This window comes from Terriglobia bacterium, from assembly GCA_032252755.1.
In the GTDB taxonomy this organism is placed as follows: Bacteria; Acidobacteriota; Terriglobia; order Terriglobales; family Acidobacteriaceae; genus JAVUPY01.
In genome coordinates this window covers 1-57671 of the sequence record JAVUPY010000067.1, presented here as the reverse complement: position 1 = coordinate 57671, position 57671 = coordinate 1, and the positions used below count along the sequence as shown (strand labels likewise).

The 57671-nt window shown below is 56.8% G+C and carries 52 protein-coding genes and 1 tRNA gene (1 of these 53 running past the window's edge); 23 read left to right on the top strand and 30 right to left on the bottom strand.

Going from position 1 to position 57671, the window contains the following annotated elements:
- The 3 genes from ROO76_16435 to ROO76_16425 form a co-directional block, all read right to left on the bottom strand.
- Positions 1-842, bottom strand: partial view of an ATP-grasp domain-containing protein gene (locus tag ROO76_16435; GenBank protein ID MDT8069751.1) — the 5' portion only. The gene continues 283 nt to the left of window position 1, outside the view; only the first 842 of its 1125 coding nucleotides appear in the window; its start codon is at positions 840-842; the stop codon falls past the left edge of the window.
- Positions 843-916: 74 nt separating this feature from the next.
- A complete protein-coding gene (locus tag ROO76_16430; GenBank protein ID MDT8069750.1) occupies positions 917-1744 on the bottom strand; it encodes a polysaccharide deacetylase family protein in 828 nt (275 codons plus the stop codon).
- A 253-nt stretch (positions 1745-1997) separates the two neighbouring features.
- Positions 1998-3458 carry an O-antigen ligase family protein gene (locus ROO76_16425; GenBank protein MDT8069749.1) on the bottom strand — a complete coding sequence of 487 codons (1461 nt, stop codon included), beginning with the start codon at positions 3456-3458 and terminating at the stop codon, positions 1998-2000.
- A 66-nt stretch (positions 3459-3524) separates the two neighbouring features.
- Here ROO76_16425 and ROO76_16420 point away from each other — a divergent pair, with 66 nt between their 5' ends.
- Entirely contained in the window at positions 3525-4409 is an 885-nt protein-coding gene (locus tag ROO76_16420; protein MDT8069748.1) for a DUF3473 domain-containing protein, read from the top strand.
- Positions 4410-4414: 5 nt separating this feature from the next.
- On the opposite strand, the gene ROO76_16415 is transcribed toward ROO76_16420, so the two are convergent.
- From ROO76_16415 to ROO76_16385, 7 genes are read right to left on the bottom strand one after another with little or no spacing between them, the layout of a single operon-like run.
- Positions 4415-5785: a TIGR03013 family PEP-CTERM/XrtA system glycosyltransferase gene (locus ROO76_16415; protein ID MDT8069747.1), complete on the bottom strand. Its 1371-nt coding sequence runs from the start codon at positions 5783-5785 to the stop codon at positions 4415-4417.
- 29 nt (positions 5786-5814) lie between these two features.
- Positions 5815-6741 carry a CpsD/CapB family tyrosine-protein kinase gene (locus tag ROO76_16410; GenBank protein ID MDT8069746.1) on the bottom strand — a complete coding sequence of 309 codons (927 nt, stop codon included), beginning with the start codon at positions 6739-6741 and terminating at the stop codon, positions 5815-5817.
- Positions 6738-7646, bottom strand: coding sequence for an AAA family ATPase (locus ROO76_16405; protein ID MDT8069745.1), 909 nt, complete (start codon positions 7644-7646; stop codon positions 6738-6740). The genes ROO76_16410 and ROO76_16405 overlap by 4 nt, the downstream gene beginning before the upstream one ends.
- A 9-nt stretch (positions 7647-7655) precedes the next feature.
- Positions 7656-9158, bottom strand: a complete 1503-nt coding sequence (locus ROO76_16400; GenBank protein MDT8069744.1) for a Wzz/FepE/Etk N-terminal domain-containing protein — start codon at positions 9156-9158, stop codon at positions 7656-7658.
- A gap of 33 nt (positions 9159-9191) precedes the next feature.
- Positions 9192-10526, bottom strand: a complete 1335-nt coding sequence (locus ROO76_16395) for a hypothetical protein (protein ID MDT8069743.1) — start codon at positions 10524-10526, stop codon at positions 9192-9194.
- A 13-nt stretch (positions 10527-10539) separates the two neighbouring features.
- Positions 10540-11127, bottom strand: a complete 588-nt coding sequence (locus ROO76_16390; GenBank protein ID MDT8069742.1) for a polysaccharide biosynthesis/export family protein — start codon at positions 11125-11127, stop codon at positions 10540-10542.
- Positions 11124-12017 carry a sigma 54-interacting transcriptional regulator gene (locus ROO76_16385; protein ID MDT8069741.1) on the bottom strand — a complete coding sequence of 298 codons (894 nt, stop codon included), beginning with the start codon at positions 12015-12017 and terminating at the stop codon, positions 11124-11126. The genes ROO76_16390 and ROO76_16385 overlap by 4 nt, the downstream gene beginning before the upstream one ends.
- 495 nt (positions 12018-12512) lie before the next feature.
- Here ROO76_16385 and ROO76_16380 point away from each other — a divergent pair, with 495 nt between their 5' ends.
- The 3 genes from ROO76_16380 to ROO76_16370 all read left to right on the top strand — a co-directional run bounded on the left by ROO76_16380 (position 12513) and on the right by ROO76_16370 (position 16414).
- Positions 12513-13409, top strand: a complete 897-nt coding sequence (locus tag ROO76_16380; protein ID MDT8069740.1) for an exosortase/archaeosortase family protein — start codon at positions 12513-12515, stop codon at positions 13407-13409.
- Entirely contained in the window at positions 13406-14059 is a 654-nt protein-coding gene (locus ROO76_16375) for an EpsI family protein (protein ID MDT8069739.1), read from the top strand. The genes ROO76_16380 and ROO76_16375 overlap by 4 nt, the downstream gene beginning before the upstream one ends.
- Positions 14060-14128: 69 nt before the next feature.
- Positions 14129-16414 carry a tetratricopeptide repeat protein gene (locus ROO76_16370; protein MDT8069738.1) on the top strand — a complete coding sequence of 762 codons (2286 nt, stop codon included), beginning with the start codon at positions 14129-14131 and terminating at the stop codon, positions 16412-16414.
- Positions 16415-16487: 73 nt separating this feature from the next.
- Here ROO76_16370 and ROO76_16365 read toward each other — a convergent pair whose 3' ends face one another.
- Complete coding sequence (locus tag ROO76_16365) at positions 16488-17096, bottom strand: YdcF family protein (GenBank protein ID MDT8069737.1); 609 nt, start codon at positions 17094-17096, stop codon at positions 16488-16490.
- 224 nt (positions 17097-17320) lie between these two features.
- On the opposite strand from ROO76_16365, the gene ROO76_16360 reads away from it, so the two are divergent.
- Positions 17321-17695 (top strand): PilZ domain-containing protein, encoded by a 375-nt coding sequence (locus ROO76_16360; GenBank protein MDT8069736.1) that lies wholly within the window; start codon positions 17321-17323, stop codon positions 17693-17695.
- 64 nt (positions 17696-17759) lie between these two features.
- Here ROO76_16360 and ROO76_16355 read toward each other — a convergent pair whose 3' ends face one another.
- Complete coding sequence (locus tag ROO76_16355; protein MDT8069735.1) at positions 17760-18341, bottom strand: TIGR00730 family Rossman fold protein; 582 nt, start codon at positions 18339-18341, stop codon at positions 17760-17762.
- Between the two features lie 136 nt (positions 18342-18477).
- Positions 18478-18774 (bottom strand): cyclase, encoded by a 297-nt coding sequence (locus ROO76_16350; protein MDT8069734.1) that lies wholly within the window; start codon positions 18772-18774, stop codon positions 18478-18480.
- Positions 18775-18957: 183 nt separating this feature from the next.
- Here ROO76_16350 and ROO76_16345 point away from each other — a divergent pair, with 183 nt between their 5' ends.
- The gene (locus ROO76_16345) at positions 18958-19662 is read left to right on the top strand and encodes a hypothetical protein (GenBank protein MDT8069733.1); all 705 of its coding nucleotides are present in this window, start codon (positions 18958-18960) and stop codon (positions 19660-19662) included.
- 207 nt (positions 19663-19869) lie between these two features.
- Positions 19870-21693 carry a hypothetical protein gene (locus ROO76_16340; protein MDT8069732.1) on the top strand — a complete coding sequence of 608 codons (1824 nt, stop codon included), beginning with the start codon at positions 19870-19872 and terminating at the stop codon, positions 21691-21693.
- 92 nt (positions 21694-21785) lie between these two features.
- Here the strand turns inward: ROO76_16340 and ROO76_16335 are convergent, their stop codons facing one another.
- Both ROO76_16335 and ROO76_16330 read right to left on the bottom strand, forming a co-directional pair.
- Entirely contained in the window at positions 21786-23411 is a 1626-nt protein-coding gene (locus ROO76_16335; protein MDT8069731.1) for a methylmalonyl-CoA mutase family protein, read from the bottom strand.
- 85 nt (positions 23412-23496) lie between these two features.
- Positions 23497-23859: a hypothetical protein gene (locus ROO76_16330; protein ID MDT8069730.1), complete on the bottom strand. Its 363-nt coding sequence runs from the start codon at positions 23857-23859 to the stop codon at positions 23497-23499.
- 137 nt (positions 23860-23996) lie between these two features.
- Between ROO76_16330 and ROO76_16325 the strand changes: the two genes are divergently transcribed.
- Positions 23997-25970: a peptidyl-prolyl cis-trans isomerase gene (locus ROO76_16325; GenBank protein MDT8069729.1), complete on the top strand. Its 1974-nt coding sequence runs from the start codon at positions 23997-23999 to the stop codon at positions 25968-25970.
- A 277-nt stretch (positions 25971-26247) separates the two neighbouring features.
- Here the strand turns inward: ROO76_16325 and ROO76_16320 are convergent, their stop codons facing one another.
- Together ROO76_16320 and ROO76_16315 are read right to left on the bottom strand one after the other, a co-directional pair.
- Positions 26248-26787, bottom strand: a complete 540-nt coding sequence (locus ROO76_16320) for a PEP-CTERM sorting domain-containing protein (GenBank protein ID MDT8069728.1) — start codon at positions 26785-26787, stop codon at positions 26248-26250.
- 329 nt (positions 26788-27116) lie between these two features.
- A complete protein-coding gene (locus ROO76_16315) occupies positions 27117-28199 on the bottom strand; it encodes a sigma-54 dependent transcriptional regulator (GenBank protein ID MDT8069727.1) in 1083 nt (360 codons plus the stop codon).
- 224 nt (positions 28200-28423) lie between these two features.
- On the opposite strand from ROO76_16315, the gene ROO76_16310 reads away from it, so the two are divergent.
- The 3 genes from ROO76_16310 to ROO76_16300 are packed head-to-tail and all read left to right on the top strand — an operon-like array spanning position 28424 to position 30616.
- Positions 28424-28783: a hypothetical protein gene (locus ROO76_16310; GenBank protein MDT8069726.1), complete on the top strand. Its 360-nt coding sequence runs from the start codon at positions 28424-28426 to the stop codon at positions 28781-28783.
- Positions 28780-30138, top strand: coding sequence for a sigma-54 dependent transcriptional regulator (locus ROO76_16305; protein ID MDT8069725.1), 1359 nt, complete (start codon positions 28780-28782; stop codon positions 30136-30138). The genes ROO76_16310 and ROO76_16305 overlap by 4 nt, the downstream gene beginning before the upstream one ends.
- Before the next feature lie 13 nt (positions 30139-30151).
- The gene (locus ROO76_16300; protein ID MDT8069724.1) at positions 30152-30616 is read left to right on the top strand and encodes a hypothetical protein; all 465 of its coding nucleotides are present in this window, start codon (positions 30152-30154) and stop codon (positions 30614-30616) included.
- Positions 30617-30683: 67 nt separating this feature from the next.
- Here ROO76_16300 and ROO76_16295 read toward each other — a convergent pair whose 3' ends face one another.
- Complete coding sequence (locus tag ROO76_16295) at positions 30684-31085, bottom strand: PilZ domain-containing protein (GenBank protein ID MDT8069723.1); 402 nt, start codon at positions 31083-31085, stop codon at positions 30684-30686.
- On the opposite strand from ROO76_16295, the gene ROO76_16290 reads away from it, so the two are divergent.
- Positions 31084-31491: a hypothetical protein gene (locus ROO76_16290; GenBank protein ID MDT8069722.1), complete on the top strand. Its 408-nt coding sequence runs from the start codon at positions 31084-31086 to the stop codon at positions 31489-31491. The genes ROO76_16295 and ROO76_16290 overlap by 2 nt on opposite strands.
- A 21-nt stretch (positions 31492-31512) precedes the next feature.
- Positions 31513-33603 (top strand): EAL domain-containing protein, encoded by a 2091-nt coding sequence (locus ROO76_16285; protein MDT8069721.1) that lies wholly within the window; start codon positions 31513-31515, stop codon positions 33601-33603.
- A gap of 930 nt (positions 33604-34533) precedes the next feature.
- Here the strand turns inward: ROO76_16285 and ROO76_16280 are convergent.
- Positions 34534-35091 carry a hypothetical protein gene (locus tag ROO76_16280; protein ID MDT8069720.1) on the bottom strand — a complete coding sequence of 186 codons (558 nt, stop codon included), beginning with the start codon at positions 35089-35091 and terminating at the stop codon, positions 34534-34536.
- A 185-nt stretch (positions 35092-35276) separates the two neighbouring features.
- Between ROO76_16280 and chrA the strand changes: the two genes are divergently transcribed.
- Positions 35277-36491, top strand: coding sequence for a chromate efflux transporter (chrA, locus tag ROO76_16275; GenBank protein ID MDT8069719.1), 1215 nt, complete (start codon positions 35277-35279; stop codon positions 36489-36491).
- A gap of 57 nt (positions 36492-36548) precedes the next feature.
- Here chrA and ROO76_16270 read toward each other — a convergent pair whose 3' ends face one another.
- Positions 36549-38993, bottom strand: a complete 2445-nt coding sequence (locus ROO76_16270) for a winged helix-turn-helix domain-containing protein (protein ID MDT8069718.1) — start codon at positions 38991-38993, stop codon at positions 36549-36551.
- Positions 38994-39175: 182 nt separating this feature from the next.
- On the opposite strand from ROO76_16270, the gene ROO76_16265 reads away from it, so the two are divergent.
- Complete coding sequence (locus tag ROO76_16265) at positions 39176-39730, top strand: hypothetical protein (GenBank protein ID MDT8069717.1); 555 nt, start codon at positions 39176-39178, stop codon at positions 39728-39730.
- Between the two features lie 129 nt (positions 39731-39859).
- On the opposite strand, the gene ROO76_16260 is transcribed toward ROO76_16265, so the two are convergent.
- Entirely contained in the window at positions 39860-41053 is a 1194-nt protein-coding gene (locus ROO76_16260) for a hypothetical protein (protein ID MDT8069716.1), read from the bottom strand.
- Between the two features lie 25 nt (positions 41054-41078).
- Positions 41079-41708, bottom strand: coding sequence for a hypothetical protein (locus ROO76_16255; protein MDT8069715.1), 630 nt, complete (start codon positions 41706-41708; stop codon positions 41079-41081).
- A gap of 575 nt (positions 41709-42283) precedes the next feature.
- Between ROO76_16255 and ROO76_16250 the strand changes: the two genes are divergently transcribed.
- A complete protein-coding gene (locus ROO76_16250) occupies positions 42284-43726 on the top strand; it encodes a winged helix-turn-helix domain-containing protein (protein ID MDT8069714.1) in 1443 nt (480 codons plus the stop codon).
- Positions 43727-43774: 48 nt separating this feature from the next.
- Here ROO76_16250 and ROO76_16245 read toward each other — a convergent pair whose 3' ends face one another.
- Complete coding sequence (locus tag ROO76_16245) at positions 43775-45388, bottom strand: DHA2 family efflux MFS transporter permease subunit (protein MDT8069713.1); 1614 nt, start codon at positions 45386-45388, stop codon at positions 43775-43777.
- A gap of 183 nt (positions 45389-45571) precedes the next feature.
- On the opposite strand from ROO76_16245, the gene ROO76_16240 reads away from it, so the two are divergent.
- Complete coding sequence (locus ROO76_16240; GenBank protein ID MDT8069712.1) at positions 45572-47074, top strand: rhomboid family intramembrane serine protease; 1503 nt, start codon at positions 45572-45574, stop codon at positions 47072-47074.
- Between the two features lie 47 nt (positions 47075-47121).
- Here ROO76_16240 and ROO76_16235 read toward each other — a convergent pair whose 3' ends face one another.
- From ROO76_16235 to ROO76_16205, 7 genes are all read right to left on the bottom strand, one after another.
- Positions 47122-48264: an SAM-dependent methyltransferase gene (locus ROO76_16235; GenBank protein MDT8069711.1), complete on the bottom strand. Its 1143-nt coding sequence runs from the start codon at positions 48262-48264 to the stop codon at positions 47122-47124.
- Complete coding sequence (locus tag ROO76_16230) at positions 48264-48560, bottom strand: hypothetical protein (protein ID MDT8069710.1); 297 nt, start codon at positions 48558-48560, stop codon at positions 48264-48266. The genes ROO76_16235 and ROO76_16230 overlap by 1 nt, the downstream gene beginning before the upstream one ends.
- Before the next feature lie 220 nt (positions 48561-48780).
- Positions 48781-49128, bottom strand: coding sequence for a histidine triad nucleotide-binding protein (locus tag ROO76_16225; protein MDT8069709.1), 348 nt, complete (start codon positions 49126-49128; stop codon positions 48781-48783).
- A 153-nt stretch (positions 49129-49281) separates the two neighbouring features.
- A complete protein-coding gene (locus tag ROO76_16220) occupies positions 49282-49788 on the bottom strand; it encodes an rRNA adenine N-6-methyltransferase family protein (GenBank protein MDT8069708.1) in 507 nt (168 codons plus the stop codon).
- 196 nt (positions 49789-49984) lie between these two features.
- Positions 49985-50830 carry a halocarboxylic acid dehydrogenase DehI family protein gene (locus ROO76_16215; protein ID MDT8069707.1) on the bottom strand — a complete coding sequence of 282 codons (846 nt, stop codon included), beginning with the start codon at positions 50828-50830 and terminating at the stop codon, positions 49985-49987.
- Positions 50831-50893: 63 nt separating this feature from the next.
- Positions 50894-51673, bottom strand: a complete 780-nt coding sequence (locus tag ROO76_16210) for a hypothetical protein (protein ID MDT8069706.1) — start codon at positions 51671-51673, stop codon at positions 50894-50896.
- A gap of 782 nt (positions 51674-52455) precedes the next feature.
- Positions 52456-52530 (bottom strand) — tRNA-Val (locus tag ROO76_16205).
- A gap of 216 nt (positions 52531-52746) precedes the next feature.
- Here ROO76_16205 and ROO76_16200 point away from each other — a divergent pair.
- From ROO76_16200 to ROO76_16175, 6 genes are all read left to right on the top strand, one after another.
- Positions 52747-53424 (top strand): sigma-70 family RNA polymerase sigma factor, encoded by a 678-nt coding sequence (locus ROO76_16200; protein ID MDT8069705.1) that lies wholly within the window; start codon positions 52747-52749, stop codon positions 53422-53424.
- A 10-nt stretch (positions 53425-53434) separates the two neighbouring features.
- Positions 53435-53917, top strand: coding sequence for a hypothetical protein (locus tag ROO76_16195; GenBank protein MDT8069704.1), 483 nt, complete (start codon positions 53435-53437; stop codon positions 53915-53917).
- 12 nt (positions 53918-53929) lie between these two features.
- The gene (locus tag ROO76_16190) at positions 53930-54586 is read left to right on the top strand and encodes a DUF3106 domain-containing protein (GenBank protein ID MDT8069703.1); all 657 of its coding nucleotides are present in this window, start codon (positions 53930-53932) and stop codon (positions 54584-54586) included.
- A gap of 148 nt (positions 54587-54734) precedes the next feature.
- Entirely contained in the window at positions 54735-55130 is a 396-nt protein-coding gene (locus ROO76_16185; protein MDT8069702.1) for a hypothetical protein, read from the top strand.
- 163 nt (positions 55131-55293) lie between these two features.
- Positions 55294-55494 (top strand): allantoinase, encoded by a 201-nt coding sequence (locus tag ROO76_16180; GenBank protein MDT8069701.1) that lies wholly within the window; start codon positions 55294-55296, stop codon positions 55492-55494.
- 99 nt (positions 55495-55593) lie between these two features.
- Positions 55594-57671: SpoIIE family protein phosphatase (locus tag ROO76_16175; GenBank protein MDT8069700.1), on the top strand; the 2078-nt coding region annotated here is incomplete at its 3' end.

The window sequence follows — 57671 nt, the reverse complement described above, 5'->3', positions numbered from 1 at the left end:
AGCCGATAAAGCAGCACCGGGAAATTCACTCCGGCATCAATCGCAAGTTGCAGTGACCCCCAAAGCCTGCCGTTTACCTCCATCAATTTCGCGAGACCGTCTGTTCTGTCCACTTTGAATTCCACCATGGCGACACCATTCCAATCCATGTACCGCAGTAACGAAAGCGAACTGGAAACCAACGTCTCGTCGAGAGCGACGCTTTCACAATAGGTACTCACCCCTCCCCATGGCGGCTTTTCCCGAAGTCTTCGGTGCGCGAATGCAGCTTTCAATTCTCCGTTCCAAACGAGCAGGAAAATACCTTTGCCCTCTCCCTCAATGCGCCGCTGCACCAGTGGAAAAGGGTTGGCAGCATGGATTCGACTGTACATGGTGCGCAGTTCGTCGGGACTGTACGCGAATTCCACCGACCCATTCGCCCACTTTCCATCCCGGTAGAACCACGAGAATCTCGGCTTTATTACAACCGGGTAAGAAAGCCGCTCTGCAACTTCTTCCAAACAATCGTCCTCATGCAGCATGTGAGTCTCTGGAATCGGCACATTGACCTCGATAGCCGCCAGCAGGGTCTGCCTCTTGTCGACAGCCTGTAAGAGCTGCTCACCCTTGGGCGAAAGCACCACCACGGAGTTCGGAAGCTGTTCCCGGATTTGTGCAATCAGCTGCGAGGTGATCTCGGAAACTGGAAGCAGCATGTCAAACGCCCCGCTTCGCGCCTGCGAGAGAATGAAGGTTTTGAATGCGCATGCCTGGGTGATCGGATCCGGATACTTCAGCGTGCGTCGGCAATGGCGCGAGGTACCCGCGAGTGATGTGGACGATTTGTCGCCTACAATCACCTCTGCACCAAAACTCCCGAGAGAACGTACCGCAGCAAGAGCGGATCGAAGATTCCCGTCTGTGACCAATATTCTCATTGTCTCCAGCCGGTCAGAGTGAATTCCAGCGCCGCAGGGGAAAAATCGCCTCGATTCGTCACGCAGCCTTCATGCAGAAGAAAGCGAGGTATCGCTAACGAATCCCCCTTGGAACGCGACCATCGCGGTTCACACGTGAACGCAAAATCAAATCCGGATTGCCGGACCAACTCCTTGATCCTCTGGTCGTAGTTGCCACTTGGATAAGCGAAAGCGTGAATGCGAATCCCAATCTTCTCCTCCAACGCCTTCTTGCTCAGAGTCAATTCCCGCACAACCGTCTCGTCGCTTTCATAGCAAAGCAAAGGATGATTAACGGTATGTGCTCCGAAATCGAAGCCGAGGTCTCGCAACCTTCTAAGTTGTTCCCATGACATCATTTCGTTCCCCACGCAAGTCATGCCTTGACCGAGGAACTCCGCAAGTATCGGGGCGCGCCTCGCTTCCGGCATTCTTTTCAGAGCACCAATCAATTCATCGGGAGCGATGTTCCTTCGTTTTATGTGAAGTTCCGATAGAAGCCGCGGCATGAAATCACGCACATTGCAGGAATGAAGGGAGTTCAAAAGCCGCTCTTCCCAAAATGTGCCATCTGAGTCAATCAGGCCTGTCGCAATAAAGATGAGCGGTCGCACCCCGAATTCGAGGAGAATCTCACGAGCGGTGGTATAGTTGTCTGCCCACCCGTCATCGAACGTTACCAGGCAAAGGGGTTTTCCAGTATTCGGATACTTCTCGGAAAGCAAATGCTCCAGAGAGATCAGTTCGTAAGTGCGCTGCAGATAGGCGAGCATGTGTCGAAAGGTCTCGTCCCGCAGACTCATTGCTGCCAGAGAACTCGCATGGCTTCGCTGTTCATCGGTTAAGATACGGTGTAGTCCGAGGACACAAACTTCGCCTCGCCGATGTCTCAAAGAGCGTTGTACTGCGCACAGTCCCGAGTAGTACACGAGATTAGCGACTGCACTACGGGCACCGCTTCTCCTGTAGCTTCCACATTGTTTGACAACTGAATAGGCATCGCCAAAAGTAGCCTGGCTTATAGCTCGTTTGACATCTCCGGAAACCGTCTCTGCCTTATTCATACGCCAGTTCTCTGCTGCTAGGCTCGGGCAAGGCTTCAACCGCGTTCTCAAACGAAGTCATCCTGGAGACGGCCACGTTGAATCCAACGGCGATGCCCAGCAGGACCCATTGGTGTGGATAATAGAGAACGGTAAGGAACGCACCACTCGCCAAATATCCGATCATGGCAAGATCAAGCGCATACGCGAGACAAAACTCATAGCTTCTTCTCGGGGCTCCCAATTCCGTCAATCGCGCCCTAGTATTCTTGTTCAGGCGGAAGAACTGGACCCACAGTAGAATCAGAGGAATGGTTCCCAGAAGACCTAATTCTGAGAGGCTCTGAATGTAGATGCTGTGAGGGGCAAAGCCCTGTTGCAGTTTCGCAGGCGAGTGCTCGCCGGTGACATACAGGTTCCCATATACCCGGAAATTGCCTGGGCCGACACCGAGAAGCGGATGTTGCGAAAACGCGTTTAGCCCTTTTTGCCAGAGTTCGAGTCGGATCTGCGCGTTTTGGTCCTGCTTCCAGTGGATGGCGGAGTCGATTCGCTCCTTGTTGGCTTCGGGCATGATGAAATACCCAGCCACTACCAGGATTAGTAGGAATGCGCCGATGAAGATGCCCTTTGGTATTTTTCTGACCGCGAAGAAGCCGACGATGATGGTTCCAACCAGTGCGCCTCGAGAGGCACTAACGTAAATCGCAGCGATAAACACCAGCACCGAGAAAAGCGCTACCGTGAACTTGAATCTCTTGTAAGCGAGCAGAAGTCCTAGCACCAGCGCCAGCGGGATGACCATTGCAAGCCCGAAGTCATTGGAATTCCCGAAAAAGCTGTTTGCACCCAAACCAATGCCCCGCGCCAGAAATTGATTCGATACTCCAATCTCCCGTCCTGAAAGGTATTCACGAATCCCGAACTGCGCGATTTTGAAATTAAGCAGCAATAACACAAACACTAACAACCGGACTTGCCGGATGTTCCTAATACAGCGTCCTATCAGGAACGTAACAATTATCCAAGGCATCGATACGCCCAATTGCCAGAAACCAACCTCGGAGGAAAGTGCGAATGTGGCCGAGAAAAGGCTCGCTAATGCGAAGGCAAACAGTGGCCATTCGATTTTCAGACGACCAGTTGGAACGACTGTCGAGACTTTCGGAGCGAAAAACCACCCAAGGAAAGCCATGAGGATCGCAATCCTGGGGATTTTCAATGGTGCAAGGACCGGATACATCTCTGCCAGGCGGCTATAATCCGTGATGACGTAGAGGAGCACCCCGAAGAACGCCAATGTCCAGAGCGTCTCCCGCCGTAGCTCGGACACTTCTTGCTGCGGTGCGGGATGTGCTGCCACAGTGTCACCAGGTATGGTGATATCGAATTGGGGTTGGAGCGGTTGCATTGCTTGTAACTTGACGATTTCTACGAACCCCGTCACTGTAATCTGCATGACGAGGCCGTTCACAAGTATCTATAACGATCCCCTGTCTCGAGTTCGCAATCGATACAGTATTGCAAAAATGCTGACCATATGAATGAAACGCAACTGCATGGCCTGAGTGTAGACGTAGAAGATTACTTCCAGGTCGAAGCCTTCGCAGGCCAGGTCAAGCCGGAATCGTGGTCCGATTTCCCCAGCCGCGTCGTTGACAATACTCGCCGGCTTCTCGAACTTTTGGGGAGATTTGACGCGCACGGGACATTTTTTGTTCTCGGGTGGGTCGCAGAGCGCTACCCCGCGATCGTTCGCGAGATCCGCGCTGCCGGTCACGAGATCGGCTGCCACAGCTTTCTCCACCGCCGAATCCACCGGCTTACTCCTGACGAATTTCGCGCCGATACGCGACGTGCGATAGCGGCAATCGCAAATGCTTGCGGGGAACAGCCGACCTCCTATCGTGCCCCTACGTTCTCTATTGTTCGTGAGACCCTCTGGGCTATACCAATTCTCGAAGAAGAAGGTTTCCTCTACGATTCCAGCGTCTTTCCGGTGCTGCACGACCTTTACGGAATTCCTGGCGCACCACGTTTCCCATTCCGTTGGCAGATCGATCATTTGAAGACTCTCTGCGAAATTCCGCCAATGACCGTGAGGGTACTCGGACGCAATCTTCCAGCCTGCGGCGGGGGCTCTCTTCGCAACCTGCCGATGTGGTTCCATCGATGGGCGGCTCGCCGCGTTGTGGAAGCGGACCGACGCCCGATCCTGATCTACTTGCACCCGTGGGAAATCGACCCGCAGCAGCCGCGAGTCGCAGCTCCGTTGAAATCGCGTTTGCGCCATTATCGCAACATCGAACAGATGGAAGCGCGGTTGTCGGAGCTGCTTCGCGGACGCAAGTTCGTTCCCCTGGGAACGATTCTGCAGAATGACCTCTCCAGTCGCGAGTTGCCTTCCCAACCTCTTTCTTTCTGACCAACTCATTGGGCACCGCGACGCAGGATAACCGTCTTGATGGTCCCGAAAATAATCATCAAGTCCAACATCACGGAGATGTGCTTGATATAGTACAGGTCGTAACTGAGCTTCTGTTGTGTCTCTTCCAGCGAAGCTCCGTATTGGTACTTGGTCTGCGCCCAGCCCGTGATGCCCGGACGAATGATGTGACGCAGGTTGTAATACGGAATCGCATCGACCAGCCACTGCACGAATTCCGGCCGTTCTGGGCGCGGGCCAACGAACCCCATATCTCCCTTCAGCACGTTCCACAATTGCGGAATCTCATCCAGGCGCGTCTTCCGCAGGAATCTCCCGACAGTAGTGATACGAGGATCGTTCTGTTGCGCCCAAACTGCGCCGGTTCCTGCCTCGGCGTCCTGGCGCATCGTTCTGAACTTGTACAGCTTGAAAATCCGTCCGTTCTTCCCGACTCTGTTTTGAGAAAACAGCACCGGCCCCGGCGACGTCAGCTTGATCGCGAGAACGATGAAAGGCAGCAGTGGAGCAAAGCAAAGCAGCAGAATCAGGCTCGCGAGGATCGAAACTGCGCGCCGCATCACCAGCATCCCCTCGTTCACCTTGAACCCTTCGGAAAAGATCATCGCGCTGGGCCTGAGGTCGTCGACGTCGATCTTCCCGCTGATTTTCTCCAGCAGCAGCGTGGAATCTTCAATCTTTACACCTTTAAGGCGAAGATCCAGCATCTCGCGCACAGGGAGGGTTGCGCGGCGCTCACTGACCGCCACTACAACGCGCTGCACACGTCCGTCGCTCAGGTTGTTGATCGCCGTTGTCAGCGATTCCATGCTTTCGAGGCTGTTGCTCGCGCCCGTCCATCCAATGATGTCCATTCCCAGATCGGTTCGGTCCCGGATAGCGTCCACGAAGCGTCCAGCCTTGGGCCCGGAACCGAGAACGTACACCTGCTCACGGAGAAACGGCTTTCTTAGCAGCCACACATACAGTCCGCGCCAACACAACACCGAGATGGTCGCGATGATCATGCCGAGCGTGAATATTCCGCGGCCGAAGAAGAACTCGGGAAAGAAGTATCCGACCGCAGACAGAACCAGGCACATCGTCCCAAACAGCAGCAAAAGGCGGAAGTATGTTTCGTTCTTTGAGCGGAGGTTCTGCGGAGAGTAGAGATCGAAATAATAGGCCGAGATGATGGCCAGTATCGAAACAATGAGAAGCTTGGCCAGGCCGTTTTCATAGCGCAGCGTCAGCTCTGAATCCGGGCCCAATCGGATTACCGTCGCGCTAATAAAAGACGCGACCAACAGCAACAGTTCGCCGCCGAGCAGTACCAGCGTGCGAACCGGGTAATAGACTTGGAACAGGCGAATCATTCGGGAGCCGTCATGCGTACTTCGGGTATCTACTGCTTATGTTTAGTATGCTTACCTTGCCCGTACTGGCTGTAGTAGTACTTCGAATAGGTGGGTTCCGACTGCGATACCTGGTTCAGCACAACTCCTAAAATCGGCCTGTCTCGGAACTCACGCTTTGCCATTTCCGCCATCGACGCCGGCGTCGAGGCCGCTCGAACAACCAGGATCACTCCGTCGCAAAATTCTGCTATGCGCGAAGCATCCGATACCGGAGCAGTCGGCGAAGAATCCAGCACAATCCAACTGAATAGCGGCCCAACATTCTGCAGAAGCGTCTTCAGCTTCCCGTTTCCAATCAATTCCGGGGTGCTCGGACTAACTTCGCCACCGGGAATGAAGAAGAGATCGTCATAGCCGGATTTTTGAATGATCGAGTACTCGTCCACGGTCCCTTGCAGATACTCTGAAACTCCTGGGGTCCTAGGTGCGCCCAGGACCTCGTGCAACTGCGGCTTGCGAAGATCACAATCGATAAGAAGCGTTCTCCCCCCGCGCTGCCTCGCAAACACTTGCGCCAGGTTCCCGGAAACGAAACTCTTGCCCTCGTCCGGCAGAGCACTGGAAACGAGTATCGACTTCAGGGGCTTTTTCGCCCTCATCTGGAACAGTCTCGCGCGCAACGTGCGGAATTCTTCCATGCCCGGTGCGACCTGCGAATTTGCATCCAGGAACAGTGCGACGCGCCGGTCGGGACGCCACTGAACCGATGCGCATCGCTGCAGTGCCGCTTCCGCGTGCACCGGCGACACCACTGTCTGCTGCCCGGCGGAAATCGGCTCCACGATTGCCGCTGCCGCCTCATGAGTAGGTTCCTCCGCGACATATGCGACCGGCTGAACTTCTGGCGTCTCCGCCGGACTCTTTTGCATCTTCTCTTCTTCCGCTTTCTTTAATGCGTCGTGAATCCGGCTCATGAGTCCGCTCCATTGTCACTTTCTTCGTTGCGCGAGGTGTAGTTCAATGCTTCTACCAGGGACATGTTTTCGCCTGCGTCTCTCACGGGCGGGATAATGTCCAACTCAAACTCCTTTGCGACTTGCCTCAGAACACGCGCCGGAATCGGTCTTAACTGATCGGCAAACCCAGTGATCAGCGCGTGCTCACACATCAGGTTGATGACACGCGGAATCCCACGCGAAAACTCGAAGATCGTTTCGATCGCTTCCTGGTTGAAAACAGGATCCGCAGCTGCCCCCGCGATCGCCAGCCGTACCTGAATGTACTTGCCTGTTTCTTCCAGGTTCAGCGCGTGCGTCTTCGCACGAATCGCAATTCTTTGCCGAAGCTGCCGCAAGCTCGGATCCTTCATCTTCGTCTCGAGTTCGGGCTGCCCGCACAAGATGATCTGCAGCAGTTTTTCGGTCGAGGTCTCGAGATTCGTTAACATCCGGATCTCTTCCAGGACGTCCGTCGAAAGGTTCTGTGCTTCATCCACAATCAGCACCGCAGTCTTTCCGGCGCTGTACCGCTCCAGCAAGAACTGGTTCAAACGCTGCAGGTAGGCGGCTTTTCCATTCGAATCGACTGGCAGGCCAAAATCCGCCATCATGTACTGCAGGAACTCCATGACTTTGAGACGGGGATTGAAGACGTATGCTGTCGACAGCCCCTTCGCGCGCAAGAACCGCAGCAGTTTGTTCAACAGGGTGGTCTTGCCCGTTCCCACCTCGCCCGTCAACATTACGAATCCCTTGCGGCTTTCGATTCCGTACTTCAGGCACGCCAGCGCTTCCTCGACCCACCGCGATTCGTAAAGGAATCGCGGGTCGGGGTTCAGATTGAACGGGTTTGCTTGTAATCCGTAGAATCGCTTGTACATGTTCTCTCGCTAGGCGTTCACCAACTCTTTTTCTTTGGTCTCTTCTATTGCTGCCGCGTCTGGCAGTTTCGGAAGGCTGACCAGGACAGGCATTTTCAGAACCGCAAGAACATCAGCCTCCGTGCGGAATGACTGGTCCTTTGCTTCCAACAGGAACGAGATCCCACCGCCCAGGCAGAAACCGAATACCAACCCACCCAACGCAATGTTTAGACGGTTCGGGAACGTGGGCCGCTCCGGAAGGCTGGGGGGATCCAGCACCCTGAACTGTTCGCCTTCCTGACGCCGCTCCAGGTCCGTGGCCATTTCCGATTCCCGCTGCTTCTTTAGCAGGTCTTCGTAAAACGCCTGCGCGGTCAAGTGATCTCGGGTGAGGCCCTTGTACTCTTCTTCGACCTGCGGACTGGCCGAGATTCTTCCTTGATACAACCGGATCTCTCTCTGAACCTCCGCCTGTTCCTTTTGCTTGTTCTTGATCGACTCGTCGATCGCTTTCAGCGACAGCCGCATCTGCACCAGTTCTTTGGGCTCCGAGGCCGGATCCACTACGCTACCCTTCGGATCGTTCACCACTGCATTCGCCGCCGCTATCTTCTTGTCCAATTCCGAGAGCAGATTTTTCGTCTTGATGACATCCGGATGGTCGGCCGTGTAACGCGTTTCAAGATCGAGCAATTGCGCCTGCAACTGCGTCCGCTGCTTCTGCAGATCGGCGGGGGCACCGATGGAGCCCTCCATCTGCGAACCCTTCCACTCCGCCGTCTGCCGTGCCAGCATCCCTTCGGTGAAAGTCTTCTGCTGCTGAGCCGCTGAAATCGACTGGTTGATTGCTTCCATGCGATTGTTCAAAGAATTCAACATCGTCAAATTCGTCTGCTCATCGCCCGGAAGCTGGTTCAGATACTTGTCCTTGAACGCCGCCAGTTTGGCATCCTGCTCGTCGAGGACGCGCTTCGCGTCGTCAACCTGCGATTTGAGGAAGTCCGTCGTCCCTTGCGCGTGTTGCTCACGGCTCCGGAGATTCTCGTTCACGAACATCGACGTGATTTCGCCGCACACCTGCTGCGCTACCTTCGGGTCGTCTGCCGTAAAGGTAATGTAGAAGCCAGGCAGCCCTCCCGTCCGATCGCCAAAATCGGCGCGTACCGGGCTCACAGTGATCGACTTGCGCATACGATTGAGCAAGTCTTCCATGGGAACTTTTCCTACGTCGCTTTTGTAGAGTCCATCTCTTTCTATTACTGGTTGCAGCCGGGTCCGACTCAGAATCTGCTCTTGCATCGTGGCCAGCCGCTCATTGATCTGTTCTTCCACTACCGGCTTTACGAAACTGTCGGGCACTCTCTGCTGCTGCACCAAAACCGATGTCTTCGACGTGTACTGATTGGGAATCCAAAGCGAACCCACGTACGCCAGAATGGGCGCCAAAATCGTTGGAATCGCAATAATCCACCAGCGCCGTCGCGCCATCGAGACGTAGTCGGACCACGTTAATTGTCGGCTGCCTAGCATGAAAACTCCTTCACCCTCACTCCCCTGTTTCGATCACCGCAACATGATCGGCCTGAAACTCCACTTGAATGACACCAGTACCGAATGACGGGTCAGCCCCGAAGATGCACTTCCTGTTTGCCGCTGGCCTGTGTATCCAAAAGACACGCTGGCGTATCGGCCAAGTTTCTGCGAAACCCCGGCTCCCACGTAGAAGGTATTAAAACTCGAATTGACAAATACTCCCGAATTACGAGAGTAACCCCCGGAGAAGTTGACGGATGTCGCGCGGCTCAGCCCGCGATTGCCCATGAAGCCCACATCGTCGGTGATCGCCCCCGGCAGCACCCCGGAGCCGTTCGTAACCGATCGCCCATACCGCAGGGTCAAATCGGTCATCGGCACTTTGTAGTGCAATGCCGCGTGTCCGCTGCCATATACTCGCGTCATTTTGTAGAGCGAGTAGTCGCTGACGAGAATCGAAGGCCCGCCGCCCGCCTCAAACGACCACCGGCCGGTCAGTACATGACTGAACACAACTTGCGTAGTATGCGAATCAAACTTCACCGGGATATCGTCGTATGAGAATCTCGTGAATTCATAGTTCAGCCCCAGGGTGTCGCGTCCAAAACGGTGGTCCAGCCCCCCTCCACCTGACAACTGCCGATTACTGAGATAAACAGCGCTGTCGAGATAGTGAAGTACCCCATACGAAAAATTCGTCGTCAGCGATGTCGCTCGGCTGAAACCGTACGTAACCTGCCCGGTCGAAGAATTGTTGATGCGAGGCGTGTTCTGCCCAATGATCGATTCGCCCGGAGTCACTCCGGGACGGTAGAAAGTCCCTCCCGGACCGAAGTACACACCCGGAAACAACATGGGCGCCGCAGCTGCAAATGCGTCTTTCTGATACGAGAACCCGTCCGACAGCAGGAACGACCACCTTCCAGCCAATAACCGTTGCGAAAAGTTCAGCCGCTGGAACTGCCCGTTCAGGTTCGAATCGACCGTGTAGAGCTGTCCACCACCCATGTACTCGAGCGAAGTCACATTGCCCGTCCCAGACATTCGATTCAGCGTCAAACCACCCGCAAGATTCGCAATCCCGGACCCGGCAGTCGTGGAACTTGTTCCTGACAGATGAGGTGCATTCGACTCCCATCCTCCCGAAGCCGTTACGAACGGAACGAAGGTGTTTCGAGATTCCGACGACCACCCGATATCTTGCGTCTCCACACCTGACAGAGGCTGATCCATGGGTTCGTAAGTCGGAGTCTCAGGTTGATCCGGCACCGATCCCGCGACTGGCGCGGGTGGTGCCGACTGTGTCTGCGCCATCGCACTGCCGGCCGCCAACAGCATTAACAAAATGATTGCAGCATATTTCATGTTTGTTTCCTTGTTACGGAACAACAATCGTGTCTCCCGACTGCAGCACGATATTCTGCTGTATATCGTTGCCCTTAATGACTTCCTTGTAATTGAAGGCGTATTTCTTCTGCTGTCCGGCGACGGTGCGGAGTATCGTGATCTTTTTCGTGTTGGCGTACGCTGTCGGTCCACCAGCCGCCGAGATCGCCTGCAGCACCGTCATATCCGGAGACATGTTCATCGTGCCCGGATGATTGACCTCGCCCAGGATGTACACCCGCTTGCTGTTGATCGCGGTCACCACCACAGTGACATGGGGATCGTCGATGTACTTCTTTAGCCTCACCGTGAGGTCCTGAGCAAGTTGGCCCGGCGTCCTTCCAGACGCCTCTACATCCCCCAATAACGGCAGCGATATCTTGCCGTCCGGCCGCACCGGAACCGTGCTGGAAAAATCGGGCTCCTTCCAGACTGCGATGTTGAGCATATCTTCAGGTCCGATCACGTACGTCGGATCGTCAGTAGCGGATTTCGTTGGCGTCTCATTCGCCGTCTTTCCTTGCGACCAGGCCGGGAGCGAGCAGATCGCCAATAAAAGAACAAGTGCCAGTCTCTTCATTCCGACTTACCCTCCTGCTGCCCGACCAGTGCTGACGGGGTCGAGCCAATTTCTCGAAGCTTATACAAAAGTGCCTTATAGCTGATGCGCAGTTCTTCAGCCGCCTTCTTGCGATTCCAATTGGTCTTCGAAAGGACTTTTAGAATCAGTTCCCGTTCGGCCCTCTGTGACGCCGCGCGGGCCGCCTGCTTCAGCGAAACCGTTTCCCACCCATTGCGCTTCTCGCGGCCATTGCCATTCGACTGCGAATTTCGCAAGGCTGAGATCGCCACCTGAACGTTGCCTACCGCCACTACTGTCCGCATTGCATCTTCCAACTCATCCAGGTTTCCACTCCACGGATGGGACGAAAGAAAACGCGTCAGCGCCGGGCTCAACGGCGGCTTAGGCCGGCTGAATTGGGCCGCAAACTTTTCAAGAAATTCATCTGCCAACTGGCACAGATCTTCTCTTCGGTGACGCAACGGCGGGATAGTGAAGCAGATTCCGCTGAGCCGGTAGTAAAGATCCTCGCGGAACCGCCCCGATCGTACTTCCATCTCAAGGTCCGTCGTCCCCGAAGCAATCACTCGCGGACAGGGCCCACGATCCTTCTGGCCATCCATGCAGTTCAGCAATGCTCTCTGGCCTGTTGCGGAAAGCTCTTCCAGCCCCTCGAAATATGCAGTGTAGGGCTCTTTCGTGCGCTCGCTCTCGGCTTCGAAAACCCGCCGAATCGCCGCCTCATCCGCGTGTCGGCACCGGCAGTGCAGGAACTGCGACGCGCGCCACGGCGCGGCGTCGTGGATTTGCCGCGCAACCAGGTGCTTGCCGACCCCCGGTTCGCCCAGGAGCAGCACCGGAACGTCACTTGCCGCCAATTCTGCAATGACCTGCGTGAGATTGCTCATGACCTAAATCCGACCAGCGATTACTCCGGTCGACTATGGCTCTCGCTTAACTGAATTGCTACTCGAACCGAGATACTCTCGCTACGGTCTATTGCAAATGCCGTACCAGAGCTCCCCAAGCGTCCCCGCCTCAATGAACTCAAAGAGATACCTCTATCCGGTTCCGACGGAAGGTACGTTCCTCTAGAAAATCCCCTTTAATGGCAACTCCGGGTGGAAAACCTTTTCCCATTGCGCGCGGCAAACGGATTCCCTTCAGTTCAAATCACTGAAAAACAATAACTTACCGATACGTCCCCAATGGGATGCGCCAAGAACCACCCCTGTTTTGGCCCCGTTTCGTGATGGAAATCCCCTTTCCCAAGGGAAATCATTTTCCACTTTCCGCCTCAGTTTCCGCCGCAACCTCTTGAAAACTGAGCGCGCCTGCCCAGCTATGCTGGAACCCGAATTGCTAGTTCTTCTTGCGGCAAAACTCACGTTCAGGACGCCTAAATGGACCTCTCGCAAGCAGTTGCCGAACAACCCGCATCCAACCGGCAAGAATTAAGGGGGGCATTACTCTCGTGGAAACTGCTGCTGCTCCTGGCCTTGATCGCGGCGGTCTACTACGACGTCGTGTGGCGTCTTATTAGGGACTGGAGCGATGACCCAAACTTCTCGCACGGCTTCATCGTTCCGCTCTTCTCAGCCTTCATTGTCTGGACAAAACGTAAGGAACTTTCAGCTCTCGCAATCGAGCCTTCCAACTGGGGATTCCCGGTGATAGTCGGCTCCCTATCGCTGGTGATCCTAGGCAGCCTTGGCGCAGAACTATTCGTCGCCCGTGTGTCATTAATCCTTTTCTTGGCGGGGCTGATCATCTACTTCTTGGGATGGCTATACTTCAGAGTACTGCTGTTCCCATGGCTGTTCCTTTTCTTGATGGTTCCAATTCCAGCCATACTATTCGCGCAGATGACGTTGCCGCTGCAGACACTCGCCGCCAAATTGGCCGCGGCTTCGCTTCAGTTGGTCGGGATTCCGGTTTTCCGCGAAGGCAACATCATCGCGCTTCCCGCCATGCCGCTGGAGGTCGCCGAGGCCTGCAGCGGGATCCGCTCCCTGCTCAGCCTGGGAACCCTCGCCATCATCTATGGCTACTTCGTGGACGATCGCGTGGCCATGCGCGTCATCCTCGCGCTGGCGGCAATCCCCATCGCGGTCTTCGCCAACGGCTTCCGGATCTTCGGAACCGGTTTAATGGTTCAGTACTGGAATCCTGACCGAGCGCTTGGATTCTTCCACGAATTCTCCGGCTGGCTGATTTTCCTGGTTTCCATGTGTCTGCTCTTCATTACCCATAAGGCCCTGAGTCTCATTCCGAAACTGAAGATTGCGAGAGCCCAATGAAGAGTTCGAAACTGTCCAGCACTCGTGTTTTGATTGTCTCGGTACTATTGCTAGCCACCGCGGGTCTGCTGCAGGCGCGTGGACGGGTCGAGTTCCAAGCAAAATATCAGGATCTCGAAAAGCTTCCCTACACGATCGATACATGGCAGGGCAGGCCCGAACCAATCAGTCCCAGCGTGCGCGAGGTGCTGGGAGACGGACATTTCCTGTCCCGCCTCTACACCAGCCCGGTGCGGCAGCCAGTCGATCTTTTCATCGCTTATTACATCAGCCAGCGTACCGGCGATACGATTCACTCGCCCAAGAACTGCCTTCCCGGTTCTGGATGGACTCCATTGGAATCTGACCGTGTATGGATTCCGGTTGCACCCGGCAAGTCCATCCGTGTTAATCGCTACGTCGTAGCACAGGGGTCTGACAAGCAGTTAGTCATGTACTGGTACCAGGCACATGGCCGGGTAACCGCAAGTGAGTACGCCGCGAAGTTCTATCTCATCGCCGATTCGATTCGCATGAACCGGTCGGACGGCGGTATGGTTCGCTTGGTGACGCCAATCCTCCCCAACGAAACGGTGGAACAGAGCCAGGCGCGAGCCGTAGAGTTCGCCCAAACTTTGTTCCCAATGCTGAATGCTTACATTCCGAAGTAATGAGTAGTGCTTTTGCAAAAAGGTGGAACGGGCCGACCAGCCGTTGCCCGAAAAAATGGAGATGAGGGGATGACTTCGTTGAGGAAAATCGCAATTCTGCTGTTTGGCGTCGTGCTGCTGTTGACGCTCGTAGCCTGCAAGGGCGATCCGAACGTTGAAAAACAGAAGTACCTGGAAAGCGGCAACCGCTATCTGGACAAGAAGCAGTTCAAGGAAGCGGCCATCCAATACCAGAACGCCGTCCAGATCGATCCGAAGTTCGCCGAAGCTCATTACAAGCTTTCAAAGGCTTACATCGGAACAGCCAACTTTCGAGGCGCCTTCAGCGAATTGAAGCGTACCGTAGAACTGAAGCCCGATTACACGCAAGCACAACTCGATCTCGGAGGGCTCTACGCTGCGAGTCGCAACTGGTTTGAAGCCGAACAGGCAGCGAACTCGGTCCTTGCGAAAGACCCGAAGAATGCCGTTGCACACGCATTGCTTGCCAGCGTGAACGCAGGTCAGAATAAACTTCCGGAAGCCAAAGCCGAAATGGACAAGGCCATTCAGCTTGACCCGAACAATCCCAACATGTGCGTCCAGATGGGACTTCTTCAGGCTCGGATGAAGCAGACCGCGGACGCCGAACAGAGTCTCAAGAAGGCAATAGCCATGGACCCTAAGTTGACTATTGCCCGGCTCAGCCTGGGAAATCTCTACGCCTCGGAACAGAACTTCCCGGCGGCTGAAAGGGCCTTTAAAGAAGCGGTCGCCGCCGACCCGCAGTCCATCGCGCCCTATCTCGCGCTGTCACGGTTTTACCTGGCCACGAATCGCTCGACCGATGCCGAGCAGTTGCTGAAAAATGCCAAGACGACTTTTGCGAACAACCCTGACGGCTACCGCTTGCTCGGTGAATTCTACTTAGCCACCGGAAATGTGGACAAGGGGCTCGCCGAGTTCCAATCCCTCTACAAGGAACATCCGAAGGATCTCAAAACCGAGAAGGCGTACATCGAGCTTCTGCTGGCACGGAAGCAGACTGATGAGGCCACAAAACTTGTCGATCAAATTCTCGACGATAACAAGAAGGACCCGGATGCTGAGGTTCTGAAGGGCCGCATCCTGATCGGACAAGGCAAATACAACGACGCCATCAACCTGCTCCAGGCCGCAATCAAGGATCAGGCCGACAATGCCACCGCCCACCTGCAACTCGGGCGGGCATTCGACATGAGCGGCGACCCAGGTCGGGCGGAATCCGAATGGCGCGAAACCGTGCGGCTCAATCCCAACATCCTCGAAGCGCAGCAGTACCTTGCCGCTGTCGGCATGCGTAAAGGTGACGCCGACCTGCTTCGCTCCTCGGCCGAACAGATCATCCGTCTGCGCCCGAATGATCCCGCAGGGTATATCTTCCGTGCCAATGCCGAATCAGCGCAGAAGGATACCGCAGCCGTAGAGGCCGATCTGAACAAAGCGATCTCGCTGGCTCCCAACAGCCCGGTCGGGTACAGCAAGATGGCGATTTGGGATACGCATCAGAAAAAATATGCGGAAGCCGAAAAGTTGTTTGAGACCGCGCTCAACAAGGATCCCAATTGGACCGAGGGACTCGTCGGCCTCAGCGATCTCTACAACATCCAGAAACGCCCAGCGGCGAAGTTGATCGCCCGCATCAATCAACAAATCGCCAAAGCGCCGCAGAACGATACGTATTGGGCACTGCTTGGCGAGACGCAGGCACGCAGCGGCGATTTGAATTCCGCAAAGAGTTCCTTCCAGCATGCGCTTAGCATCAACCCCAATAACAATGCCGCCATTCTGCAGATCGCGCAGATGGACGTCAGCAATGGAGATATCAATAGCGCCGCGGCAAATTACCAAAAACTGATCCAGGCGAATCCTCGAAATCCCATTCCGATGATCATGCTGGGAACCCTCGAGGAATCCCGCGGAGACTTCCAGAAAGCCCAGCAGCTTTATGAACAGGCGCTGCAGGTGAAACCCGATTACCCGCTGGCCGCGAACAATCTCGCGTATCTCATGATGACCCACGGCGGAAACTTGGACGTAGCCCTCAGCCTTGCGCAAACAGCACGTCGCGGACTGCCCGACAACCCGAATGTCGCCGACACGCTTGGCTGGGCCTTTTACCTGAAGGGCGTTTATGGTTCCGCGCGCGATCTGTTCGAGGAGGCAGCCAAGAAGTCCCCCGATAATGCAACCGTGCAGTACCATCTCGGTCTGACTTACGACAAGACGTCACAGCCCGACAAGGCAACTATGCACTTGAAGAAGGCCCTGGAGTTGGCGCCCAACGGCCCGAATGCCGCTGCCATTAAACAGGCCCTTTCAGGAATCAAAGGATAGGTTTCCAGGCGATCTGAGAAGTCGCCTGTTTGCGCATCGCCCCGCTATCCAGCGGGGCGACTCTTTTTCGGAGTTACATCCAACCTCGCATCTTGTAATACCCGATCTTCACCGTTTCCACACACAACTCCACAAACCCGGGCCACCGATTCAAAACGCGTGTCGCCCTCTTCCCGACATCCGGAACCGGGCGCGTTGTGACGTTCAGTCCCACCTTCCTGAACGTTCGGGTCGCACGATAGCTATGGTAGTCGCTGGTCAGCAGGACCAATTTCCCACCGCCACCCTGCAAAAGCTCTTTCGTATACAGCGCATTTTCGCGGGTACTCGTCGCTCGCGGCTCAGCGAGAATCGCTGACTCAGGCACTCCTTCCGCGACCAGGAAGCGTTTCATGGCCACGGCTTCGGGTTCGCCCGTACCGCTGCCCGTAACCACGATGCGGCTGAATCCGCCTTCCTGCCACGCAAAAATTGCGTACTGACACCGCAGGTAGGTTCCATAACCAATGATGCGTTCGTTCCCGCTGCCCGAAAGCACGATCAGCGTATCGCCGCGTGCATCATCCCACGGCCTTGCAAGACAACCAGCCCACCAGGAGACCAGTGGCGTCACCGTCACCAGGATCACAAGTGCGCCCAAACTCGCCAGCAAAATCAGACTAAAGTGTCCGAATCGTCTCAAACTGACCTGCTTTCCCGTAATTCCGCGGCGTCGCTATTCTGAAACGAAATGAATAATCGTCTTCATATAAGAGATAAAAACTTGCACACAGATTTTCCACTCCGGCGCGAACCAATCCGGTATCCAAGCTAAGTTGTTGCAGCAACTTAGGTTAGCCGTCGCCCGATTTTCACAGATCGCCAATTCAACGGAAAGCCATTTGCTCACCACTTATGTGGATCCTTATGGAAACCCTGTCTCCCATATCCGGCAGTTCCCTCATGGTCTCGCAAACCGAAAAACGTGCCCATCGCCGCTTTCCGTTAACTTTAAATACACAATTGCTGGGGTCTTGGCCGGCCCCACAAAACATCGATTCCGAAACCCTCGACGTCAGCGCCGGCGGCGTGCTCTTTCGGGTCAAACGTGCCCTTTCGGTCGGCGAAGAGGTTGAATTTCTATTGCGATTCGGCCCCGATCTCACCATGACCTCGCCGCCACTGCTCGTCCGCTTCTGGGGTAAGGTCGTTCGCACTGAAGACCGTCCCGATATCCCCGGCTACAATCAGACCGTTGCCGTGGAAATCCGTCGCTACGAATTCAGCAGCGCCGAGTCTTAGCGCGGTATTCTCTTCCCCTCTCCGTGCCCCCATCTGCCGCTGTTAGCGGATGTGGGCACCACGATCATCTCGTTTTGGCGTCCAACCACTTCTCCCCATTTATTGGAACCCACCGCTCCATCATCTCGACTAACCTCCCAATGTCACTGTGTGCCAGCACAATCCCGCGGTTCTCTCCCCGCACGAACCCTTCACTTACGGCATGATCGAACATTTCCAGCATTGGCGAATAATATCCTTCGACATTCAGCAACCCGCAAGGCTTCTTATGCAGCCCCAGTTGTGACCACGTCAGTACTTCGCAGAATTCTTCAAACGTTCCGAATCCACCTGGCAGCGCAATAAACCCATCCGACAAGTCCGCCATCATCGCCTTACGCTCATGCATCGAGCCGACCACATGCATCTTCGTCAGCCCTTTGTGTCCGATCTCTCGCGTCACCAGGTGACCGGGAATAACTCCGACCGCTTCTCCACCCGACTCCAGCGCTGCATCCGCCAGCGCGCCCATCAACCCGATCTTTCCGCCACCGTACACTAAGCCAATGCCGCGGTCCGCCAGGTGACGTCCGACCTGCTCCGCCGCCGCGCTGTAGGCCGGTCGCGCTCCCAAACTAGATCCACAGAACACACAGATACGTCGCATGACCGCCATTGTATCCGTTGCCGATTCGCAGCATAAAAAAACGCGACGCCGCAGGCGCCGCGCACATTTCCATTCACGAACGTAGAACGCAAACCTTAATTCAAACTGCAATTGCTTGTGGACCCGCCCGGCACCCTCAATCCGCCGCAGTCCGGCGCAATGACCTTATTTCATCCAGGAACAGCACTTCCGGAGTTCCGATGACGCCTGACTGCTGCATGCCGGTTTTCAGTGACTCTGACGCAAAGAACGCACGCGCCATCTCCAGCGTCTCCCACTCAAAAAACAGCGCTAGATCGTTCGGATTCTCATGGCTATGGAACATCCGGCAACTCAACTCGCCGGCTCCATGACGGATCCCAAAGTGCCCGTCGAATACCTGCTTCCAGCGAGCATAATCAGCCACTTTATGTCGTACGAGAACAATCACCATGGTTCCTCCAGTTCAGGGGCGCCGATTTGATTCCTGACATACTAGGACAGCCGCCGACCCAAAAAAAGTGACATTTGAATATAGCGGCGGTGATTTCCCCGTTTGGCCCAAATTTCAGCTATGATCGACAGCCACTCGGGTCTCCAGGTGCATCCAAATACCACAGCAGCCGAGGGAACACTTATGCCAGCCTGGAAAACATTCGACGACCAGACCGCCACGGCTCTCAAGCAGCGCCTCGATGAAAATGACGTTTCGATCCAGGCCCTTTCGCAGCCTCTATTCGAGCACCGCGATTCCGTCGTGGTCGCACCCACCCTGCAGAAAGGCGCGGCCCTCGTAATCACCGCTCGCCGAAAAACGCCCGTCTCGGCTGTCCCTGTCCTCGAGCCCACAGCGGATGCAAATCCTATGATCGAATCGGTGCGCCCGGAACCGGCACCGCCCGAGTCGGAATCAAGTTTGCCGCCCGTCGCCGAAAGCGTAATCCCGATCCAGCACCAGGCGCAACTGAAGGAAACCGAATCCGCTCCCTCTACTGAGCAGTCACCCGCCGAGTTCATCTTCGGCCCGACTACCTGGGAACGCCCCGAAATTTTCGAACCTGTGCCCACCGAATCCCGGGTCGAGCACGAAACCTCCGGCACCGATCCTGCACTTTGGGACATCCCCTCGGAAGCCATCCCGCAACCTGACGGCAACATTGAAACCGAGATTCCCTGGCACGACGCAATCCAGTCGGAACCACCGGTTATCGAAACTAGCCCCGTATGGGACGACGACCGCCACGTCGCCACTGGCTTCCTCGGCCTCGACGACTATGTCGAAGACGAAGAAGAAGTCGCCCGTTCAAAACGACCGTGGTGGAAAAAAATCTTTAGCGACTAACTAAGATTTCGTCTAACACTAGGCGCCTCCAACGCCTGACACCTACTTTCTTTCTTCCTTCTACTCATCCCGCAATATCTATAAGCTGGACCAATATGATAACTATTTGGTGACTATCGTAACTTCGCGCTCAATAAAGAATTCGCATTGAACCGTCGTGTGTCGCTAAAATTCGTATACCTCCCGGGAGAAAGTGACGCATGACTCATGAAGCATACCCCGCTTGACCCCAGCGCCATAGGCTCTAGACTCCGTAATAGTGTTGGCATCTTATCGGCGGTTGTTCTGGCCATAACCCTTACCGCCTGCGGCGGCGGAAGCACTTCCGGAGGGGGTGGCGGTGGCGGCGGACAAGTCGTCGGCATCACTATCAACCCGGCAACCAGGAGTCTTGGCGTTGGAGAAAGCGCTACCTTCACCGCCACAGTCACTAATACTTCCAATACCTCGGTTTATTGGCTCGTCGTGGAAGGCAATAGCGGCGGGACGATTACCTCGGCAGGCCTTTACACTGCTCCCAATACGGCAGGCACCTATCATGTCCTCGTAACTTCGCAGGCCGACACCACAAAATCCGCAACGGCAGTCGTCACCGTGTCGGCATCCCCAACCCGAACCGTCACTGGATCCACCGTCGTTACCTTTCATACAACCGATACGACCGGCGCATTTACCCCCCCTCAGGATGTTCCACAGAACGCTTCGACGTTCGCGCTTGCGGCTCTCGTACCGAATGGGAATGGTGGTTTTACCAGTATCTCGGGCACAGGTGCCTCCGATGGCACCTATTCGATTACAGGAGTTCCGACCGGTTACTTCTGGCTGACCGACGGAAGGGGAACCTTCGTTTGGACGCAGAACAACACCGTCGACACCGGCATCGATTATATCGGCGACTCAACAGTGACGATAGGCAGCGCAACAGTCTCGCTTACCATGACCGGTGCTTCAGCATGGCAGACCAGTGATTTCGCCATCTTCTACTCACCGAACACCGGAACGTACAAGCGATTCTTTACCAGCGGCTCCGCCGGTTCCACGTCGCTTAGTGACGTGATCGATCTCACCTCTCCACTCCTGAATTCGACTAAAGGTGACTATGCCATTGTCTACCAGTTGGTGCACCACACGGTAACCGGTGGCGGCTACAAGGCTGTGGAACGTTTCTATTCGCAACCGGACCCGTTCAGCACCCCAAATGGAGTTCAGACTCAACTCAATGCAGCATTCACACCGGTCACGAACAACAGCACAGTTCATTTGTCTGTAAACGCTTCTCAGTTCGCAACTTTCACGCCCCTGATGGGCCCTGGTGCAACTAATTCTTCCACGTGTCTGGGGGTTCAGGCCCTGCCATCGAGCGCTGGCACTGGCTTCACCAATAATGTAGCTGGAGATGTCATCTTGGCCGACGATTGCCAGTCTGGCACCCCCAACCTGGCGGATAGGAATTTGGGAGACATCCCTTACGGCGATCCCTACTTCCCTCCGAACTGGCCATTGTTCGCGGAATTCGTACACATGGTTTCGGTGCCATACACATTGCCCGGAACGACTGCCGCCTACAATGCGACCGCCGGCAACATTGCTTACAACACAACGTTGCCTACCAGCACGGCTCCCATCGTGCCTCTGGTCGGCCCTGTATTGAACCCAACCATCAAGGCATACGGGAGTTCAACAAGTGTCTCCTTTCAGTCTAATGCCAGTGGAGTGGGCACTAGCCCTGTGATAGCTTGGGACTCTCCATCCGCATCCTTCGGAACTCCCACAGAATACGTGGTCACCATCACGGCGCTGGCGAACTCCAGTGGAACCACCGTGGCACAAACATTAGCATCCAAAACTCTCTGGATTGGGGGGGGAGTTCATTCAATACAGGTCCCGCCCGGCGTTATGACGACCGGCAACACCTATTTCATAGAGATTTCCGCCGTCGTTGCTACAGGCCTGGATGCAGAGTCTTCGCCTTACCGGCGAAGCCTACCATACGGCCAGTCTGACGTGCTGTCCGGCCTGATAACGCCATAACCATTTGCGCTGTTCATGAAATAGAGGCGGCAGATTTTCTGCCGCCTCTATTTTCCGGACCGTGCTTCAATTTTGCCGCAATGGACAGCGTCTCAGATCACCATCACTTCCTTGTACTCTCCAAACACCTTCCGCATTGCATCCGAAATCTCGCCCACCGTGCAATTCCAATTCACCGCGCTGATAATTGCCGGCATTAGATTCCCCCCATCCCGTGCGGCATTCTCCACGCCCGATATCCCATCCCCCCATAACTTCTTATCGCGCTTCTCCCGGAACGCCCTCAACCGCTCCACCTGCTTGCGCTCCAGCGCCTCGTCGATCCGCTGCAACGGCACCGGATTCTCGTGTTCCACCTGGAATGCATTGACGCCCACTACCAGTTGCTCGCGCTTATCCACCTTCTGCTGATATTCGTACGACGCGTTCTGAATTTCCTGCTGAACGAATCCCTGCTCGATCGCCTTCAGCATCCCACCTAGCGCATCAATCTTGTCGAGATACTCCACGGCTCGTCGCTCCAATTCATTCGTCAACGCCTCAACATAGTACGAGCCCGCCAGCGGATCGATCGTCTGCGGCACACCGCTCTCGTATGCGATGATCTGCTGCGTCCTCAGCGCGATTCGCGCCGAGTTTTCCGTCGGCAGCGCCAGTGCTTCATCAAACGAATTCGTGTGCAGCGACTGTGTTCCGCCCAGCACCGCCGAAAGCGCCTGCAGCGCCGTACGCACAATGTTGTTCTCTGGTTGCTGCGCAGTGAGCGTCGAGCCACCCGTCTGCGTATGAAACCGCAGCATCATCGACTTCGGGTTTTTCGCCCCGAACTTCTCCTTCATGATCCGCGCCCACAGACGTCGGCCCGCCCTGAACTTCGCCACCTCTTCCAAGAAGTTGTTATGGCAGGCGAAGAAGAACGCCATCCGCGGGGCAAACTCATCCACCGGCAAGCCCGCGTCGATCGCCGCTTTCACGTACGTCATCCCGTTCGCCAGCGTAAATGCGATTTCCTGCACCGCTGTACATCCCGCCTCGCGCATGTGATACCCGGAGATCGAAATCGTGTTCCACTCCGGCACGTTCTCCCGGCAGAACGCAAAAATATCCGTGATAATCCGCATCGCCTGAGTCGGTGGATAGATATATGTTCCGCGCGCGATGTACTCTTTGAGCACATCGTTCTGGATCGTCCCGTTCAGCTTCTTCGCGTCGGCGTTGCACCTCTGCGCCGCCACGATATACATCGCCAGCAAGATCGACGCCGTCGCATTGATCGTCATCGATGTCGAAACTTTTTCCAGGTTGATCCCGTCGAACAACCGCTGCATGTCCTCGATCGAATCGATGGCGACCCCGACCTTCCCTACCTCGCCCACCGAAAACGGATTGTCCGAGTCATACCCAATCTGCGTGGGCAAATCGAACGCCACTGACAGCCCGGTCGTCCCATTGCCCAGCAGGTACTTGTATCGCTTGTTCGACTCCTCGGCGTCTCCCATGCCCGCGTACTGGCGCATCGTCCACAACCGCCCCCGATACATCGTCGCCTGCACTCCCCGCGTGTACGGGAACTGCCCCGGATACCCAAGCTCCTGCTCGTAATCAGACCCCGCTAGGTCCGCAGGCGTATAAAGCGGGTGCACCTCAATATGCGAAGTCGTCTCAATGTGCTCGGATTTCGCGGCCACCGCCGCCGGCTTCATCTTCCTATCGGCCATCTCCGGCCTCTCTATTAGTGTTGTGAGTCTGTTTGGGCGGGAACGGCCGGCCTCGGCTGCCCGGGCGAGCGAAACTCGACTAGTCTTACTGCTCTTTCCTTCGCGCCCGCCAGAACGACGTCACTCCGAACCACGCGAACATCACCGTGAACGCCACGATGATCCCAAACTTGCCGAGCGAAATCTGCCCAGCCAACATCCGCGGATACTCGCGCAAAACTGCAAATCCGCCGACCACCGCAAAACAGAGAAATACGAACCCCGTGACCTCGAGAAACAGCAGGTGCAGAACCTTCCCCACGGCACCAAAGAACGCCCCAGCGCCACGCATGAAGCTCATCGCGAATCGGCGCCCGTCCGTCCCCCGTAACACTCGAATAGCCGTCCCCAGGCCGGTTCCTGCCGCCCGAATCGTGCCTCCCGAATTCCTCGCGCCGCTCTCTGCCACGCAGCCATTCTAACAACCGTGTCGTCGCTCGCGCCCGCGGAAACAACTACTCACCTTTCAAACCATCGCCCCGAGTCCTGCCACACCGCTGGTTTATAATTAAGGCTTCTGCCCTCAAATATTGGAGTAACTGAAACATGATTCGTTTCTTGCAGACCAAGGGCCGGGTTCAGCAGATCCTGCTTATCGGCTTCCTCTCCATCATTTGCTTCATGATGGTCGTCACCCTGATCCCTGGCGGCTCCGCCCTTACCGACTTTCTCGGTTTTGGCTTGAATGACCAGACCGTTGCCAAGGTTGGCAGCCAGGAGATCTCTGTTCAGGAAGTCCAGCAGCGCGCCCGCGACTACGCCCGCCAGCAATACCCTCAGATTCCGCCTGACAAGGTGATGCCCTTTATCATTCCGCAGGTCGCCAACATGCTCGTCAGCCAGCACATCGTGCTCAACGAGGCCAACCGCCTCGGCCTGACCGCAACTAACGCCGACCTTCGCTACATGCTCGAGCACGGCCCCTTCGCCCAGATGCTTTTCCCGAACGGCAAGTACGTTGGCGAGGACCAATACAAGGCATTCGTCTCCAATCAGTTCAACTTGAGCGTCCCTCAGTTCGAAGACGAGCTTCGCCAGCAGATCACCATGGATAAGCTCCGCGACGCCATCGAAGGCGGCGTCATTGCCACCAAGGCGGAAATCCAGAAGCAGTTCGACGCCGAGAACGTGAAGGTAAAGTTCGACTACGCCTTCCTCTCTCTCGACGATATCGAAAAACAGGTAAAGCCCAGCGACGCCGAACTTCGTGCCTACTACGAAAAGCAGAAACCGCAGCTCACCAATACGATCCCTGAGAAGCGCCAGATCCGCTACGTCCTCGTCGACTACGTCAAGGCTGGCGGAGCCGTGACTCAGGCCGACCTGCAGAACTACTACAACCAGCACATCGACGAGTATCGCGTCCCTGAGACCGTTACCGTGCACCACATCCTTATTAAGACGCCAAGCCCGGGCCCCGACGGCAAAGTCGACCAGAAAGCCGTCGACGCCGCCCGCGCCAAGGCTGAAGACATCCTGAAGCAGCTCAAGGCTGGCGCGAACTTCGAAGCCCTCGCCAAGAAGTACTCCGAAGATCCCGGCAGCAAGGACAAGGGTGGACTCATCGGTCCCATCCGCCGCGGTCAGACCGTTCCCGAATTCGAGCAGGCGGCATTCAATGGCAAGAAGGGCGAAATTGTCGGCCCGGTGAAAACCAGCTTCGGGTTCCACATCATCCGCATCGACGACAAGACCCCAGCGCACCTGAAGTCACTCGACGAAGTCAAGCCTCAGATCGAACCGATGCTCGCGCGCCAGAAGGGTCAGGCTGCGGCCGAAGCACTTGCCAAGTCTCTTCAGGCATCCGCAACTTCCGAGGGTCTCGATAAGGCCGCAGCGTCAAAGGGACTCCAGGTTGAGCAGAGCGATTACTTCGCTCGTGGCGCCAGCCTTCCCGGCGTCGGTACCTCATCCTCGCTAATGGACATCGTCTTCGATGCCCAGAAGACTCCCTCGACGCCGCAAGCCGTGCCCGTCGAGAACGGCTGGGCCGTCGTCCAGGTTACGGGTATCCAGCCCCCATCCACGCCGACGTTTGACCAGGCAAAGGCGCAGCTCACCGAGCAGCTCCAGCGTGAGAAGGCCGCGTCCGAACTCGAAGCCAAGACTAAGGAACTCGCCGACAAGGCGCACTCCGAGCACAACCTGCGGGCTGCGGCGAAAGCCGTGGGCGCCACCGTGAAGACCAGTGACTTCGTAAAACCCGACGATCAGGTTCCCGACGTCGGCCAGCTCACCGGTCCCGCCGCCGTCGTCTTCACCCTGAGGCCCGGCGAAATCAGCGGCCCCGTGCAGGCCGGCAGCAACGGCGTGGTCTTCGCTCTCGTCGACAAGCAGGAACCCTCGGCAGCCGAATTCGCGGCCAAAGAGGACCAGATCCGCCAGGCAGTCCTGCAACGCAAACGCTCCGAAGCCATCGAGATTTACATCAGCAGTCTGCGAGACAAGATGCAGAAGGACGGCAAAATCCGCATCAACCAAGCGCAGTTGAAGAAAATGGCCAGCGCCGAAGGCGACTAATACCTATCCCACAACAAATCAAACCGGGGAGCGTTTCCGCTCCCCTTGGTTTTGCACTCGTTGACTGATCAACGCCCAGCCGCCCGGGGCTGCGGCGGGCGCGCCAGCGTAGAACTGTGGATATTAAGGCGAGTAAACTCAACGCGAGTTCGCTTGAGACCTCGCGCTCTCCGCGCCCTCTGGTTCCCGTCTTTCGTTCTGCAAAAGACAAAAAGCCCTCGGGCATTTAGCCAAGGGCTTTCCGGAAAGAGAGATTTTCGCCTCTCGTGCCTGGCGACTACTTGCGGAGCTTCCGCCGAATCGCTCCGGCCACTCCGAACAATCCCGTGCCGAGCAGAGCCATCGAGGTCGGCTCCGGAACCGGCGGAGTGCCGCTTGGATCGAACAGAGTCCAATGCGATAAGCCGAGGCCCTGCCCGAGGCTCGCCGGGATGTCGACCGTCGTGAGACCTGCCACGTACCAGATGTAATCATCAGTACCGTACTTGGCAAGGAGATAGTCGTACCCCGATACGTCTATCGAAGTGCTGCAGTCCGTGCAGTTGCCCGTATTGCCGGCCAAGACCGCTGTCGGGTAGCTATCCGTGTTTGAGCTGCGATAATACGTGTAACTACCGATGGTCGTGGTCGAGTTGGCCGCCTGAGCAATCAGGTTGTTGATGTAGGCCACTTCGTCAGATTCGCTGGACGGAGTGCCAGGATGCACATAGCCCACATAGCTTGAGGAACTGAGATCGATCGTGTCTGCAAATGCCGTGCCGACGCCTAATCCGAGCAAGGCTACGAAAAGCACGCCAATCACGAATTTCTTTGTCATAGATTGTCTTCTCCCCTTCGTTTTACCCCATGCCCAATCCAACTTGTTTGGGCGTTCATTAATAGGTGGCCAGTCGGAACTGGAAAGTAAACCGCACCAGGTACCCTTGAGGGTTGCAATTGGCCATCCGCAACACGCCAATAGGTGCCATCTTATTTTCAGTAACTTACGGCTAAGCTCAAGGCGAACTTGATGTGGGTATGCAAACTTCTGCACATCGAGGGAAGGGACTGGCCTTTAGTACAGGTACCTTGGTAAGGGGAATTGTCGGAATTGCCACCCTCTTGCAACTGCAGTAACGGGGTGGAAACAAATGACGAATTAGCGGCCTACGCCTCTGGCAACGTCTCCGAGGTCGCCCCCGCCGAGGCGATTTCCGTCTCCTGCCCGGGCACCGTTTGCGTTCGGCTCGGCAGGCCCGCGTCGCGAATCTTGTAGAGCAATGCGCGGTAGCTGATTTTCAGAGCTTTTGCGGTTTTGCGGCGATTCCAATTGTTGGCTTTCAGAACTTTGAGGATCAGTTTCGCTTCCAGTTTGCGAACCGCTTCGCGCGTCACCTTGCGCAGCGAAACCTGTCCATCGAACTCGACGTCCAGACTGATACCGTCTTTCGGCGGCACACATAATTCCATCAAAATGGAATCTGGCGTGCCGAGAATGACGTAGCGCCGGATCAGGTTCTGCAATTCGCGGATGTTCCCCGGCCAGTGATAGCGCAGCATCTCATTCATCACCGCCACAGGAAGCGGCTTCACCTTGGCGTTGTACCGCTCTCCATAGGTTTGAACGAAGTAATCCGCGATTACCGGAAGGTCGGCGATCCGTTCACGCAGTGGCGGCGTGCGAACCGTGATCACCGCGATGCGGTAATACAGATCCTGTCGAAAGGTTCCTTGCGCAACTTCGGCGTGCAGATCGCGGTTAGTAGCGCACACCAGGCGCAGCTTCGTTTGCCGCATCTCCTGTCCGCCGATCCGCATATACGTTCCATCCTGCAGCAGTTGCAGGATCTTCGCCTGCAGGTCGTAGTCGAGTTCAGAGATCTCGTCGAGGAAGAGCGTGCCGCCGTTTGCGTGGTCAACTCTGCCAGGTTTGACTGCGAATGCACCGGTAAACGCACCGCGCTCGTACCCGAACAGTTCGCTCTCCAGCAAATTGCCGGGAATTGCAGGACAGTTCACCTTTACGAAGTTCCCGTTGGAAACACCTGAGTATTGATGGAACATCCGGGCGATCAGGTCTTTGCCGGTTCCGCTTTCGCCGGTTAACAGAACCGGAATGTTGACCGCTGCCGCCCGCTCAATAACGCGACGGATCTCAGCCATTGCCGGCGAAATGCCGAAGATTACTTCCTCCGGTGGGGAATCCGAATCCGGATTCACGCCGGCAGCGCGTTGTGCAGCAATATCCATTTCTGTCGTATGCAGAAACTTGCACTTTTGCTGCCAAACAGTTGCACATCGCGATTTAGCGTAAGTTACTGATTCTACGAAGCGTCACTCCTCACCGGTGTCGCAGCGCTCCATTCCACTCCAGCGAATCTCCCGAATTTCGTGAGCACTGCTTTTCCTATGGGAAGTTACTTACCACTTATCAATGCGCTGTAAATGTTTTCAATCAGTTATCACTATCTGAAATGAAAAAGTATGAAACTTTTGTAACACCTGTGAGAACTTCATTGACTTTCCACAACAACGAATCGTACTATCAGTTTCCCTCCCCAGAACGGCAGCAAGGGTATTACCAGGCATTTCGAAAGGTCGCAAAAAGGGTTGAACTCGCTGAAGCGAGCAGTCCAGTCGTGCGCGACATTCCAGTTCTAACCCTCTCCCGGTGGCGCGACAACCGACGTCAGTTCGCCTGTCAGGAGAATCGGCTTGAGTATCAATCAGCAGGTTTCGTTTTAGGGGTGATGAAATGTCAGCAGCCGCAACAGGAGCGTTTTCTCATGCCAGCTCCGAACCTCAGCCTTCCCGTCGTCGCAGCATTTTATTGATCGAGGACGATCCCGGCCTGCAGCAATACGTGCGCACCGTTTTCGACCGCGATCAATACTCGCTCACTGTCTGCGCCACCGGTGACGAAGGGCTCTCGAAGCTCCACATGCGGCCTGACCTCGTTCTGCTCGATATGTTTCTTCACGAGTCCGACGGAATGGAAGTTCTCCGCCAGATCAAGTCGGCGGCACCTTCGCTGAAAGTCATTGGGCTCTCCTGCTGCCACGATTCGCGCTTCAGTGTTAACGCAATGCGTGCCGGGGCGCGCGATGTCTTGCTCAAACCCTTTCAGCGGAACGAGTTGCTTGAAGTTGTCGAACAGGTGCTTGGCCCCAACGATCCCAGCATTGAGACAAACCAGATTCGCCTGGACGACCAGAACGTCTTCATCTTTGCCAGCCAGAGCATGCGCGAAATTCGTTACCAGTGCTCTCTGGTTGCCCGCGTCGACATTCCGGTCCTGATCCTTGGCGACAGCGGAACCGGAAAAGAAGTCTTGGCCAAGTACATTCATAAGACTTCGCCCCGTGCCAGCCGCATGTTCCTCAAAGTGAACTGCGCCGCCATGCCCGGCGACCTTCTGGAAAGCGAACTGTTTGGCTATGAACAGGGAGCTTTCACGGGCGCGAACCGTTCCAAGCCCGGAAAGTTCGAACTCGCCAATCACGGCAGCATTTTCCTCGACGAAATCGGAGAAATGCCGCCGGCCTTGCAGGCGAAGCTGTTGCACGTTCTGCAGGACGGAACGTTCTCTCGCCTCGGCGCGCGCAATGCCGTAAAGGTCGACGTTCGCGTCATCGCCGCCACCAACATCGACATAAAAGCAGCCATCGCCCAGAAGCGCTTCCGCGAAGACCTCTTCTACCGCCTGAACGGCTTCACACTCAATCTCCCGCCATTGCGCAAACGCAAGGAAGAGATTCCAATCGTCATGCAATATTTCGTAACCCGGCTCGCCGACGAGTTCGGCCGCGAAACTCCGCCCATCTCCGATCAGCTGATTCAGGCTTGCATGGATTACGATTGGCCCGGCAATCTGCGCGAGTTGGAAAATTTCGTTAAGCGCTACATCGTGCTCGGCGACGAATCCCACATGATCGCCGAACTGATGAGCCTCACTCCGGTAGCTGCGATGCGCGCCCCCGGCTCTTCCTTACCGAATCCCGGCGACCTCAAGAAGCTCGTCCGCAACCTGAAGGAAGATGCTGAACTGGAGGCGATCGCCCGCGCCCTCGACAAAACCAACTGGAACCGCAAGCAGGCCGCGACCGAGCTGAAGATCAGTTACAAGGCGCTGCTTTACAAGATCAAACAGTACGGTATCCAGCCGCCGCCAGACGGCACATCGGCATAGGCCCTGATCCTGGATGAGTCAGAAAATAAAGTTCGACAAGGTTGTCATTCAGACCGGCGGCCAGGTCTTTAAGGGCTACATCGAATCGCACCAGTGGGAAGAACTGGAAGGACTCCTGGTACAGGGCCCTCGACGCCTCCCCGACGTAATCCGCATGCGCTGCGTCGAAGACGACACCTTTCGTGAAATCCCGCTCAACGGGCTCAAGGCGGTGTTTTTCGTAAAGAGCTTCGAGGGACAAGGTAAGCGGAACGATCTGAAGTTCTTCTCCAACGCCCCGATGGTTCACGGCGTCTGGGTGCAGTTGCAATTCAAGGACGGCGAGATCATGGAAGGGATCGTCCTGAACGGCATGCATCACCTGGTTGAGCCGGGATTCTTCGTTCATCCCACGGACCCGGACGCGAACAATAAGCTGGTGTATGTGCTGAAGTCAGCATTGGCAGACTTCCGCGTTCTGGGCGTGCGTTCACTTTGAAGAAAACGGACTAGAACAAAAGCCGCCGAATAGTTCGGCGGCTTTCGCATTCTATTGATATTGATCTTTACGGCTCCGATCCATTCAAGAACTCGTAATTTTGAATAGCGGCAGCTATGCCGATGCCGATCGCGCTGGGTGGCATGACCCGTATGATCTTGCCGCGGCAGCGCACGCGCAGGCTTGTCGACAGTGTGATTTCCGGCGGGAAGGTTATGTCAAATTCCAGCTGCGAATCGCCGAGCCAAGCCGTATCGGTGTAAAACAATACCCCCCGAGCACTCACATCGCAGGTGAACGCTTGCAGCGATCGGTCGCCCGACCTCAAGGTCAACGGCAACTTAAGCTGGAAACGCGTGGCGCTACGCCTCTCCATCGAGGTCACGTTTGCATTCATTCGGACGAGGTCCATTTCTGGGTAATCGCCAGCGCACTCGTCATTCGCATCGTGGGAGAGCCTGTCTCTCATGCTTACCGTCCTTAAATTCCCGGCTCTTCCCGTACTCATCCCACAACTTCTGTTGCATTTCATAGACCGAATGGAAGTTACAGATTCTCAAGCTTCTTTTCTGGTGCCATATCTCGGAAGTGCAGAAACTTGCACATTTTGGGAAAATTCGTTAGCTTTTGCGTCCGCTGTTGACGAATTAAACACGGTGCGCAAACACCTGCACAAAACTGCCGGTCACCGCGCACAGCAACGACCCGAAGCGCCCGTCATAAGCGGCATTTCCGCACCCTCTCAACCTCTAACTCCCCTGTTTTCTCCGGCGCAGGCGCCCAAACCCCCAGCGTCTTCCAGTTACTTCTGTAATGAACAGACTGCTGTTTCTGTTTGTGCGGCTGCTGACAAAAAGGTAAAAACACGGGAGTAATTCCGCTGGGGGCATTCCTGCGTGGATATTCGCGGGCTCAATTTGGCGCTTTCGTCCGTGCTGCTGCTGATCTTTGCGTGGATCCTGCATAAGCAGCGCCGCGGACAAACGCAGTTCTGGTTCGCCGGCTGGCTTGCCCTGGTCGGCGCGACCGCGCTGAGCTTCGTTTCAGCCGTCTCGCCCGACATCGCGTCCACAGTATTGGTCTGCGCGACCGAACTCGCGGGGGCGCTGTTCATCGCCTCCGTATCTACCCTTTGCGATCATCCCGTTCGGCGCTGGCTACTCGCGTTTGCGATTGCTGTGCCGTCGATTGCCTTTACGATCGCGGGACAAACTACGATTCGCTATTCGATTTCAGCGCTCGCAATCGGATCCATCGCTCTCGCTGGCATTGCAGCACTCGAATTGAGCCACCATGGCAAGACCGCTGTCTATCCGTGGACAGCGCTGGTTGTGGCAGGCCTGATCTGCTCAGCCACCGCCGTTGCGGCGGTTGGACACGGCTTTGACTACAGTCTCCGGATACTCGTTTCCAGTTTGTTCCTGGTTGCCGGCTGCCTCTATATCCGTAAGTTTCCGCGTTTCTCGCTGGGCGTGCTCATCGCGTCATGCGGATTGTTCTCCTGGGGCGCCGCGCTGTTCCTGGATCCCTCGGTGTTGCCGGACCCGACCATGTCCGAGTCCAACGGACTCTTGGTGATTGCAAAATACCTGGTCGCGATCGGCATGATCGTTACCATCCTCGAGGAGCAGATTGAGGAGGCAGGTGTCTACAGCCAGCAACTTCTGCACCAGGCCAATCACGACATACTCACGTCGTTGCCAAACCGGATCCTGCTACAGGACCGCCTGAACCAGGCGTTGGCTCGTTGCCGCCGCAGCAAGAGCATGATGGCGGTCTTCTCCATCGACCTTGATCGCTTCAAGCACATCAACGACAACTTCGGACATCGCGTCGGCGACCTGTACCTGAAAGAAGTCGCACAGCGACTGGCATCCCGCGTACGCGACGGCGATACAATCGCGCGAACCGGTGGAGACGAGTTCACCGCAGTCCTGGAGAACGTCCGCTCGCCCGAAGATGCTTCCAACGTCGCTCGGGCGTTGCTGGAAACCTTGCAGCGACCGCTGCTCATCGAAGGCTCCAACCATCTGGCTTCGGCAAGCATTGGAGTCGCCGTGTATCCGTTCGATGGGGGCGACTCGGACGCGCTGCGCCGCGCGGCCGAACAGGCCATGTTCCGCGCCAAGCACTCCGGCTCAGGACACCTCGAGACGTCAACCGAAGAAGCCCGCGAGACGCTCGAGATCGAAAGCACGTTGCGGAGGGCGCTCGAGATCGGCGGCTTCCACCTGCAGTTCCAGCCGCAGGTTCGGCGCGACGGCTCGATTGCCGCGCTGGAAGCTCTGCTTCGTTTCCGTCACCCGAAGCTTGGCATGCTTCCGCCTTCGCGTTTCATTCCGATCGCCGAGGAAAGCGGGCTGATCGTTCCCATTGGCGACTGGGTCTTGCAGGAAGTCTGCCGTCAGGGCGTGGAGTGGAAATCGCGCTTCGGGACAGGCGTAAAGATCGCGGTCAACGTTTCGCCGCTGCAGTTCTCGCGCGCCGACTTTGCGATGAATGTCGCGTCGATTTTCCGGAAGAGCGGTTACGATCCGAGCCTGATCGAACTCGAACTTACTGAAACTCTGGTCATGCGCGATGTCCAGGAATCTTCGCGTCAGCTTAGCCAACTCAAACGTCTGGGGTTCCACATCGCGGTCGACGACTTCGGCACCGGGTATTCATCCCTCAGCTACCTGCACCAGTTGCCGATCGATACGCTGAAGATCGACAAATCCTTCATCGACAAGGTCACCGAGCCGTCGGGAACACGCCCGATCGTCGAAGCCGTGTTGTCGCTTTCCAAGAGCTTGAGCCTGACGACGATTGCGGAGGGCGTGGAAACCAGCGAGCAGTGCGCGATCCTTAATCACCTCGGCTGCGACATCATCCAGGGCTTCTACTTCTTCAAGCCGCTTCCAGTCGATTCTGTCGAGCAATTGCTGTTGACGAAGGTCCCGTACAGCCAGACCCAGAGCTTTGCGCCGGTGCCGGCGGGCGACTAGGTAGCTTGGATTGAGAGAGGCCCCTATTTTTCGCTCCGTTTGTCTGCAACAGTTACGGAAATTTCCCTGCTACCCGCCTTAAAAGAAAGAACTTAAATCTAAAAATCTAAACATGTCGTTCATCTTCAGGATCTTACGCGGAAAAAATGGCGATTTCGGTGTGTGTTATCGGACATTGAAGGAGTTGCCAGGCACAAGATTCAAGGTGCAAGACATCTCGCAGTCCGCCATCCGCAATCCCCCGTTCTCAGTTCGCGGTTAAACAGAAATGGCGCGAGTCCGAAGGACAACTGGCCGACGGAATCGCGCCCTGCTGGGCAAGCATAATGCGACACCACGGCTTGGAGCAGTGCGAATGCAGAAGTCGCGCGGAATTGAGATCCGTTGAGGTTCAGACTCAAAATTCGCATAGCCCACCTATTCATCACTGACTTGAACAAACCCGATTGCCCGCAGGACCGGGATAGGCAGCGGGAGTAGTCACCTTATAAGCAGTCGATGTCACGTCAAAAGGGTAGAGATCCCCTTGACTGGTCCGTTTCGAGGGAGGAACGTAACAGAATTCATAACTATTCGCAAAATCGTCCTCGATGTCGCGGGCAATTGAATCGCTCTGTGTCTTTGAGGTAACTTCGAAGGCCATCCCGCCAGTGCCCACCGCGGCTTTCGCGAGGACTGCGTAGGTTCTACTGTTTGCGGTATCGCTGCGCGCGATGTGCAGCATGATGGCACGCGGTTATTCCCACTCATCTGTCTGGTTGCTGCGCCCGTGATGACAGACAATAAGGTTCCGCAGAACAGATAGGGGTTTAACTGCAAGCCAAAGTCAAACTGCCCTGCCCTTTCGCGCTGAACTGCGTTGGGAGAAGGGTGGGGAGGGATTCGTTGGTAATCACCCACACAACGGGATATGAGCCACGCCTCCGTTCCTCATTTGCGAACTTCTCCCGAGTCACCGGTCCGGTGATCTTCGATCTGGAAGCGAAGAAACTCATGAATCGCTTTCAACGCTTCGGAGTTTTTTGTACTAATTAGAACTTTTCCGCCGGTCTTCGTCTCCAGGTATTTGTAACTGATCTCTCCCTTCAGCCGTTGCATGGTAGGAACGCCGGGAGGAACACGGCTGTGAGTCATCTCGGGAGCGGAGAAGTCGCCGCCCTTGAACGCTTTCGATATTTGCTGGAGGTGGGCCCTGATCTGGCCGCGGCTGACCGCGTCATTGGGATCGTTCGCCTGCACTTCGATGAAGCCACCTGCTGGTGTCAATCCGAAATGGTGAGTGGTCTTCATATGGCTGAAGCCCATTGCCATGTCGCCGTGCTTGTTCACATCCTCGTAGTGCTTTCCATCCTGCATGCCGGACATGGAGTGTTCATGCTCATGTTGCTGCGGCTGCGACGAACTGACTTGCGCTGCTACGCGCCCACAGGTCGCGAATACAAGAACCGGGATCAACGCCGCAATAGGCAAAGCACGCTTGCTAAACATGCAATGCTCCTTTCAACGGAACATTTTAGTCCTGTGAGCCGGGTGATGGGCCGGTAGCCGATTCGATGCGTGATGTGTGTCACATCAAGGGAAATGGAAAGATCCTAGCCTGTGTTCGTCGACGGAAACACCGCCCGATTCCGGGCGCACAACACGCCGAAAGGCCACGATAGGCGAGGGCAAAATTGGCGACGGTCAACAGCAACACGGCACTAGGGAAGGCGCCTGCGACGCCTGCGGCTGTTGCACCGCCGTCGTTAGCTGCGTTGTTTACGGCATTCCTGACTCTCGGACTGACCGCCTTTGGCGGTCCCGCGATGGTGGCCTACATCCGGGAACTGGCCGTCGACAAGAAGCGGTGGGTGGACGAGGAGTCGTTCGAAAGCGGGGTTGCGCTCTGCCAGGCGATTCCAGGCGCGACCGCGATGCAAAGTGCCGGGTACGTCGGTTTGCGGGTGCGCGGCGTGGCCGGTGCAGTCGCCACCTTCATTGGCTTCGGAGTGCCAGCGTTTGTGTTGATGATGTCGCTGTCGGCGCTCTACGGGCGTACGCACGAACTGCCCGTTATGTTATCCGCGTTCAGCGGACTGCGTGCGATCATCGTGGCCCTGGTCGCCAACGCAACGGTCACGTTCGGCCGAACCTCGCTGAAGCGCACGTCTCATGTCTTCATCGCTGCGATGGCGGCAGTTCTCTTCTTTGCCGAAGTAAGTCCCTTCCTGGTGATCGTGCTGGCTGGGCTGCTGGCCCTGGCCCTCTTCCGCGTTAGCCCAGGGCAGCCTGGTGCCGAGTTCGCGTGCCGCCCGATCGCGCCCACGACAAAAGCTGTTGCTGTTTTACTTGCGGCGGCGACGCTCGCGTTCCTAGGGCTCTGGATCTTCGAACGGCGACTTTTTAATGTCGCGGCGCTGATGTTTCGCATTGATCTGTTTGCTTTCGGCGGCGGCTTCTCGTCGATACCGCTTCTGTTCCACGAAGTGGTTGATGTCCGCCATTGGATTGACTCGAGCACGTTGCTGAATGGAATCGTACTCGGCCAAATCACCCCTGGTCCCATTGTGATCACGGCGACATTCGTTGGCTATCTTTTCGCCGGAGTTGCGGGCGGCGTGGCGGGGACCGTCGGAATTTTTCTGCCTTCGTTTCTCATGCTCGTGGCGGTAGCACCACATTTCGACCGCTTGCGCAGCTCGCCGCGATTCAACCACGTCATCGGCGGCATCCTGTGTTCGTTCGTTGGGCTGCTGCTGACCGTTACCGTTCGTTTTACACACAGCGTCCCCTGGGACTGGACGCACGTGCTGCTTGCGGTCGCCGCGTTCATCGCGCTGCGCTACCGCGTGAATGTTCTCTGGACCGTGCTAGTCGGCACGGGGCTCTCGATTGTTTTGTGCCGATGATGGACCCGTCAAGAGGGCAAACCCGGCTTCAGCTTCGCTAACACCTAAGAAGCGAATTCACTGCGAATCCGCATATCCACTTTGAGTTCCGAGCGCCAGGGCGACGCTTCGCTGCAATTTCAGTGTGCGGCCAAGCCCGTACATGTTCGACAATTCCTCATTCGTAAGCGATTTCTGCACTTGTGCCATGTAGCCTGCCCGGAAGCGGCGCTCGGCGGGCTCGATATTGTAGTTCATGGATTCGCGCAGGCGATCGGCAGCGCCAGCGAGAGTAGCCGCAAAGTCGGCGGCGCCCTCTTCGATTGCGAGTGCCGCGAAGCCGTCCAGCGCATACGAGATGGTGATGGTATCTCCGACAATGCTTCCGCCAGGAGTTACGCACATCCCAAGGCTCTCAACGAAGTGGGCTCGCGCAGAAGCGTAGTCACCCAGACCATATTCCGCGGCGGCCAAATTTGTGAGGATGTTAGATACGCCGTATGTGTTACCGAGACGACGGCAAATCTGCAGTGCCTCCTCGTATAACGGGCAGGCAAATTTGTCGTCACCTGTCGCGCGGGCCAGGTCGGCTTGCAGGTTGATTGACCTCGCAACTCCGAACTCGTCGTCCGCTTCGCGCGCCGCCGTGAGCGCTTGTTGGGCAAATACCAGTGCGCTGGAATGGTCGCCTTGCTCCATGGAAAGTCCGCCCAATCCACGGCAGAATAGAGAAACTTGGGATAGGTCCCCGATTGTGCGCCCTTCCGACAGGCCCTGCTCGTACATGGCACGCGCGAATCCGTAGTCTCCCTGGAACTTTGCGATATTCCCGGCGGTGCTCAACAGCTTGCAGCGAACCGCGCGCGGGACGCTCTCAGCGGCGCTCAGTATCTCAGTGAGTACGTTCAATGCCTCGGTCAGGTAGCCGCGGAAGAGCCAGAAATACCGGATGGCGGCAGCGATGCGCGCAGCGGTTTCGATTTCGTTAACAACAGACCAACTGAGCGCCGCCCGTATATTGTCGCATTCAAGGTCGAGGCGATGCAGCCAGGGGGCAGGTTGCGCGCCCTGCAAATGTGGCTCGGCTTCTTCGGCAACGGACATGAAACAGGCGGCATGGGCCTTGCGGACCGACCGGCCCTCGCAACTGCTTTCCAGACGCTCGAACGCAAATTCCCGAACCACCTCGAGCATGTAAAGGCGCGGCGCGGCTGCCCCGGTTTCGCGGACGGCGAGCAGGCTCTGGTTGACCAGTGAAGTAGTGCGTTCAATCACGTCCTTGTCCTGCAGCACGTTTTCGGCGGCTTCGACGGTAAAGCCGCCCGCAAAAACCGAGAGCGATCGAAAGAGTCGCTGCTCATCCTGGTTCAGCAGATCATAGCTCCATTCAATGGCGGCACTCATCGTTTGCTGGCGGCCCGGAATGTCACGCAAACCGCCGCTCAGCAGCTTCAGTCGATGATCAAGTCGGGAAAGAATGGACTGTGGCGAGAGCAGCTTGATACGCGCGGCAGCAAGTTCAATTGCAAGAGGTAAGCCCTCGACCCTCGCGCAGATCTGGGCCACGGTCGGGGCATTCTCACGTGTCAGCTCGAAGGTTGGCCGCACGGCTTTTGCGCGTTCCGCGAAGAGACGTACCGCTCCATAACGCGAAAGTTCGGTGAACGTGCATTCTTCAGGAGCATCCGGCGTGACGAGCGGCGGAACGATGTATTCATGTTCATCCCGCAACCGGAGGAGCGCACGGCTGGTAACGACGATCTTCAAGTTGGCAGCGACTGCGAGCAACTCGGCAATGCCATTAGCAGCGGGGAGAACTTGCTCGAAGTTGTCGAGGACAAGCAAGAGCTTTCGCGGGATGAGGTACTCCTTCAACGCGTCCGGGTTCGGCTCGGCACTCCTGATCCCCAGCACCTGCTCGATTGTGAAGGACACCAGTTCAGGCCGCCGAATATCGGTCAAGTCGACGAAGAACACACCGTCTACGAATTCTGGCCGCAACACCCCGGCAACGGCTTTGGCCAAGCTGGTCTTTCCGACTCCGCCGACACCGAGCAGAGTAAGAAGCCGGACATCGGGCCGTCGCAGTTCTGCGCAGATGTCTTTGATCTCACCCTCGCGGCCCAGAATGCATGCGGGTTGCGGGTGCATGGGGTTGGCCAAATGCGGCACCGAGTTGGGCGTTCCAGACGAAACCGCTGCGATGAACCGATAGCCTTTGCCGGATACCGTCTGGATAAAGCGAGGTCGCGAGGTATCGTCCCGAAGCGCCTGACGGATTCTGCTGATAGCGCTATTGATACTGTTGTCAGAATCGACGAAGACGTTCTTACCCCATATCCTTTCGACGATTTCTTCGCGCGTAACCAATTGTCCCCGGCGCTCAACCAGCAGTAATAACAACTCCATCGCGTTCGGTTTCAATCGGAGCGGAGTTCCGCGCGAGCGCAGTTCGTAGGCAGGAATATTCAGCTCGAACTCGTCGCCAAAGTGGAAGGAACCGGACAGGCATGGCTTCGGCAAAGCGACTCACCCCGAGAGCGGTCAGCATTCTACAACGGAGTCAAAACGGGCGACAACTCGCTACCCTGCAATCACTTGCACGAAAAGGAAAAAATAAGAATCGGGCAAGTTCGCGACTATGGCAGAAACGCGAGAACCGCAGCACCATCTCCGAGATGAAAACTCTCGAGAAGGAGCCCGAAATGAGAAGACAGTTCGCCGAGAATACCTACGAATTCACCACCAATTTCTGCCTGATGCTGTTAGCCGTGGTTTTGCTGCTGCCCCTGGCTGGCTTGGCACAAGAGCATGGCCCGACCTCTACTTTAGTCCAGCAGGTCCGCCAGGCGACCCGACAGTTCATCGACGTGAATGCAGCCACCGCAGCCGGATATGGGCCGTTCCTGGGCTGCGTCAGCGGCCCTGACCATGGTGCCATGGGAGTCCACTACGTTAACGGCACACTCGTGGCCGACGGCGAAGTTGATGTCGCGCACCCGGAAGCCCTGATTTACGAACCCTCCCAGGGAAAGATGCGCCTGGTCGGAGTGGAGTTCATCGTGGACGCCGCGACTTACCTGGCGAACCACAGCAACACTCCTCCAGTACTCGACGGACAAACGTTTAATCTCATTGGGATTCCCAATCGCTACGGCATTCCAGCCCCGTTTTTCGAATTGCACGTGTGGGCGTGGCGCGACAATCCCCAAGGCGCGTTTGTTGACTGGAATAACCGGGTGACCTGCGAGGGCCAGTAGCGTCTGCAATCACGGGCTAGGCGCGGACTAGAGGCGCGCTGTAAGTCAGATTGCAAACAATAGCCCCATATCTGCGAAAACCCGCAGATGTGGGGCACCGTCGTCGAAAGCCGGGTTTGAACCAACGATTCAGTGGATTACGGTAACGGAATTTCCGTAGCTGGGAGTAGCGGGTAACTGGTCTGCAAAAAAGGACACGGGCTGCCAGTTACCGTTTTGACTCGCGTCGCCATTAATCTGGATCGTGACATGATTGTTCATGCTGAATTGGGCAGTTGAATCCGGCACCGACCGGGCACCGATCCCCGCGATGTCCCAAAGGTCGTTCTGGAGGGTGCGGCAACCCCAGAGTTGGACGTTGACGGTATTGTTGCTTCCGCCGCCGGTGGTCGGAGAAGTATTATCCGTGCCAAGCGCAATGAACCCACCATGATCGAAATCTGTTTCACCATTGTTTCCGATCCACTGATCCCCGTGTGCCTCGAAATTGATGGTGTTGCCATCGGCCCGAGTGTTGTTTGAACTTAATCCGCCCACAAGGATCGTGCCGGCGCCATTGCCGTAAAATCGGTTGCCAGCCGAGAAGACATTGATCGTTGAGGCGACTGCCCGGTTATTGACGACGAGGCGGCCTTGCTTCTGTCCCCAGGACACGTTGCCGGACATCCGGACGTTGACCGTGCTGCCATGCGCTCCTTGGAAGTTCCCCATCCGGATGCCTTCGGAAAGATTGAAGTCGTTGTCGAAGAAGTAGCAGTCGTTGATGTCGGCTTCTATGGTTTGGCCCGAGGTTTGAGTGCCGAAGTTCAATATGTTCATGCCGCGCGTCGACCCGCTTGAGGCGACGTGAGCAACCCGGATGTAAGCCGTTCCGGGATCGAGCGGCTGAAGACCCGAGTCGATATTGGCCTGTGCAAAACGGGCGTTTCGAACCGTGAGCCACTCGAGTGCATTATGGCCGAGCCCCAGTCGGACGGCGGCATTCGGGCCGGTATTCACACCGTTCACGATCTGCGGGAATGAACTCGCGGGAAGATTGTACGCATCGATCGTCACAGCGCTTCTGTCGCCCACGACGCCCATCAGCGTCATATCGGGCTGCAACTCGATGCGGCCGCCCTTCGGACGCGCCGCGCCATTGCCATCCGTGTCCGAGAGCATGTAAGTTCCGGGCGAAAGCACGAGTGTCGCACCGGCGTTAGCGGGATTGTTGACGGCACTGTAAAGATCTTCGACGTTCGAGATCTGAACCACTTGAGCCTGCGCGCCCAGACTCGTTGCGAACAAGATCAACAATAAAAAACTCAAACTGATTTTTCTCATCTTCCTCTCTCCTGAGAAGGTTTTCTTACTGTCTTTGCATGACTCCTTGGTAGCCAGCGGTGCAATCGTCGGCAGCGTAGTAGTCATAGAGCGTTATCTGCTGCCCTGTCGGATCCACTTTCCCCGTCAAGGCCTCGAGACCAGTTCCCGAGTTCGAGTAAAGCTGGACGTAATTGCCGATTGCTGACGCTGCCAATGTGAAGGTTGCCGGGCATGTGTCGCCGGACATGGTCAGAGTCCCGGTGACCTGGAAATATCCGCTGACCGAATCTGCGAGTTTCGCCTGCGTCAAATCGGCCGTTATGGGGACCGTAATGGCTCCCAGGGAGAGCGATCCGACGTAATGCCCGTCCAGTGCGCTCACTTTCGCTGCCGTTATCGTGCCGCTGTACCCATCTGCGCACCCGCCGGTTATTTGGTATGTGCCGTCAGCCATCGAGAGCCTGTCCTCCGACAGAGTCGCGTCAATAATCAAGGTCTTACCTTCGCCGGCAACGGCGGATGTGACGAGGTGAATCTTGTTGCTTGAGTCCACCGAGCCACTTATCTGAATTGTGTCGTCGAATAAAAAGCAGGAGCCGACGATTGTATCGAGTGCTATATGCACGGTTCCGCTAACCGTCGAGCCTTGAAATCCAAGTGAGCCTTCAATCATCCTCGGTGGGGTAGAAGTGGCGGATTCTGGGATGAAATGCCAGCTTTCGTCGGCGGCAACAGATTGCGTGGTTGGCGGCGGCGATCCACCCCCAGGATTACCGGAGGGCAAAGGCCTGGCGGCAGTTCCCCCGCCGCAACTGATGCTCACCAGCAAAGCACCAAGGCAAACTAGCGATACGCACATCCTCATACATCCCCCCAAGAAAGGTGAAGTGCAGCGTGCCTCCTCAGCTACATCGCACGAGGCCACACCTTCGCCTCAGCGCAATGAGCAAGGGCCCGACGCAAGTAACACGCGGCAAGCAAAAAGGAACTCGACCGTCTACTTCGGCATACAGGCCTCTGAACTAAGCCCGCCGCCGTCAGCCCCTTGAGCCACTTGTTTATCTTCTGGTAACCCAGTCTGCCGAATGCCACGTCTTGCCGTAGAATCAAGGCCTTTTTTCGGCACTTGCATTCCGGTGGGGCAATCGGCGATATTGCCAATCCTCAAGTGGGGAGATAGCAGGTGCGGGTCGGACAAGTATTTCGAAAAAGTTCCTAAATTTCTTCAAGTATCGGAAAACCGGGTATATGCGCTCGTATTGCTTCGGAGACTTCATCCTTGACGTGGAGGAGCGGCGACTCCTGCGTGAAGGAGAAGTGGTACGCCTGACTCCCAAGGTGTTCGATACGCTGGCTTACCTGGTGGAACACCATGGTCACCTGGCCGGAAAAGACGAACTGATGGAAGCGGTATGGAACGATTCTTTTGTAGAAGAGGGGAACCTGCCGCGAACGATTCATATCCTGCGCCGGGCACTTGGGGAACACGATAACGACGCCAAGTACATAGAAACCGTGCCGACGAAAGGGTATCGTTTCGTCGCCGAGGTCAAGTTTCTCGACGGGAGCGTCGAGCCGACGCCCGAAACCTCGACAATCGTCCAGCCTTTATTACCAAAAGCCGAGCGTCATGAACTACCCTCCCGCCGCCGCATGGCACTTGTGGCCGCCGGCAGCCTGCTGGTCCTCGCTCTGGTGGCCCTCACCGGTTCTGGCTGGCGCAATGGAACCCCGGGATTTCAAAGGTTTCTGCCGCAGACAACGAGCGGGGCGGCGTATATGAAATACCAGGCTGGGCGCCTCTACATGGAACGCCAATATGGCGGTGATTACCAATTGGCGTTGATGAATTTTGATACAGCAACGAAGTTGGACCCGGATTTCGCGGCCGCTTACGCCGGGAAAGCCGACGCCGAAATCTTTCTGTTCTGGGATAGTGGTTCGCACGACGACATCGCCAAGGCTCGCCTTGCCGTAAGCAGGGCCCTCGAACTCGATCCCAGCAATTCATACGCGCACACGGTCCTGTGTCGCATTCGTGCGACTTATGACTGGGACTTTGCCGGGGCCGAAAAAGAATGCCGCCGCGCTGTTGAACTGGACCCGGCCAATCACGAGGCGAGGAGGGAACTGGCGTTCGTATTGAATTCCGTTGGCCGGCCAGATGATGCCTTGAAGGAGATGGAAACGGCCATCGCGCTTGCGCCTACCTCCTTCAACAAGCGGTCACGAGGATTGCTTCTTTATTATGACCGGCGTTTTGACGAAGCCATCGCGCAACTGGTGCAGGTGGAGGCCACCGACCCGGAATACTCGGAGAGCAACCGGTGGATCGCACGGTGCTTCGAGCAGAAGAAAGATTATGGCCAGGCGCTCGAGTTTCTCATCAGGTACCGCCAATCCGCCGGTGCCGGTTCTGTGGAAGTCGCATCGCTCCTGAATGCATTCTCCAACGATGGCTGGCCGGGAGTTCTTCGCGTCTCGCTGCAAAAGAATCCAGCCATCCCGACTTTGGAAACCGCCGGGACCTTCGCGCAACTGGGTGAGACGGACAAGGCATTTGAGATTCTGGACAGGATGATCCGTGACCGCCGCGTGATGATCGTGCATATGGAGAGCGATCCGCGGCTTGATCCACTGCGGAGCGATCCGCGATTCGAGCAATTGGCCAAACGTGTAGGATTGCGGTGACGAACTGCTTGATGTTTATTGATTGACCAGGGTTAATGCGCGCGGGACCTATGCGACCTCGACCGGAATCTCGGCACCTTTGCGCGTTTGCCTTGTGTGCCCGTTCCTTCTCTCGATTTCTCTTTGCACCTGGTGATCCGGCCTGCGCAGGATGAGCAACACTGGTACCGCGCAGAGGAACATGACCGCCATGATCCAGAACGCCTCGACGAATGAAAGCATCGCGGCCTGCCGTTGCAGCATGCCGTGGAGGGCGCCGAGGGCGCGTTGTCCGGCGCTGTAAGGGTCGGCACCATGAGCGCGGAACCACGCTTTGAGGCCTTCGAACGCCTGCTGAGTTCCGATATTCCCCGCGCTCAGGTTTTCGCCGAGCCGGACATAGTGGAACTGGTTGCGGCGAGTGAGGAAGGTCGTCATCACCGCTATGCCAAAGCTGCCGCCGATATTGCGCATCAGGTTGAAGATGCTGGTCGCATTGCCCATCTTTTCCTTCGGGATGCGCGACATGCTGAGCGCCATAAGCGGAATGAACATGCAACTCATCGCCAATCCCTGGATAATCTGCGGCCAAAAGATGTCCCAATAACCCGCGTTCAGGTTGAGGTGCGACAGGTCAAACATCGTGAGCGCACCGAGGATGAATCCGACGGCGAGAATCTTTCGCGGATCGACTTTTGATGTGAGTACTCCGACAATGGGCGTCGCCAACAGGCTGCCGACTCCTCGCGGCGACAGCGCCTTCCCTGCCTCGTAGGCCGGGTATCCGAGCAGGGTCTGCAGATAAATTGGCAGCAGCACAAGGCTGGCGTAGAGGATGAAGCCCACAATGGAGATGAGGAAGACTCCGGCGGCGAAGGTCGTGTCCTTAAGAGCCCGCAGATCGACAATCGGATGGTCGATCCATAGCTCGCGAATAATCAGCAGGACGAGCCCCGTCACACAGAGGATCGCGTAGAAGCGAATGAAATCCGAGCCAAACCAGTCCTTGCGCTCGCCGGTATCGAGCACGATCTGGAGCGAGCCGAGGCCAACGGCGAGAAATCCCATGCCCCACAAATCCACCCCGCCCTTCTGCGGCCTGATGTAGGGCGGATCCCAGACGAACTTCAGCATGAGGAAGAACGACAGCAGCCCGACCGGCGCGTTGAGATAAAAGATCCAGCGCCAACTGTAGTTGTCGGTGATGTAGCCGCCGAGCATCGGGCCCATGATGGGCGCAAAGATGATCCCGATGCCGTAGGCCGCCATGGCGACACCGTGCTTCTCCTTGGGGAAGCTCTCCAGCATGATGGCCTGCGCCAACGGCTGCATTCCGCCACCGGTCAGTCCCTGCAATACGCGGAAAATGATGAGCCACTCCAGGCTCGTCGAGACCGCGCAGAGTACCGAAGTAACCGTGAACCCGGTAACGCAGGCGATGATCAGCCGCCGGCGTCCGAAGCGGTTCGCCAGCCAGCCTGACATCGGGAGGATGGTGGCGTTGGAAACGAGATAAGAGGTGACGACCCAAGTGCCCTCTTCGACCGTTGAGCCCATGCTTCCGGCAATGTGCTGGATGGAGACGTTGACGACAGTGGTGTCGAGGATTTCCATGAAGGTCGCCAGCATCACCGACATGGTGACGACCCACGGATTCACGTGCTTGGGCCGGTGCAGTTCCACAGTAGTGGGGTTCGAACTCTAAACGGGAAATCCTAGCCACTGGAGACCCCGCCAATCTGTGACCTGCGACACCTCGCCCTGCCCACATGCCCCGACGTTACTAAAGGCCCGACACCCTCTCCATCTGTCACATTTCTCAGGGTCTTTCTAGAATCTGTTGATCTGCGCTCAGGAGCACCACGGATGCTGATCCCGATTAAGCACGAGAATATGTCGGCGCGACGGTGGCCGATCGTGACGTTCGCGCTCATCGCGATCAATGTCGTTGTATTCCTGTTCACCTACGGACCGATCGAGCGACAGTCGAAGCAGTTCTCGCAGGTCCGGATGCGTATCCTTACGCTTGCCGCGAGACACCCTGATCTGGATATCCCGGAATCCGTCAAACCATTCGTTGATCACATTCGGGAGAAGTATCCGGACGAATTCGCCAAACTCAAGCAACCCACGCTGCAGGTGGCCGATGATCCGGATGCGCGCCTCCATCAAATGCATGAGACCGCGCAATCGCAGGAGGAGATGAACTCGCTCGCCGGCGAGTACGAAACGTTGAACAACAACTCCATCCTGACAAAGTACGGGTACGTACCGGCGCACCCGACGGCGATCTCCTATATCACGGCGAACTTCCTGCACGGTGGATGGCTGCACATCATCGGCAATCTGTGGTTCCTTTGGCTGGCCGGATTTGTGCTTGAAGATACTTGGGGTCGGTGGATCTATTCGGCGTTCTATTTCATCGCCGGTGCGGTCGCGCTACAGTTTTTTGCGTGGACTAATCCCGGAAGCACGGTGCCGCTGGTCGGAGCATCTGGCGCAGTCGCGGCGCTGATGGGTGCCTTCCTCGTGCGATTCCCAAAGATGAAGATCGAAATGTACTGGCTGATTACGTTCAAGGGAGTCAAGTTCAAAGCGCCTGCCTACACTCTGCTGCCGCTATGGTTGCTGATGGAAGTCTTTTACGGGGCACTCTTCGGCTCGGGAAGTACTGTCGCGCACTGGGCGCACGTTGGCGGATTTGCCTTTGGGGCCGTCGCTGCTATGGGACTGAAGTTTTCCGGGCTCGAGCACCTGGCAAACCAGGCCATCGAAGAGCAGGTCGGCTGGACGGCGGATCCGGCGATCACCACGGCGACAGAACAGATGGAGCACAACCAGTTCGACGAAGCGGTCGCGACGCTGCAGGGCTTCCTCGCCACGCAACCGAACTCGGTCGAAGCGCATGCGCTGTTGCAGCAGATCTACTGGCGGCGGCAGGAGCTTCCGCAATATCACGAGGTCACGGCGAAGCTCTGCGCGCTACATCTCAAAGCTCGCGAATACGATCTCGCGTGGCAGAACTACGAGGACTTCCTCAACTCCGGCGGCCAGAATATGCCGGTCGCCACGTGGCTCGACCTTGGCCGCGCCGCCGAAGAACGGCAGGAATACGAGCGCGCACTGAGCGAATATGAAACCCTGATCGCGGCTCACCCTAAGGAGCGCCAGTCGCTTATGGCGCAGATCGCCGCAGGGAAAGTCTGCGTCCAGCGCCTGAACCGACCTCAGGACGCACTGAAGTTCTTCGAGGCCGCAAAGGCCTCACCAATTCCGCACCTGGATTGGGAAATGAATATCGAGGCCGGAATTCGGGACGCCAAGAAGGTGATGAGGGCGGGAAGTGCGGTGGGTGGCGGCGCACATTAGGGCGGAAGGTCGCTTTACGATAACCAATCCAGAGTGGCCGAACTCGATCACCGCGCGAACTTCAGTCCATGCAGCGCACGCGCCGTATCGGACGGCACGCCTCGCCCCAGTACCAGCACATCGAAGACTTCGCCGATCCCCACCGGCGTGACCAGGTGCTTCAGTTGAAGCGCGACCTTGGCGCGCTCCTGCGGTAGCACGTTGTCTTCGAAGGCGTCAGCGAACTCGTTCGCCTCGCCGATGCCGATGAGGAATTGCGACTGTTTCACGAGCGCCAGCGAATCCAGCCCGCACTGTTTCGCGGCCGCTTCCAGCGCGGTGAAATTCACGTGCGTGGTGATGTCCTGGTCCCCCGGAGCCTCGTATGGATCGCCGCCCGCCTGGTGCTGCCGGTAGGTCATCAACGTGTCTAGATGCCGCCCAGCCTGTTGCTCCTCGCGCGTGTAACCGTAGTCGATGAAGACGCCGAAGCCGCGTCGGTTCTCGAAGAGTGTCGCGACACGGCGAATGTGCTCCATCGACAGAAGGTTGACTTCCACCCGGCCATCCTCTTCCGGGCGAACGCTGTAGTTGTCCAAGTAGTCGAGCAGTTCGGGACGCGCGGGAACCGTCCGCTCGACGAATTTGCCGGTGTCGTCGGCATCCACGCGAACCTCGCCCGCCGCGGTCACGATGTCCACCGGCAAGGCGTCGAAGAACTCGTTGCCAAAGGCGATCACCACGTGTCCCAGTTTCGGCTCGACCTCTTCCACCAGTGCGTGCACGGTCGCGTGCCCGGAGGCGACGTATTTGCTCAACCGCTCCTGCAACTTATCGCGAAGCCACTCCGAGGTTTCGACCAGCCGGTAGTGCAGCGCCGTCGAAAATTCTGGAAACTTCTTTGCCGCCCAGTCCAGAACGTCCAGGGCCAGCAACCCGCGCCCCGGCCCCATCTCGACCAGGTCGATCTGCTTCGGCGAGCCCAGCACGCGCCACATCTCTTCAAACTGACGGCAGAGCAACCGGCCGAAGACAGCGTGAACATCGGACGACGTGTAGAAGTCGCCGGCCTTGCCGAATTGCTCGCGCGGCCGCGCATAATATCCCATACCGGTTTCGTACAGGCACATCTGCATGTAGCGCGAGAACGGGATCGGCCCTTCCCGGCGGATGACTTCGACGATGCGATCACGAAGCGGATTTGCGCTCATTAGCTTTGGGAGACGCCCTCCGAGTCCATTCGGGTCTGAGGCGTGCGTCGAAACATTTCGATGAAGTAATCGTGCAAACAGTCGTACAGCTGCCGCTGAAATTGCCACGAGAACTGCGGCGATTCAAGGTCCCGCGGATGCAACTCAAACGTATAGGTGTGCACCGGCACCGGCGGATCCTTGAAGTTGATCAGTACCTCGACGCGATCACCCTTCTGCCGCGCCTCGAATGCCAACAGCGGATGATCGTACAGCGCAAGCTGCTCGCGAACGCGATCGAGGGGCGAAGCGGTCATGGGTTGATTGTAAACGTCCGAACGGGTTCTTAATGTGACAACTGAGTCGTCGCTCCGCTAGTCGGGGATTCTCATCGTAACTTTCCACGCGCTAAAGGGCGCGGCTAACATTGGTGCCGCCCGCTCCTCGGGCTGAAGTGGAGTCGAGGCTGTTGATGCCCACGTCTGCCCACTGCGGCAGACGTGAGGCACGGATCGGACTGTTACCTTGCCACAAGCTTTATCCGGGCGGCCACTTCAAATCGCGCCCGCCGAGAAGGTGCAGGTGTATGTGAAAGACGGATTGCCCTGATCTCGGGCCGACGTTGTAAACCGTGCGATACCCATCCTCGATTCCGCGCTCGCGCCCGATCTTCGCCGCGACCAACTGGCAGTATCCGAGTATCTCGGCATCTTCCGGCGCGGCGGTATTGAGACCCACGATGTGCTCTTTGGGAATGATCAGCACGTGCGTGGGCGCCTTCGGATTGATGTCCTCGAAAACGTAGACCCGCTCGTCTTCGTAAACCTTTCGGGACGGAACCCTCCCGGCAATGATCTTGCAGAAGAGGCAATTCGGATCGGTCACATTCGTTCCTCGTTCTTCGTTAAAGACTGAAAAGGATACATGAAGCAGCACATTGGGAAACAGCCCGGATTTAACGGACCCACATCTGAGAAAAGCGCGCAGATGTGGGGCGCCCCCGCTTTTCACGGAGAACCAGGAACGAGGAACGAAGAACTATCTGCAGTACCACACGCGCGCGGGCGGAAAGTTGCGGGCCTCGAACTCGTCCTCGACGTGGTCAAAGCAGGCGCGCAACTCGCGCTCAATGGTACGCATGAATTGATAAACAATTACCTGGCCGTCGGCGCCAGTCATGTCCCGCGATTCGCGCAGGATGCGCCGACGCAGGACAGTCGGAATGGTGGTGTAAGGAATACCGGAGATGATGTAATCCGCGTTGGCGATTTCCAACTCTAAAAGTATGTTGCGCACGTTTGCGGCCGACCCGTGCACCACCGTCACCCGCGGATCGTGAAGGCGCTGCCGCAGCAGGAATACGAACTCCTCGTTCATCTCCACAAGAACCAGGCGTCCGTTCGGGTGGAGCTTCGACAGGAGATGCTGGCTCACGTTGCCCACGCCCGGTCCGTACTCGACTACCACCCGGGCTCTATCCCAGTTGATCCGATCCGAGATCCGCTGAATCAGAAACCGCGAACTCGGAATAACCGAACCAAGCATTCGCGGATGCTGGATGAAATTTTTGGCAAATAACAGTAAGGGATTCTGCGGCACTACTCGCGTCAGTGACAAATTTCCACCTCGGGAAACGCCCTAAGTACGATGCGTACGACCCTTGTTCGGGAGTAGCCGACAAAAAGCGCAGCAGCCCCGAGTGTCAACTCTGCCCGGCTTAACGCAGGAAACTGAAACTTCTTTATGCCGCTTGCCCTCTTGGCATGACAAATGACCGCCGCCAAACCCAAGTCAGCAGCGCCAGCGAGGGAAGTTGTCGGGCGAACGTATCCACGGCGGCCTCGATGCCGCGCCACTGCTCCGGAGCGATCGTCTTCGCCAGTTCGCGATGATCTCGCACGGGCAGTCCCGAGGTCAACCCAATTGACCTGCGCGCAATTTCATCTTTCACACGGAGAAAGTCCGGTTGCGCCATCACTCGCTTCGCATCCTGCCAAACCGCGGCGAGATAACCCGGGAAAGGAGTCAGCACGCGGAATTGATCCATCACAATTGGCGAGCCGGTAGTCCGCTTGATGTCGTTGTAGATTAGCCAGGTGCGCAGTCCGGCTTCTTTCTCCCCGGGGATGTGCAAACTGATGAGGCGGGACAAGGCAGGTGCCTGGCGTCCGTTCGTGATCCGTCCGCGCTGTCCTCCGGAAAACCCGCGCTGAAGCAGTCGCGTGAACAGGATCATCCTTGGCATTCCTCGCGCGAACACGCCAACCACTCCGGCAAGGACGGGCATGTCCGCCGTCGATACCTTCTGGCCTGCGAGGAGTTTCTCCTGTTCACCCAATCGCCACGCGCCTGAGATCGCGCGCGAACGGATGAATTCTTCCATCGCGTTGGTTGAGGCAGTGAACTCGCGGCTCTTCGCTACCGGCCCGAGGTCTTTCCATGCCAGGCGAAAATACTCCGGGCACCCGGCAAGGACTTTGAAAAGACTGGGAATGTATGGCAGGTCGAATGCCGCTTTTATCTCGCCATAGATCTGAGCGGCTTCCGGGGAAACTTCGGATTCTTCGTACAGGCGGTCTAACGGCATGGAACCCTCATCTGTTTTGGACGGGGTTCCTGACCCTTTTCGTTGGCTGAGAAACTGTTTGAGCTACTGGACCGCTTCTTCGGGTTCGTCGCTGGCGGCGTGGCGTCGCAGAATCTGCGGCAGGTTCGCCGAAAAAGCCGAGCGTGGCAGCACCATGTCGCAACCTGCATCTTGCGCCTTCATTTTCAGGTCGCCCTGAACATGCGACACGAATCCGATGATGTTGGTGTCCTTCTTTAGCTTCGCTTTCAGCTTTGGAATCAGCGTCAGCGGCTTGATGGCCAAATTGTTCAGATCGACGATGATCAGCGAGGGCTTCTCGCCGGTCTCTTCCACCGCGCCCAGAACATCCTTATCAGTCTTGACGAAATCGACCTTGAGGTTCAGTTTGCGGGCGGTTTCGTTGATCTTGGCCAGAAAGAAAAGGTCGTCGATGTAGGCGAAAATCCGGGGCGTGTTCTGCCCATTGCCGGGTAACGGCTCCGGGTCCGGCTGGAAGAACTGGCGACCCTGCTGGAAAGAAGGACGTCCGTTTCCATTGCCGTTGCCGTTCTGCAGCGCTGCACGATAGCTGTGATCCATCGGTGCGCTGTAGAGGTGGGCATCCGGCGTTTTGGAGTTCATCGGTCCGGTGCGCTGCCCACGCTGTTTCTGCCGGTGAGGACGCCCCCCGTGATGGCGATTCTGTCCGCCACCCTGGGCCTGCTGCCCCCCCTGCCATTGTCCTTGTTGGCCCTGCCCGCCCGGCTGTCCGCCATGCTGGCCCGGCCCTCGACGCCCACGGCGCCGTCTGCGGCCTCTCCCGCCGGATTCCCCGGCAGGACGGTTCGGTCCACTATTCATATTTCAGTTACTCTTTTTCTTTGTGTTGCTTTGGATTACTGCTCCGGAACTCTTCCGGCATAGCCAGCCGCCGGATTTCCCCAAAACACCGAGCTATAGGGCTAAGCCTCTACGGAGCGATTCCGTCTGTAATGACTTGCGCGTCTTGAACTTTTGGCAAGTTGCGCTGCGATGCTCCCAAGCACCGCCTGAAGGATACTGCATCGTATCCGTCTACTAGCCTCAACGCAAGCTGAAACCGAAGGAACTTTTCCACCGATCGACGCTGGGCAATCCCGCTCGTACTAGCACCCACGCTGGATGGGGACTGTCCCTATGATGCTGGGCCACAGGATGGCGGCTCAGAAAATCGACGCCTTCGGGTGCCGGTGCCGAATAAATTGCTCCCCGAACCCGAACCGGCAAATTCTTCAACCTGCCTTCTCGAGCGTCAATGCTTGACTCATCCATTCTACAACAACTTGGGGCGCGCAAAGCCACGGCAAGAAATCACTCAGCATCTAAGGTCAGTAAGAGCTTTTCTTCCAAAGGTAAGGACATTACCGCTATGGGAATGGGTACTGGTGGGTCCGGTAAGGTCCTGGAAAGATGTCGCGACCGCTATCGATGATGCGCACGGCGCGGAGGTGAACGAGGTCGGGCTGATTACGAGCAAGGTCCAAAGCAGCCAGGGGCCTTTAGAAGGCCGGGTTCGCGCCGACCACGATGTACTTCGGACAACGACCGTGTCCTGCGCTTGGAATCAACCAGAGGTTGCCAGCTGGACCGTCAGATCTGTGAGATGGTGGGCGCTATAGGATTCGAACCTATGACTTCCACCGTGTGAAGATGGCACTCTACCGCTGAGTTAAGCGCCCTGAACTCCATCTCATTGTAGCAAACGCAAAGTGGCCGGCCAACGTACCCCACCTGTGGATTCCCCCAACCCCAACTCCTCAGGCATAATAGTGGACTTGGCGTTGTAACTTTGGTAATACCCCATGGATTTCGAGCGGGACCGCAGCCCGGAAAACGCTGATTCGGAAGGCTCTGAGAACGCGCAACTTTCGGCGGGCCATAGGGTTCGATCCGGTATGAGCAGTTTCGCCTATGACGGTGTGCTGCCCATGGGGTCGCCGGGTGCGGCCGGGGCCGAAGGGGCTGGGAGTAGCTTGTCCTTCGACTGTACCGCTCCACTCAGCGGCTTGAGCGATGCCGAAGTCATGCTGCGCGTGAAAGCCGGCGACGACGGCGCGTTCAATTACCTGGTGGATAAATTCCGCCGGCCGATGATCAGCTTCATGTACCGCATGACGCATAACTCGGCAACGGCGGAAGATTTGGCGCAGGAAGTCTTTCTTCGGGTGTATCGTTCTCGTGCCGGATACACAGCCGACGCCAAGTTCACAACCTGGTTGTACCGGATCGCCACGAATCTTGCAGTAAACCACGCGCGCGATACCCGGCACGAGCGGCCCGAAGTAACGGTCAACATCGACGAAAGCGATGAAGAGACCGGCTTGACTGTGGATGTGCCCGATACGTCGATGAATGCCGAACAGGGTATTCTTCGCCGCGAACGGCTCGCCGCCATCCGCAAGCACGTCGAAGCACTTCCGGAGCGGCAACGGTTAGCGGTTCTGATGCACAAGTATCAGAACATGGATTACAAGCAGATCGCAGAGGTCTTGCACCTGAGCGAATCTGCAACTAAATCGCTTCTGTTCCGCGCTTATGAAACTCTGCGCGAGAAATTGAAGGATTTTGTTTAATGAGGCGGGTATGAGCTGCAACGAACTTCGCGATCAATTGGTGGATGTAGCCTGCGGGACACAGGCTTCGGCAGAAGTGTCGAAGCATGTCGAAAGCTGTGCGGCCTGCGCCACTACCCTCAGCGAGCTGCGCAAGACCATGGCACTGCTCGATGAATGGCAGGTGCCGGAGTCGACGCCGTATTTCGACGTTCGCCTGCAGGCGCGTCTGCGCGAAGAACAACAGAAAGCACACGCGAGTTGGCTCGATTGGTTCCGTAAGCCGGTGCTTGGCGCCGCTGCCGCACTTCTGATCGCCGCCGCCGTTGGTCTCATGCAGACCCACGATGCCGGAAACGTGGTACAGAAGGGTGTGCAGCCGCAGTATGTTGCCGGAACCGCCGCCGGCGATCTGCAATTCCTCGACAAGAATTCAGATGTATTGCAGGATTTTGACGCCCTGGACTCGTTGGACACTGCTGCTAATGTCGACAACGGTCCCACGGCAAACTAGCGGGATAAGGCGATGCGCGGGCCAAGATTCATTTTCGTGTTGGTGCTCGTAGTTGGTTTGAGCTTTCCGGTGCTGGCACAGCGCCACAGGAATAATGCGCCTCCGCCGCCCGCGCCCAAGCAGGACCAGCGCAGCTTCCACTCGTCGCAGCAAAACCAGCAGCAACAGTCCAATGACAATGGCGCCCGAAATTTCAACGGTGGTGGGAATTTCCGCGGCCCCGGCCCGCACATAGGCGACTGGCTGCGTCGTCACGAGAACCTCCCGCCTGCCGACCAGCAGAAGCAGTTAGAAAACGACCCCAACTTCCGGAAGCTTCCGCAGCAGCGCCAGGAAGAGTTGCGCCAGCGATTGGAGAAGTTCAACAATCTTCCTCCGGATCAGAAGCAGCGCGTGCTCAGACGCATGGACATGCTCGAGCACATGACTCCGGCGCAGCGCCAGGAAACACGGCAGCTTTTCCAGCAATTCCGCCAATTGGATCCTGCGCGGAAAGAACTGGTTCGCGGCGAGATTCGTAGAATCCGCACGCTTCCAGCCGAAGACCGTCAGCGCACCTACAACTCCGACCAGTTCCGCAGCAGCTTCACCCCCGATGAGCAGAACATCATTCGCGGCATGGGCGAGATGCCGCAACCGAGCGCCCCCGGTGCCCAGGAACCCCGCTAGGCGCAATCAGGTATGGCACTAGTCAGAATCTGATCCGCATCCTGTCGATTCATCCGACTCTCGGATTTTCTGTTGCTTATTAAGTTCATTGTCCAAGAATCCGATTGAATCTTGTGGTTCGATCAACCTAGTATCGGAAACGGTTCTTATGGTCGATATCGTTTTCGAAACTACCCGCTTCAATCTCACTGAACCGCAGGAGGGCCGTTTCGGTCAAGACGTCCTCGACTGGCTAAGTCCGAAAGTTGAGCTTCACGGTGCACAGTCGGGCAGGAAATATCCGCAGTCGTGGGGATGGGAGATGGAAGTGCGCCACGGAGGAACTACTTACCTCGTAGGCGCCAGCGGGACAGGTCGCGAAAACGCTGCCTCCCCAAACGAAGGCATTTGGCGCGTCACCGTCACCAAGCGGCGCTCCATCCTCGAACGCGCCCTCGGTAAGAACCGTATGTCGAAAACTGACCCTCTGCTCTGGATGATCGAGAGTGCCCTTAACGCCGAGGCCGACATCTCGAACGTCCGCCGTGAAGTTTCCGCCGCCTAGAACAGTTCTTCCTTCGTCGCTCTTTGTTCCTCGTTGCTTGTGATCGGAGATCTGTTTAGTCGCTGTTTTGTTATTCGGTTCACCCGATCTTCTGTTTTTCGGTTGCTTCCCGGTTCCCCCGATATTCGGTTCTTCGGTTCTTGTTCGGTTCTACAATGTCTTCATGGCCAATTTAATGCTGGTTTACGGAATGCGCCTGCTCCCTTCCGATGAAATTTCTGAGGTCGGCGAAGCCATCCTCAAGTTGAAAAATGGACGTGAGGCTCGCGTTACCATGCATGTCCTCGAGGGTGGCAAAGAGGAGATCGAGTCGCAATTGCGCCAGAGCGTCGACGCCTTCTTCAGCTTCTATCCTGAAATCTGATTCTCTGATTCGCGGAAACCTTCTGTGCCGTTTCCTCGTAACACTATTCAGCGGCTGCATTCGCCTCGGGGTGTAAGGCTATAATCGACAGGATTCGGAATGGACTTCTTTACCAAACTGCAGGTCCGAACCGGCTGGAAACCGCCCAAGAGCGTTCTCGCTCGACTGGCGGCGCTGCTGGCTGCAATCACCATTCCGCTTTACATCCTGGGCGCGATCTTTTCATCCCTAAATCGCAGCCGCTGGTATCCGCCGACACTCAGCTTCCTGCTCTGGTTCTTGTCCATTGTCTTATTGCTGCTCGGCTACCGCTGGCTGCGCCGCAACCTGATGTGGCGTTTGCGCAATCGCCTCGTCGTCACTTACATCTTCATCGGCGTCATTCCCATCCTGCTGCTGCTCGCGATGGGCGCCATTACCGGCTATCTCTTCGCGGGACAGTTCGCAACCTACGTTGCAACTGAGGACATTTCAGAGGAGTTGCAGCGCCTGGAAGCCGGAAACGCGATGCTCGCGACCGAGATCGCCGCGCGAACACAGGACACGCGCATCACCGCCGCTGAGGTGGTACAAGCGGCGCATGAGCGCCTGCGCGCGGAATTCCCCGGCCGAGTGATCACTGTCTGGATGGGCAAAAAGTCCTTCGTCGTTCCGGCGGAACCGAACTCGGCTCCGCTGGAAATTCCGGAATATGCGCGCAAGCCGTTCTTCCGCTCGCTCGTTCTCGGTGACGACAATCGCATCTACCTGCGCGCCGTGAACACGGTCGACGGTCGCAACGGAGTTCCGGTCTCGGTAGTCACAAGCGTTCCAATGAGCGCGCAATTGCTGAGCCAGATCGTCAAGGACTCGGGCGTCGTTACCGTTCAACCTCCCGATATCGTCCAGGACAATTCGGCTCCGCAGCCTGCAACGACAACGCCCGGACCAAAGAAAGAGGGCGGAGTGCAGTTCCGCTTCGGCGGACAGAAGGACAGCTCGGTCGTTACGCTGCAAGGCGGGACATTTGGCGACGGTCGTGTTACTGCGGGAACAGTTGCGCCGAAGAGGAACTGGCTCGACAAGGAGCTTACGTTTGGAACCGCCCTGCAACTGAGGATCTGGCGGACTGGCGACGTGAAACCGGGACTCCTCGTCGTACAGACACGGCCTTCGACGCTCTACCAACGGCTGTTCCGGACACTCGGCGACTTCTCCGGCATCATTCTCTCGGCGCTCATCGCAATCGCAATCCTGTTCGCGCTGATTGAACTCGTCGCCCTGTTCATCGGCGTGCGGCTGACGCGAACCATGACCGCTTCGGTGGCGAACCTCTATGATGCGACCCAGCACATCGAGACTGGACAACTCGCGCATCGCATCCAGGTTACGCGGGAGGACCAGCTTGCAGCACTCGAGCGCTCGTTCAACTCCATGACCGAGTCCCTGCAGAGGCTCATTGTCGAGCAGAAGGAGAAACAGCGGATCGAGAGCGAATTGGCAATCGCGCAGGAAGTCCAGTCGCTGCTCTTCCCGCGCGACATCAGCTCGCTCGAAGGACTGGAGGTTCACGGCATCTGTCGCCCGGCGCGAACCGTGAGCGGAGACTATTACGACTTCCTTCCGGTCGGTCCGCATCAGCTTGGGCTCGCGGTGGGAGACATTTCCGGCAAGGGAATCTCCGCGGCGCTGCTGATGGCGACCGTTCATGCGTTCGTTCGCGCTTACACGCTGGTGGAATCGGTCCCGGCGTTGCAGGCGGTTGGCGCCGGAAATGGTGATGGCGAGAACGCGCTGATCCGCATGTCAGATCGGGGGAGCGCGACTGAGCTTCCGCCGGGAACGCTGCTGGCGATGCTGAATCATCAGCTCTATCGAAGCACTCCGAGCGAGAAGTACGCGACGATGTTTCTTGGCTTCTACGATACGCACACGCGACAACTGAAGTATTCCAACGCTGGTCACCTTCCTCCGCTGATCATCGGGCAAGACGGAAGCGTGCGACAGCTCGACACTGGTGGCCTTGTCGTTGGTCTGTTCGGCGATGTGACTTACGCCGACGATTCGGTGGAGATGAATCCGGGCGACATCCTGGTCGCTTATTCTGACGGAATCACCGAACCCGAGAACGAGTTCGGCGAGTTCGGCGAAGAGCGCCTGATCGCGCTCGTCCATGAGAATCGCAACCTCTCGCTCGA

What these genes read in the sequence shown, in the direction of transcription:
- ROO76_16370 (MDT8069738.1), top strand. Translation starts at nt 14,129, where the DNA reads ATGACTTCGTTGAGGAAAATCGCAATTCTGCTGTTTGGCGTCGTGCTG.
- ROO76_16240 (MDT8069712.1), top strand. Translation starts at nt 45,572, where the DNA reads ATGCTGATCCCGATTAAGCACGAGAATATGTCGGCGCGACGGTGGCCG.
- ROO76_16200 (MDT8069705.1), top strand. Translation starts at nt 52,747, where the DNA reads ATGAGCAGTTTCGCCTATGACGGTGTGCTGCCCATGGGGTCGCCGGGT.
- ROO76_16310 (MDT8069726.1), top strand. Translation starts at nt 28,424, where the DNA reads ATGAAAAAGTATGAAACTTTTGTAACACCTGTGAGAACTTCATTGACT.
- ROO76_16260 (MDT8069716.1), bottom strand. Translation starts at nt 41,053, where the DNA reads ATGAGAAAAATCAGTTTGAGTTTTTTATTGTTGATCTTGTTCGCAACG.
- ROO76_16180 (MDT8069701.1), top strand. Translation starts at nt 55,294, where the DNA reads ATGGCCAATTTAATGCTGGTTTACGGAATGCGCCTGCTCCCTTCCGAT.
- ROO76_16295 (MDT8069723.1), bottom strand. Translation starts at nt 31,085, where the DNA reads ATGAGAGACAGGCTCTCCCACGATGCGAATGACGAGTGCGCTGGCGAT.
- ROO76_16325 (MDT8069729.1), top strand. Translation starts at nt 23,997, where the DNA reads ATGATTCGTTTCTTGCAGACCAAGGGCCGGGTTCAGCAGATCCTGCTT.
- ROO76_16220 (MDT8069708.1), bottom strand. Translation starts at nt 49,788, where the DNA reads ATGCTTGGTTCGGTTATTCCGAGTTCGCGGTTTCTGATTCAGCGGATC.
- ROO76_16410 (MDT8069746.1), bottom strand. Translation starts at nt 6,741, where the DNA reads ATGAGCCGGATTCACGACGCATTAAAGAAAGCGGAAGAAGAGAAGATG.
- ROO76_16255 (MDT8069715.1), bottom strand. Translation starts at nt 41,708, where the DNA reads ATGATTGAAGGCTCACTTGGATTTCAAGGCTCGACGGTTAGCGGAACC.
- ROO76_16340 (MDT8069732.1), top strand. Translation starts at nt 19,870, where the DNA reads ATGAAGCATACCCCGCTTGACCCCAGCGCCATAGGCTCTAGACTCCGT.
- ROO76_16280 (MDT8069720.1), bottom strand. Translation starts at nt 35,091, where the DNA reads ATGTTTAGCAAGCGTGCTTTGCCTATTGCGGCGTTGATCCCGGTTCTT.
- ROO76_16360 (MDT8069736.1), top strand. Translation starts at nt 17,321, where the DNA reads ATGGAAACCCTGTCTCCCATATCCGGCAGTTCCCTCATGGTCTCGCAA.
- ROO76_16250 (MDT8069714.1), top strand. Translation starts at nt 42,284, where the DNA reads ATGCGCTCGTATTGCTTCGGAGACTTCATCCTTGACGTGGAGGAGCGG.
- ROO76_16320 (MDT8069728.1), bottom strand. Translation starts at nt 26,787, where the DNA reads ATGACAAAGAAATTCGTGATTGGCGTGCTTTTCGTAGCCTTGCTCGGA.
- ROO76_16415 (MDT8069747.1), bottom strand. Translation starts at nt 5,785, where the DNA reads ATGATTCGCCTGTTCCAAGTCTATTACCCGGTTCGCACGCTGGTACTG.
- ROO76_16195 (MDT8069704.1), top strand. Translation starts at nt 53,435, where the DNA reads ATGAGCTGCAACGAACTTCGCGATCAATTGGTGGATGTAGCCTGCGGG.
- ROO76_16395 (MDT8069743.1), bottom strand. Translation starts at nt 10,526, where the DNA reads ATGAAATATGCTGCAATCATTTTGTTAATGCTGTTGGCGGCCGGCAGT.
- ROO76_16345 (MDT8069733.1), top strand. Translation starts at nt 18,958, where the DNA reads ATGCCAGCCTGGAAAACATTCGACGACCAGACCGCCACGGCTCTCAAG.
- ROO76_16355 (MDT8069735.1), bottom strand. Translation starts at nt 18,341, where the DNA reads ATGCGACGTATCTGTGTGTTCTGTGGATCTAGTTTGGGAGCGCGACCG.
- ROO76_16405 (MDT8069745.1), bottom strand. Translation starts at nt 7,646, where the DNA reads ATGTACAAGCGATTCTACGGATTACAAGCAAACCCGTTCAATCTGAAC.
- ROO76_16300 (MDT8069724.1), top strand. Translation starts at nt 30,152, where the DNA reads ATGAGTCAGAAAATAAAGTTCGACAAGGTTGTCATTCAGACCGGCGGC.
- ROO76_16375 (MDT8069739.1), top strand. Translation starts at nt 13,406, where the DNA reads ATGAAGAGTTCGAAACTGTCCAGCACTCGTGTTTTGATTGTCTCGGTA.
- ROO76_16290 (MDT8069722.1), top strand. Translation starts at nt 31,084, where the DNA reads ATGCTTACCGTCCTTAAATTCCCGGCTCTTCCCGTACTCATCCCACAA.
- ROO76_16210 (MDT8069706.1), bottom strand. Translation starts at nt 51,673, where the DNA reads ATGAATAGTGGACCGAACCGTCCTGCCGGGGAATCCGGCGGGAGAGGC.
- ROO76_16385 (MDT8069741.1), bottom strand. Translation starts at nt 12,017, where the DNA reads ATGAGCAATCTCACGCAGGTCATTGCAGAATTGGCGGCAAGTGACGTT.
- ROO76_16185 (MDT8069702.1), top strand. Translation starts at nt 54,735, where the DNA reads ATGGTCGATATCGTTTTCGAAACTACCCGCTTCAATCTCACTGAACCG.
- ROO76_16265 (MDT8069717.1), top strand. Translation starts at nt 39,176, where the DNA reads ATGAGAAGACAGTTCGCCGAGAATACCTACGAATTCACCACCAATTTC.
- ROO76_16380 (MDT8069740.1), top strand. Translation starts at nt 12,513, where the DNA reads ATGGACCTCTCGCAAGCAGTTGCCGAACAACCCGCATCCAACCGGCAA.
- ROO76_16335 (MDT8069731.1), bottom strand. Translation starts at nt 23,411, where the DNA reads ATGGCCGATAGGAAGATGAAGCCGGCGGCGGTGGCCGCGAAATCCGAG.
- ROO76_16215 (MDT8069707.1), bottom strand. Translation starts at nt 50,830, where the DNA reads ATGCCGTTAGACCGCCTGTACGAAGAATCCGAAGTTTCCCCGGAAGCC.
- ROO76_16190 (MDT8069703.1), top strand. Translation starts at nt 53,930, where the DNA reads ATGCGCGGGCCAAGATTCATTTTCGTGTTGGTGCTCGTAGTTGGTTTG.
- ROO76_16315 (MDT8069727.1), bottom strand. Translation starts at nt 28,199, where the DNA reads ATGGATATTGCTGCACAACGCGCTGCCGGCGTGAATCCGGATTCGGAT.
- ROO76_16390 (MDT8069742.1), bottom strand. Translation starts at nt 11,127, where the DNA reads ATGAAGAGACTGGCACTTGTTCTTTTATTGGCGATCTGCTCGCTCCCG.
- ROO76_16235 (MDT8069711.1), bottom strand. Translation starts at nt 48,264, where the DNA reads ATGAGCGCAAATCCGCTTCGTGATCGCATCGTCGAAGTCATCCGCCGG.
- ROO76_16400 (MDT8069744.1), bottom strand. Translation starts at nt 9,158, where the DNA reads ATGCTAGGCAGCCGACAATTAACGTGGTCCGACTACGTCTCGATGGCG.
- ROO76_16420 (MDT8069748.1), top strand. Translation starts at nt 3,525, where the DNA reads ATGAATGAAACGCAACTGCATGGCCTGAGTGTAGACGTAGAAGATTAC.
- ROO76_16230 (MDT8069710.1), bottom strand. Translation starts at nt 48,560, where the DNA reads ATGACCGCTTCGCCCCTCGATCGCGTTCGCGAGCAGCTTGCGCTGTAC.
- ROO76_16350 (MDT8069734.1), bottom strand. Translation starts at nt 18,774, where the DNA reads ATGGTGATTGTTCTCGTACGACATAAAGTGGCTGATTATGCTCGCTGG.
- ROO76_16430 (MDT8069750.1), bottom strand. Translation starts at nt 1,744, where the DNA reads ATGAGTCTGCGGGACGAGACCTTTCGACACATGCTCGCCTATCTGCAG.